This window comes from Mesorhizobium sp. ESP-6-4 (assembly GCF_020164735.1).
GTDB lineage: Bacteria > Pseudomonadota > Alphaproteobacteria > Rhizobiales > Rhizobiaceae > Mesorhizobium.
In genome coordinates this window covers 1-41,715 of record NZ_JAIUGS010000028.1, presented here as the reverse complement: position 1 = coordinate 41,715, position 41,715 = coordinate 1, and the positions used below count along the sequence as shown (strand labels likewise).

Below are 41,715 nucleotides of genomic sequence, written 5' to 3'. Positions count from 1 at the left end.
CTGGCGGTCGGCGCCGGCGAGGAGCGGGCGGTGGTCAAGAAGGGCGAGATCAGAATAGCCACCGTGATGTCGGTGACCTTGTCGACCGATCACCGCGCCGTCGACGGCGCGCTCGGCGCGGAACTCCTCGGCGCCTTCAAGCGCTTGATCGAAAACCCGATGGGCATGCTGGTGTAAGCCAATCCCCGCAGGGCTGATCCGGCTTGCTCTTACGCCGCGTGGCCCTGCGATCACCGACTTGTCAGGCCGGCAGCTCGCGCAAATCCCGGCCCGGTGCTTGAAGCTGCCGTCATTTCGTTCCACATCGGGCGCAATGAACGGCAAGATGCGGGAATGGTTTCGGAATTGGCGATGGGCCCTGGCCGCATCGCTATTCCTGCATACCCTGATCGCAGCGTTCTTGTTCTTTGGCCTGCCGAGACCCGAGCAACAGCCGGACCAGCAGGAACAGCCGGTCAATGTCGCGATCGTGCCGCCGCCCGAGCAGCCCAAGCCAACGCCCGCTCCAAAGCCGCCGGAGCCAAAGCCTGAAAAGAAGGCCGAAAAGCCGCCCGAGCAGGCTGTGCAAAAGCCTCCGCCGCCGCAGCCGCCGAAACCGCAGGACATCCCGGTTCTGAAGCGCGTTTTCCAATATGGCGAGAAGGATACCGGCCCGCAGAAATCCCTCGACGGCGGCAGCGCGCCAGCCAACGCGCCGTCGCCGGCCAAGGATGAACCCGCGAAGCCGCCTGTCGCATCGCAGCCCGCGCCAAGCCAGCCTACTCCGCCTGCGGCACCCGAACAGCAGGCGGACACCAACAAGGCTCAAGAGAAGCAGGTAGCCGCCGCGCCGGACGAAAAACCCGCGCAAAGCGAGGAGAAGCAGGCAACCGAGGACACCGACAAACAGCAGCAGGACAAGCAGGAGGCAATTCCGCAAACCGCCAAAAAGCAAGCGGCCGAAACACTAAAGCCGTTGACGGCCGAGGGCGGCGACAAGCCTGCGCCGGCCGAAAAAGCAAAGCCCAAGCCTTCCAAGGCGATGAAGTTCAAATCCGCAAGAGCTCTGAGAGCGCCAAGCGGGAACCCGGGAAGATCAAGCCCCGCCGACAGCGAGATTGCGGGATCGCCGATCTATTCCGGCCTGCCGGGCGTCAGAAAGCTTTACTCGCCAGGTGCGACCGGCAACGCGTTTGCCACAAGCTCGATGGAGAACGTGCCGCGCGATCAGCGCGTTGCCAATCTTTGCGCCAATGTTCTGAACCAGGAATTGCAGAGTGCCGATTACTCGCCCAAATGGCTGCCGACCATTCCCCTGAAGCAGGGCAATGTTCTTAACCCTCCGCAGGCTGCCTTCAGCACGACAACCCAGTGGTATGATCTGAGCTTCCGCTGCGAGGTCGACGCCGATGCAACGAGGGTCCTGTCCTTCAACTTCCGCGTGGGGGGATTGGTCCCGCCTGGGGAGTGGACGCGGCGTCGCTTCCCAAGTCTCCGCTAGTTCAGGCCGGGACACCAAGACCGGCCAACTGCCGGCTGACGTCGTGCCAGTCGGCGCAGACGAAATCCGCGCCTGCGGCCTTCAGCCGGGCGCCGTGCTCGGGATAGGTATGCCCGCCGCCGGTATAGCCGATCGCGATCATGCCGGCCGCAACCGCGCCCTGGACGCCAAAAGGCGAATCTTCGACCACGATGCAGTCGGCGGGTTTCGCGCCCATTTTCTCGGCGGCGTAGAGGAAGATGTCCGGCGCCGGCTTGCCGTTCTTGACCATCGAGGAGGAAAAGATCGCCTCGCCAAAGAAGCGCGACAGTCCGGTCACCCACAGGCTGTGGTTGATGCGTTCGACCGAAGATGACGAGGCGATGCAGCGGTCGCCGGCAAGCGCGCTCAGGAACGGCAGGATACCCGGTGTCGGCTTCAGCTCCTCCGAAAAGAGCAGCTTGGTCTCGGCCCAGATGTCGCCGTCGGCGGTGGGCGGGAACTGATGGCCGGTCAGTTCCTTGATTTTGATGATGATATCGGCCTGCTTCATGCCGATGCATTGCGCGATGATGCCGCCATGGACGCCGGGCATGCCATGCTTCTCATAGACGCGCTCATAGGCCTTGGCGGCCAGCGGTTCGCTGTCGACGAGAACGCCGTCGCAATCAAAAATCAGTCTAGGTTGCGCCACGCGCTTCTCCCCGGCCTCTGTGCCAATACGCACATCGCTATCGATAAAAAGTCAGATGTTCAATAGTGAGGCGGATGCATCTCCTGCCCATCAAAGCTGGCGCAGCGCCTCGCTGACCGGCGTGGATCCAAGCGCGCGCTGCATGGCCTGGCGCGACTGCGCGCGGTCGGGTGTGATCCAGTTGGGCTCGGCGCCGAGGAAGCGGTCGAGGAAGGCCACGGCATAGGCGGGCATTTCCGTCGCGTTCTCGCGGTAGGACCACCAGGTGCGCAGGTCGTCGGCGCATTTGTCGATGCTGGGCGCTGTGCCGAACTCCTGCTCGTGCACGGCCAAGATCGCCGACACGCAGTAGTTGGTATAGAGAAAACCTTCCGGCCAGAAGCGCACGATTTCCGCCGTGCCGGCATTGGCCTCCGTCTCGATCATTTCGGTAAGACCGGAGACCTCTCGCGCCGGCGCCTGGCGGATCAGCTCGCGCAGCACCAGCCCGGCGGCGAACACGATGAAGTCCGCGCGGTCGACAGCTGCGAATCGCTTCTGCGCCTCCATGACGTCGATCCAGTCGAGAAAGGCGCGCGTCAGCTTGGCCTCATCGATCTCGAAACGAACGCCGAAGGTTTCCGACACCACCTTCGCGCTGCTGCGGAAGGTGGCGCGAAACCAGCGCAGCTGCCGCAGCCGGTGACGAAGGTCCGGCATAAGCGCCAGTTCGTGCCTGAAAGGCAGATCCATGTCTCATATCCCGTTTGGCGACAGGCTAGCACAGGCGCTGCCGTTGCCGAAATCGGTCAGCCGCCTGTGGAGCGTTACGGCGGCTAATATAATACATGTTGACATTCTAGGAAACAAATGTTCTCACTTTCGGGTCATCTCGCCTCCGTCCAATATGTGCCGGAGGAAGAGAATCGGGAGGAAACCGAAATGGCGATCTGGCAGTGGGCGCTGCTTCTGCTGTTTGTCGTCTGGGCGCTGCAATCGCTCGGCGTCTGGCTGCAGATGCGGCATTATGCGGACGTCTTCAAAGGCGTCACCGGAGAGTTCAAGGACGGCTTTGTCGGAGCCGGCAACTTCCGCGGCCGGCTCGCCAAGGGCACCATCGCGCTCGTCGTCGTGACGCCCGATCTCATCGTGCGTCGCATGATGGTCATGAGCGGCCGTTCGGTGCTCACCAAGTTCAAGCGACATGAAGAATTCGAGGGCATCCCCCTCGATCGACTCCGGTCCAACCCTGCGATCATGGGGGAGGGGGAACCCGGTGTGGCCGAGGCCGTGAAACGGGCGATCGAGCAGATCGACCGCGCGCGGTCGGAGCCGGGGAAGAAGCCGGGCCTGTCCGGTTTGAACGTAGCAAGGGCTTAAGCGACGCCGGCAGCCGGCTGGGAATGACCGGCGGGGGTCATAAGGAGGAGAAATGTCTGTAATTTCGTTATTGGCGCAGCATGCCGACCTGGCGGTGCACAACCTGCATGTCGCAGGCACCATGGTCTCGGATGCTGCCTGGCACGGCAAGCTCGGCGTCGAGCATGCCACCGACCATCTCGTGGTCCTGGCGCAGGCGACGACCGACAATGCGCCGGTCACCGCCGATCAGCTCAAGGAGCAGCTGAAGAATGTGCAGCAGGAAGAGCAGCTCGGCTGGCTGACTGCGATCGGCAAGTATTTCATCGGTATCTTCCAGAAGGGCGGCGAAGTGTTCGCCGGCTTCGTCACTGGCATCATCCCGACGCTGGTCGTGCTGATGACCGCCTTCTACGCCGTCACCGAACTAGTCGGCGAGGAACGCGTCCACGGCCTGGCGCGTGGCGCCGGCCGTATCGCGCTGACTCGCTACACCGTGCTGCCGGTCCTGTCGGTGTTCTTCCTCACCAACCCGATGGCCTACACTTTCGGCTCCTTCCTCGAAGAAAAGCACAAGCCTGCCTTCTACGACGCGGCGGTGTCCTACGTGCATCCGCCACTCGGCCTGTTCCCGCATATCAACCCCGGCGAATATTTCGTCTGGGGCGGCATGCTGGTCGCGCTGCTCGATCTCGAGAAGCGGGGCGTCATCGCCAACGGCTATCACGTCAAGGTGGCCATCTGGTACGCCATCGTCGGCCTCGTCGTCATCCTCCTCAAGGGCATCCTGACCGAACGCATCACGGCCATCATGGCACGCCGCCAGGGCGTCGAGCTCTAAGGACGGGAGGACACCATGGCCAAGACATACAAGGCAGTAAAGATCTCGAAGGGCTCCACCGGTTGGGGCGGCCCGCTGGTCATCGAGCCGACCGAGCAGCGCAGCAAGGTCGTGTCGGTAACCGGTGGCGGCATTCATCCGGTGGCGCAGCTTATCGCCGACATGACCGGCGCCGAAGCGGTCGACGGCTTCAAGGCGCCGCCGATCGAAAGCGAGATGGCGGTCGTCGTCGTCGACTGCGGCGGCACCGCGCGCTGCGGCGTCTATCCGCGCAAGCGTATCCCGACCGTCAATCTGACACCGGTCGGCCAGGCGGGTCCGCTCGCCCAGTTCATCACGGAAGACATCTACGTTTCGGGCGTGAAGCCGGCCAACGTCACAATGGCGGACGGATCCGAAGCGGTCACCACTGCGGGGGGAGCAGCATCGATGAGTTCAAGCAACAACACCACTGCCAGAGCGGCCGAGCCGCTGCCGAACGAGGGCGGGCTTATCGGCCTGATCAGCTCCATCGGCCGCGTCATGGGCCGTGTCGTCGGCATCTTCTTCAACTCCGGCCGCCGCACCATCGATCAGGTTATCCGCAACGTGCTGCCCTTCATGGCCTTCGTGACCATGCTGATCGGCCTGATCCTCTACACCGGCATCGGCGACGTGCTGGCACAGCCGATGGGACCCTTGGCCAACAACATCGTCGGCCTGCTGGTCATCTCGGCCATCTGCGGCCTGCCGTTCCTGTCGCCCATCCTTGGCCCAGGCGCGGTCATCGCCCAGGTCATCGGCGTCGCCATCATCGGGCCGCAGATCGCCAACGGCACCATCTCGCCAGCAATGGCTTTGCCGGCGTTGTTTGCCTACAACACCCAAGTGGGCTGCGACTTCGTTCCCGTCGGTCTGGCGCTCGGAGAAGCCAAGCCGAAGACGATCGAGATCGGCGTGCCGGCGGTGCTCATCAGCCGCCAGATCATGGGGCCGGTCTCCGTGCTGATCGCATGGATCGTCTCCCTGATCGTGTTCTAAAAACGCGTAACAACGAGGTTCGCCATATGTCGGTTCTTCTCAAGACACGGGTTACTGCTGTCGGACCCGAAGTGGCGGACCTCGCCGAAGGCGGCGTGGTCATCCTGTTCGCGGATGGCTCGCCTCCTGAACTCGCCGAAGTATCGGTGCTGCACTTGGCAGAGCAGGGGCCTAGTGACGACGCGCCGCAAAAGGGCGCGTCGATTACGCTCGGACCGGTTTCGGCGACGATAACGGCGGTCGGCTCCACGGCCTGGAGCAAGGTCCGGGAAATGGGTCATGTCGTGATCTCCTTCAACGGAGCATCCGAGGCCGAAAGGCCGGGCGAGGTTTGCGCATCCGAGGTCGACACCGGGGCGCTCGTGGCGGCGCTGACGCCAGGCGCTGTCATCACCATCGCCGCCTGATAATATCCGCGCTGTCTGTCGACGGCGCCCAAACCTAGAGTATTGCCATGGAACGCTCGACCATCGTCAGAGTGCACGAAGGTTTGCACGCCCGTCCCGCCACGCGGTTCGTGAAGCTCGCCAAGGGTTTCGAATCCGACGTAGAGCTGGTCAAGGATGGCAAGGCGGTCAGCGCCAAGAGCTCGGTCAAGCTGATGCTCCTGGCGGTCAAGGAAAACCAGGAAGTCACCGTGCGTGCCAACGGCGCCGACGCGATCGAGGCGATTGAGGCGCTGATCGGCTATCTTGAGAACCCGCGCGCCGGCCTCGACGACGAGGGCGAGGCGGGTGATGAGGGCTCGCAAGCCGCAGCCCCGGCGCCCGCTCGTGAGGCCGCGCAGCCTTCTGCCGCAGCGGTGGATGGAACCCCGAAACTTCAAGGCGTCGCCGCAAGCGAGGGCGTGGCGATCGGGCCGGCCTTTGCCCATTTCCCGCCGGAGATCGAGGGACCGGGCAGACGCCTGCCGGCCGATGAGATCGACGGCGAGCTCGAGCGCTTCCGCGGCGCCGTCGCCAGCGTCCAGGCGCGCATGGACCGCACGCTCGCCGAGAACAATCTCTCCGCTGGCGACCGCGGCATCGTCGCCGCTTTGCGCGACATCGCCGCCGACGACAGCCTGACCGGCGAGGCGGAGAAGCTGATCAAGGAAGGCGATGACGCGGTGTCCGCCGTCATTGGCGCGGCGGCCACCATTGCCGCCGATTTCAGCGCGGTCGACGACCACTATCTCAACGCCCGGGCCGACGACGTCAATGCCGTCGGCAGGCAGATCTGCCTGGCGCTGCTCGGCCAGGACGAAGTCAGCCTGGAAACCATCCCGCAGGGCGCGATCCTGATTGCCGACGACATCGGCGCCTGGGATCTGGCGCGCGCGCCGCTGAAGCGCATCGGCGGCGTGGTCTGCGGCCATGGCGGCGCCACCTCGCACATTGCCATCATCGCCCGCTCGCACGGCATCCCGGCGGTGCTCGGTCTGGGCGACAAGGTCAACGAGCTGCGAACCGCCAAAGAGGTGGCTATCGACGGCAGTGCCGGGCATGTGATCGTCGACCCTGACGAGACCGCGCAGGCTGACTTCACCCGGCGCGTCGAGGCTGCCGCGCAGGAGCGCGCCGGGCTGAAAGTGTTCAAAGGCGTGACGCCGACGCGCGCCGACGGCACGGTGATCGAGGTCGCGGCCAATATCGGCTCGCTGGAGGAGATCGAGGCGGCGCAGGAAGCAGGTGCCATGGGCGTCGGCCTGTTCCGAACCGAACTGCTCTTCATGCGCCACATGCATCTGCCGTCGGAAGAGATGCAGGCCGAAACCTACAGCGCGCTGGCCAAGGCCTTCGCGCCGCATCCGGTCATCGTGCGCACGCTCGACATCGGCGGCGACAAGCCGATCGCCGGCATCGAATTTCCGGACGAGGAGAATCCCTTCCTCGGCTGGCGCGGCATCCGCATGTGCCTGGACCGCCCCGACATCTTCAAGAAGCAGCTGCGGGCGCTGTTGCGCGCCGCCGTCCACGGTAATATCAAGGTGATGCTGCCGATGGTCTCGGAGATCGCGGAGGTCACGCGCACGCGCGCGCTGGTCGACGAATGCGCGGCTGAATTGAAGGCCGAAGGCGTGCCGCATGCGAGCTTCGACCTCGGCGTGATGATCGAGACGCCAGCCGCCGTGCTGATCGCGCCCGCGCTGGCGAAGGAGGTGGCATTCTTTTCGATCGGCACCAACGACCTGACCCAGTACATCATGGCCGCCGACCGTCTCAATCCGACGGTCGCCAAGCTCAACGACGTCACCAATCCGGCCGTGATGTCGGCGATCGAGCTGACGGCGAAGGCGGGTGTCGCCGCCGGCATCATGGTGGGCATGTGCGGCGAGGCCGCCGGCCGTCCGGACCTGATCCCCACCTTCATCGGGATGGGCCTGACCGAGCTCAGCATGAGCCCGGCCTCGATCCAGCGCGCCAAGAAGACCATCGCGGCCATGGCGGCCGAACGGTAGCGGATAATTCGCGGCGGTTACGCTAGATGCGCGAGCAGGGTGGCGAGAACCGGTGTCAGTTCCTGGATGGCATTGGGCTGGGCACAGGCCTGTCGGATGCGGTCCTTCCGCACTTCGGCAGCCAGCTCCGCGATCTCGAGAATGTCGGGCTCGGGCGTTCCGTCCGCCCTGGTCGCCAGTCCGCAGGCAAGCGCCACAGGCGCAAGGCACCTGATGTCGAGAGACCGGTCGCCGGCTATCGCCGGGCCTGTGCCGATCTCGCCAGGCTGAACCGGACGGTGGTTGAGGCATTCGACGAGCAGAGCCGCACAGGCCGCCGCGACCTGGTCCGTCGATGCCGCATCCGCCGTCGCGCCAGCCAGGAGATTCGCGTGGCGCTTGCGCATCGCGACATGCACGGCGGAAAAACTCGCCTCGTGGACGCGCGGATTGTCGATGCCGTAGCCGGCGAGGACCGCGCGGGTCAGATAATACATGTCGCGCCTGAACTGACGCTCGCCGCCGATCTGCCGGTCTTCATCGCCATGCGGGAAATAGATCCGCAGGCTTTTGACGGTCGTGCCGTCGACCTTGAGCGGCCGGGAATGCGGTACGAAGGATTCGGCAATCGTCAGCGCCTCGTCGACGGCGCTCGCGGCGTGGCCGAGCAGGCTGCGGCCCGGGAAGGGAGGCAAATTGCCGGCGATATCGTGCGCGAGGTCGCCGGCGCTGTCGTGGCGGTTCTGGCGGATGGCGTCGCGCAGTTCCCGAAGCCGGTCCTTCAGGTTGGCGCGGACGTCTTCGGATATTTGTCGCAGCATCGCCAATTGCCTCGAAATGCTGAAGCCTGTCACGGCTTTGGGCGCCAGCCGCCCTCTCTAGATTGTTCGTCTCGATTGGTAGATCAATAGGCGATATTTAACCAGCATGCAGAATCGGCGACGGCAGTGTCACCGCCGGGGTTGGAGGGGAATTTGGGCAGGCGACGGCAGGGTGAATCCGAAAACGGCAGGGCGGCGGCCGAGGCATCCGAGCAGGTCGTCAGCGAAAGCCGGACCGACCGCCTCAGGATCCGCGCCGCCTGGATGTATTTCGTCGAGCAGATGACGCAAAACGAGATCGCCGACGTGCTCGGCGTCGGCCGCGTCACCATCGTGCGCATGCTGGCCGAGGCGAGGGCACGCAACGAGGTGAAGATCACCATCGAGAGCGAGCTTTTGGAGATCGTGCGGCTGGAGCGCGCGCTCGAACAGACCTTCGGACTACAGCAGGCGCTGGTGGCGCCGCTCACCGATCCCAATGCCGACCCGATCCCGGCAATCGCCGCCAAGACCGGCATGTTCCTGTCCGACGCGATGAAATCCGGCATGCGGGTCGGCGTCGGCTGGGGCGTGACGCTGTTCAACACCTTGCCCTTCATCAGCGCCAAATCGCTAACCGATTTCAGCGTGATTTCGCTGCTTGGCGGCGTCGGCGTCGCGCGCCGGGTCAACCCGGCCGAGTTCGCCTGGCGCTTCGCCCAGATATTCCAGGGTGACGGCTATCTGATGCCGACGCCTGCGGTCGTGGACAGCGTCGAGACAAAAATCGCGCTGGTCGAGCGCTGCGGCCTGCAGGAGATTTTCGAGATGGCCGATGCGCTCGACGCCGTGCTGCTCAGCGTCGGCGGCATCGCTTCGGCCACCACCTTCTCGCGCGGCGGCTTCCTGAAGGAAGCGGACCGCGAGGCGCTGCTTGCGCGCGGCGCCGTTGGCGATCTCCTGTTCCATTTCTATGACCGCAATGGCGATCTGGTCGACCATCCCGTCAACAGCCATGTGATGTCGGTGGATGTCGACCGCCTGCGCAAGGCGCCGATCCGCATCCTTACCTCCGGCGGCGCGGAAAAGACCGAGGCGCTGCTCGGCGCCATGAACCTGATTGCGCCGACCATCCTGATCACCGACGAGGAAAGCGCACGCCGCATGCTCGCGGCGCATGGCGCTTGAATCATGCGACGGAAGTGCTCGCTCGCTGCGGAATTGAGGAGCGCAGGTGCTTGCGGGCAGGTTCCTCCACCAGAATGAAAACGACGACCGAGATAACGACCAGCAAAGGCTGGTACAAAAGACTTCCGACCCAATCCCATTCTCCGGTGAACAGCACCGGAATCCACTTTCGCACCGGGATTTGCAGGATGTAGAGGGCATAGCTTGCATTGCCCAGCAGCACGAGCGGCTTGTACGACAGCACGCGTTGGGTCTTGCCGTCATTCACGGCGCATGTCGCAATCAGCGCGACAAAGCCGATCGCCGCGAAACCCCCTGTCGTCACCATGCGTGTCGCGACAAGCGTGGCAACCGTGAACGCCATGGCCAGAATGGCTGCCCGGTCGCTGCGGAAGCGATCGAACGCGCCGGTCCTAAACAGCAGAGCGCAAATGATGCCGGTCATGAATTCGGGCAGCCTCAGCAGCGGGAGAGGCACCAGCTTCATCCAGCCGAACGCAAGGTAGCCGGTCGGTCCGAGACCCGGCAGACACATAACTACGAAAATCAGCACCAAAGCTGCCAGGCTGATCCACAGGACTCCGCCCGTAAGCCTTGAAAGGACGGGAAGCAATAACGGGAACACAAGATAGAAAAAGAACTCGATCGAGAGTGTCCAACCCGGAGGATTCCAGAAGAATCCGAGCATTGTCGTTGGTCCGCCCCATGCCTGAACAAGGCCAAGTGTCGCCAGTGATGCAAGCGGGTGATCCAAGGGCATGCTTGTCAGCGGCAAAGCCACAATGAGGGCAAGGAGATAGATTGGATAAATTCTGGAAAACCTCGCTAAGGCGAACTGTCGGATCTCGTACCAGTCAGACATCTTGTCGAAGTAGGAATGGGTGAGAATGAAGCCGGACAGCAGGAAGAAGAACGAGACGCCCAGATAGCCGTTCTGCACAAAATTGGCGATCGGGGGCGGCGCTCCGTCAATGTCTGCCGAGTGGAAGGCAAGCACATAGAGAGCGGCGAAAAATCGCAAGCTGGTCAGCTGTGTGAGGCTCGATCCCGCTGAAGAAGGCTTCGGTTTCATACAGAGTGCCGTTGCTGTAAGCGCGAAGCGGTGCTCAGAACTGTCGATACTGCGTGGAATCCTATACGCCGAGCCGCATTAACAAATCCGTTAACGCTCCACGCCGGTGTCAGCGCCCGGCGCCATGGGGGAGAACCGAGGCGCTGCTCGGCGCCAGGCACGTGACTGCGTCGACGATTCTGATCGCCGATGAAGAAGCGCACCGCATGCCCCACTGGCGGACGGACAACGATCTTCTTGTTCTTCGGCCTCCTGGCCAGATAGATCTTCCGCTCGCGTGACAGCCCCCAAGCTTCTGCCGACAAGTCGCGGAACTACTCTAAAAAACGAGAAGCTGTTTTTGGACCAAACGGTTGCCCAAGGAGCGGAAGCCTTCGGCTCAACCTAAGAACTTGGGGGGAAGTTCTCTTTCAAATGGTCGGAGTGGCCGGATTCGAACCGACGACCCCTTGACCCCCAGTCAAGTGCGCTACCGGGCTGCGCTACACTCCGGACCGGGTGGCGATGTATCGTGATAAGGCGGTGCGGGTCAACCGAATTCGGTGCCTATCGCAAAGGTGAAATTGCAGGCAAGGGATGCAGACCTCGCCAGCCGCAATTCCCGCTGGTGCCGGTACTCCAGCGCGATCGCGCCCCAGACCAGGCCGAGCAGCAAATAGAGATGGCGCCAGTGGTCGATGTCGATGAAGGTGCCGAGGCCGATATTGCCGAGATAGGCGACATAGGCGCAGAGCAGATAGGGCTGCCACGGCCGGTCGCGCAGAAGGATGCGGAAGCCGGCGCCGATCGTCCATAGCGTCAGCGTCAGGAACGAGACGAAGCCGAGCCAGCCATAATCCATCAGCGCCTTCAGCCAGATGTCGTGCGTGTCCTCGCCATAGATCGTGCCGAAGACCAGCGGGCCGATGCCGAACGGGTGCTCCATCGCCAGCTGGAAGCCGATCGAATAGCGGGCGAAGCGGCCGAGCCGCGCCGAATCATAGCTCTGCTCAAGCTGCGCGCGCTGTGTGAACATGTCCGACACGCCGGGTAACTGCAGGATGACGATGAGGGCGATGACCAGCAGCGCCGCGGCAGCGATCGTCATCACCACCACGCGCAGCCGGAACTTGCCACTGGCGCTCTGCAGGAAGAGGCAGGCGGTGAGCAGCACCGCCGACACGGCAAACATGCCCCAGGCGCCGCGCGAGAACGAGAAGAAGATGCCGGCGGTGATGATGAGCAGCGGCACCGCCAGAAGCGGCATCCGCGACACCGGACCGGTCAAGAGCAGATAGAGCAGGTAGGTGCCGGGCAGCACCAGGAATGGGCCGAACACGTTCGGGTCCTGGAAGGCGCCGGCGGCGCGGTCGTATTTGGTGAACATTTCCGCGCCCGGAAAGGCATGGAAATAACCGGCGATGCCGAGCAGCGACGTCGCCACGGCCGACACGACGTAGGCGATGAAGATCAGCCGGTAGAGGCTGGGTTGGACCGAGGTCACCGAAGCGAAGAACACCGCACTGAAGGCCAAAAAAAGGGAGACGGAGAGATAGAGCGGGGTGTTGGCGAGGTCGGCCATCTGGGTCATCGCGATCATGCCGCCGATGTTCATCGCCACCAGAAGCACCAGCAGGGGCACGATCGCGCGCGAGATTCGAAGGCCGAACAGCGCCCAGACTGCGATCAGCCCGGCCATGTAGATTTCATAAGGCGCCGGCTCGCTGATGACGAAGCCGGAAAGCAGGATGCCGACGCCGATCGCAGCCGATGCGATCAGCGAGATCAACTTGGCGTTGACCGCCCGCGGCGGCAATTCACTGGCGATGGCGCTCAATAGGCGTTTTCCGTGTTGAGCAGGCGGATCGGTGTCAGGAACAGGATGCGCAGGTCGAACAGCATCGACCAGTTCTCGATGTAATAGAGGTCGTATTCGGTGCGCATGCGGATCTTTTCGTTGGTGTCCATCTCGCCGCGCCAGCCGTTGATCTGCGCCCAGCCGGTGACGCCGGGCTTGACCTTGTGGCGGGCGAAGTAGCCGTCCACCACCTCGTTGTAGAGCAGGTTGTGCGACTGCGCGGCGATGGCATGCGGGCGCGGCCCAACCAGCGACAGCGAGCCGAACAGCGAGTTGAAGAACTGCGGCAGCTCGTCGATCGAGGTCTTGCGGATGAAGCGGCCGACGCGGGTGACGCGCGGATCGTTCTTGGTCACCGTCTGCTTGGCGGTCGGATCGGACCGGTCGGTGAACATCGACCGGAACTTGTAGACTTCGATGATCTCGTTGTTGAAGCCGTGCCGTTTCTGCTTGAACAGCACCGGACCCTTGCTGTCGAGCTTGATCGCGATCGCGGTGACGAGCATCACCGGCGAGAAGACGATGATCCCGATGAGTGAAAAGACGATGTCGAAGGCGCGCTTGGCGACCGAGTCCCAGTCGTTGATCGGCTTGTCGAAGATGTCGAGCATCGGCACCGAGCCGATATAGGAATAGGCACGCGGCCGGAACTGCAGCGCGTTGGAATGTGCCGAAAGCCGGATATCGACCGGCAGCACCCAGAGTTTCTTCAGAAGCTGCAGGACGCGCGATTCGGCGGTCAGTGGCAACGAGACGATCAGCATGTCGATGCGCGCGATCCGGGCGAATTCGATGAGCTCGGAGATGGTGCCGAGCTTCGGATAGCCGGCGACGATCGGCGGCGAGCGCTTGTCGTTGCGGTCGTCGAAGATGCCGCAGATGCGGATGTCGTTGTAGGGCTGCTTCTCGACCGAGCGGATCAGCTGCTCGGCCGCCTTGCCGCCGCCGACGATGAGCGCGCGGCGCTCCATGCGGCCGTCGCGCGCCCAGCGCCGGATGAGGCTGGACATCACGAGTCTCAGGCCGAAGATCAGCGCGAAGCCGGCCACGAACCAGGTGCCGAACAACAGACGCGAATAGTCTTCCGACGCCTTGATGGCGAAGGCGGTGAGCGCCATCAGCGCGAAGCTGCCGGCCCAGACCAGCAGCACGCGGCCGAAATTCGCGAGGGGGCGCATCAGCGCCGCGATCTGGTAGCAATCGGTCACGTCGAGCAGCACCACGGCCAGGAACGACGTAGCCGCGATCGCCAACGGATATTGCCAGGCCAGATAGCTGAAGAAGCCGACATAGTAGAAATAGACGCCGAGCCCAGACAGGAACAGCATCGCGAACTCGACCATGCGCAGCACGCCGCTGACCATGATCGGCGACATGGTATCACGCCGGTATTGCGAAGCGACCTGGCGCGCCACATCGTTGATGCCGCCAGGCTTTTCGCCATCGGCGGGAGCATCGTAGTTGCGCACCGCATCCATGGAAAAGCGGTGCGCGGGGTCGATCTCATTCATGGGAACTGTCCGCGAGCTTCGCGCAACTGCATAGCAAAAGAGAGCTAAGAAAGCCTTGAAACAACCGGTGGTTTTGGAGTTGTTGCGGCCCGCGGCCTATTTGTTCAGTGCCGCGAAATAGGCCTTCTCGATATCGGCGGCCATGACGTCAGCACCGAATCGGGCCTTCAGCTCATCGGCTTGCGGCATCAGTTTTCGATAGCCGTCAAAGTCGCTGAGCGCCGCCCCCATTTTGGCGGCGAGCTGGGATGCGTCGGGGCGGATCAGGGCAGGGGAGCCTTCGCCGAAAATTTCCGGAATGCCTCCGACAGCGGTCGCGATCATCGGCATGCCAGCGGCTAAGGCTTCGAGCACGATATAGGGCATCGCCTCCGCGCGGGATGGCACCACAATCAACTCGGCCAGAGCGAAAGCCTGTCTCGCCGGCATGGGCGGCAGGAATCGGACGTGGCTTTTCAGGCCGAGTCGCTCCACTTGCGCGTGGTAGCGCGGCAGGTCGTCGCCGTCGCCGACCATCACGGCGCTTAAGGGGCGTCCGAGCTCGTCGCCGGCCATAGCCAGCGCATCGATGAAGATATCCGGGCCCTTCAGGTCGCGCATCATGCCGATGTACAGGAAATCGGCGGCATTCGCTGCCGTCGTCACCGGTTCGAATTCGGCGGCGCGCAGGCCGTTATAGACAAGCGTGTTGGGTATGGGCGGCTCGCCGACCTTGCGGCGATAGGTGTTGCGCTCGTAGTCGGAAACGAACAGCAGGCAATCGGTGAAGCGCGCCATGAAGCGCTCCAGGCCGAAGAACAGCTTCCCCATCGCCGTCGTTTCGTCATAGTGGAGGGAGCCGCCATGCGGCGAATAGAGGCGGGCAACGCGAAACCTTGATACCCGCAACAGTGAGCCGAACAGCCGGGCATAGGCGCCACCCTTGGCGCCGTGCCCGTGCAGCACGTCCGGCCGCAATTCCTGGATGATTCGATAGGTACGCCAGGCCGAGGCGAGGTCGCCCGGCCCGACATGACGCTGCATCGGCGTGCGATGGATGCCGAGCGCGAGGCTGTCCTTCATCGCCTCGAACAAGCGCTCCTCATAGTCGCCGCCGGTGGTCGAGTCGCAGACGATTCCCACCGCATGGCCGGCGGCGACCTGCGCCTCGGTCAGGTCGCGCACGTGCCGGAAGATTCCTCCGACAGGTGAGCGAAAGCAGTGCACGATCCTGAGGTTCACCGCCACGACGGGTTTTTCAGAACAGCCGTTCGCGGACGTAGACGGTGTCGCCGGGCAGGAGTGGATCGGATGTCAGCACCCGCCCGGTCATCACCTTGCCGTTGATATCGCGGGTGATGTCGACGCTCTCCTGATTGGCGCGCGGCGTGAAGCCGCCGGCAATGGCGACCGCCTTTTGCACGGTGAGTCCCGGCACGTAGGAATACTGCCCGGCAGCGCCCACTTCGCCCATGACGAAGATCGGCCGGTAGCGGTCGATTTCGACCGAAACGTCGGGATCGCGCAGATAGCCTTGGCGCAGCTTGTCGGCGATCGCCTTTTCCAACTGCTGCGCGGTGTGGCCGCGCGCCGGCACCGCGCCGACCAGCGGAAAGGACAGATAGCCGGACTGGTCGACGCTGTAGGTGTTGGTCAACCCGTCCTGCTCGAACACCGTGACACGGACGCGGTCGCCGGCGCCGAGTCGGTAGGGCTGATCGAGCACTTCATGAAAGGCGGCGGGTGTCGGGCGGTAGCTCGAGCAGCCGGTGAGCAGCGACAGGGCAAGCAAAGCGCGAAAGAGGAAAGCAGTGCTTTTCATGACCGGCCAGGAACCTTCATCGCTCTTGCCGCAAGCCGCGGCACAACCCCAGGAAAGTGCGACCGTTATCATCCTGTTAGGGTTAATGGGCGGTAAAGGAGCGCGGTCCGGGAGAGCGGAGATCGGTAAAAAGCCAATTTGTTCTATTGCTTTCGAGCAATCTTCTTTGAGTGCCCTCTAATAAGCATTCATTCTGATCTTAACGGGTGAGTTACCATAGTTCTTTACGGTCCAGCTTCGACTCAAAGCTCGGAGCAGGATGCATGTCCGTTCAGTCAGCGGCCGCAGACGTCGATGTCGATCTGAGACAGCTTTTCGCCAGCCTGGCGAGGAACTGGCTGCGCATTGTTTTTGTCACGCTTTTGGTCACCGGGCTGGCCTTCGCCTTCGCCTGGCTCGCGACGCCCTATTATAAAGCGACAGCCAAGCTGGAGATCGGCTCGCGCGAATCGGAATACACCCGGCCACCGGGCACCAACGACGACGACAAACCGATTCTCGACGAGCAGGGCGTGGCCACCCAGGTCCAGATCATTTCCTCGCCCGACATCCTCAAGCAGGTGGCGACCAAGCTCAACCTGGACAAGTTGCCGGAGTTCGACGAAACGCTGAAAATGTCGTCGCTCGGGCGTGTGCTTGTGCTCGTCGGCTTGAAAAGCGATCCCTTCGATATCCCGCCGGACGAGCGTGTGCTGAACGCCATGCACGACAAGCTCAATGTTTACGCCGTTGAAAAGACGCGCGCGATCGCGATCGAGTTCGCCTCGAAGGATCCCAAGCTTGCCGCAGCGGTCGCGAATGGCATTGCCGAGGCCTATATCGCCTCGAAGAGTGACGCCAAGCTCGAATCGAACGCCGCCGCGACCAACTTTCTGGCGCCGGAAATCGCCGATCTGCAGAATCGCGTGAGGGATGCCGAGGCCAAGGTCGCCGCGTTCCGCGCCCAGTCCGACCTGCTGATGGGCGGCAACAATTCGGTGCTTCCGACTCAGCAGCTCTCTGAGCTGTCGAGCGAATTGTCGCGTGTGCGCGCCGGCCGCGCCGCCGCCGAGGCGAGTGCCGAGAGCGTGCGCCGGGCGCTGCGGAATGGCGGTTCGCTGGACAGCGTGCCGGAGGTCCTGTCTTCCGAGTTGATCCAGCGCCTGCGCGAGCGCCAGGTGGAGCTGAGGGCCAATATCGCCGATCTTTCCACAACCCTGCTGGACAATCATCCGCGCATCCGGGCGCTGAAGTCGCAGCTTGCCGACCTCGACGGCCAGATTCGCAACGAGGCGCAAAAGATCATCCGGGGGTTGTCGGCTCAGGCTCAGACGGCGAAGGCCCGCGAGGATCAGCTGATCGCGGACGTCAACACCTTGAAGGCCGCGTCAGCGCGCGCCGGCGAGCAGCAGGTGCAGCTGGATGCCTTGCAGCGCGACGCGAACGTTCAGCGCCAACAACTTGAATCCTATATGGTAAGTTACAATGCGGTAGTCTCGCGCAAGGATCGCAGATACTCGCCTGTGGCGGCGAGCCTGATCGCGCAGGCCCAGGTGCCGTCGCAACCTTATTTTCCGAAGATCGGGCCGATCACCGGGGCCGCCGCCGCCGCTTCGCTGCTGCTGATGGCGATCGGCACGCTGCTTGGCGAGCTGTTCTCGGGCCGTGCCATGCGTCCGGCCGCCGGCGCCCGTTTCACCGATATCGAGCAGGTGGCGATGCCCGCTGCGCGCACCGAGCCGGTTGTAGCCGAAATCGACGACGACCACAGTCCTTTCGCGTCCTATGAGACGTCCATGGCCGGCGAGCGACGTCCGGAGAGACAGCCGCCGATCGCGCAGAATGAGACATTTGAAGCCGACACCGTTGCGGCAGAGCAACCAGTGCCCGAGCCGGAACCCAAGCCGGGTCCGTCCAGGCTCGGCGAGATAGATGTCGACAGGGCTGCCGAGAAGCTGATCGGTTCCGGCGCCGCGCGCGCGATCTTCGTATCGCCGGAAGGCGACGAGGCGGCCGCCTCCGCCGTGCTCGTGGCGCGTGAAGTATCCGACGCCGGCCTGCGCGTGCTGCTGCTTGACCTCACAGCATCGGGCGCGGCGTCGCGGCCGATGCTGGACTCGAGCCTGTTCCCGGGCATCACCAATCTGCTCGCTTCCGAAGCGCAGTTCAGCGACGTCATCCACCCCGATCTTTATTCGGATGCGCATGTCATTCCGGTCGGCACCGCCGACCCCGTCCGCGCGATGCGCGCCGCCGATCGGCTGCCGATCATCATGCAGTCGCTGACCACGGCCTACGATCTCGTCGTGGTCGAATGCGGCCCGGCCGACGCGCAAGGCATCGGCCGCCTGGTCGGTGACGGCACCGAAGTCTTCCTGTCCATGCTGGAGGCCGACGACCAGGTGACGCAGGCCGCGGTCAAGCTGATCGAGAACGGCTATCCCAACCTGACACTGGTCACACCGGTCGGCCATGAACCGGGAGACCCATTGCCCCGACGCCGGTCGGCCGCATAAGACCGGAGGCCGGCACCGCGACGAATGGGACACGGCTCAGCCCCGAGGCAATTCTTAGCTACAAGGGCGAACCGCGGCATTTCTCGGCGACTCCTGCACTTTACATCGGTGGCGAGGCACCTAGTTTTGATGCTTCGCGCTGCGCATTTTCGTGCGTGGATGATCGAGAGCGGGACCGTGAACCCTAGGCCGGCCCCCGCCGCAGCCTTCCGGCTGGAATTGCGTCAAAGACAAAGAGACAGCGCGGTTCGCCGTTTCCGTGAAACGGTGCAACCGCTCCAGAACTGAACGCCTGCCGCAGAGTCGCGGTCAAGGGCGCGTTCGGAAAGGCATTCTCGCGTGGCCTGAAGGGGCAGCGGAATCGCGATTGTCACGGCGCGCGATCGGTCAGAGCGTTGGCCCCTTCCTGCCCGGCGCAGTGCGCGCAGCAATAGATGACATCGCCCTGCTCGACGCCATGTCCCATGATCCGCACCCTGCAGTGAGGGCAGGTCGGCGCAAGCTTTTGGACCGCGCACTCGAAGCTGTCGAACGTGTAGGTTTGCCCGCCCAGGCTCACAAGAAATGCCTTGTCATAGTCGTTGCCGCACTGGTCGCACTTAGCCATGGCCATTCTCCTTCTGGGTGCGAAAACCTCCCGGCGCTCGATAGGTTCCGTTGAGTCACTCAGGTCCCGCTTGCGCGCATCGCGCCGGGAACACGACGGCGATTGTGCGACTCTGACCAGGCCTAGCTGTCGTCCTCGGCGGGAGCGGGCGCTGCCTGTCCGGCAGCCTTGCGACGCAGCACCTTGGTCAGCTTCCAGACCGTCGGGTTGTTCTTGATGAAGGCCTTGGCGCGCGCGCCTTGCCGCAGCCCTGCCGCCAGCACCCGGCCCTTCAGCGTCAGCGGCGCAAGCACCTCGAAATGCTGGACCTCGATGTCGCACCAGAGCCGCTTGTAAGGCTCGTCGCCGACTGAGAAGTCATACACATCGAAGCCAAGCTCGCAGGCTTCCTGGATGTTGTCGAAGAACAGGAAGTCGCCCGGGCTGGCGGACGAGAGATCGTCCTCGGCGATGGCGCCGAACTCGCAGATCAGCCGCTTGCCGGACCGGCTGGAGCCGGTCACCGCGCGCAGTTTGCCCGCCACATCCAAGCCGTGCAGCAGGAAGGGCGGCTTTTCCTCGGCCAGCGCATCGGCGAACAGCGCCCGGAAAAAGTCGCGTACTTGCCTGTCGCCGAAGACATTGGCGATGCCCATCTTGGCGAAACGCGCTTCCTTCATCTCGAAGAAGGCATCGAGCAGCCTGTCGACCTCCTCGCGGGTGCGGGCCTCGATGCGGCGGAAGGTGCCGACCGCCTCGAACTTGCGCGTCTGCGAGCGGTGCTTCTTGCGCTTGCGCTTGCCGCTCGCGCGCGACAGCAGCGCGTCGAACCCGCCGCCGAGATCGACCGCAAGCGCAAGGTTCGGACTTGGAAAGCCGGGCAGCGCGGCCAGCGGGTTGGCGACGCCGTCGAGGTCTGGCAGCAGCCTTTCAAGCGAGATCAGGTCGATGTCCGGCCGCGCTCGCGCGATTGCCTTGAACATCGAGCGGATCGCCTGGCCGTCGATAGCAGGCAGGAAACGCGGGTCGGCGGCGGCGAAATTGCCGTTGGCGTGGCGCCCGCCGGCGAAACGGGCAACCTTGAACGGGCCGCGTCGCACGATCTCCAGGGCCAGCGACAGCGCGGGGCGGCCATCGCAGGACAGCGTCGCGACGACCATGTCGGCGCCGGTCGCGGCCGCCCAGTTGCTCACCCAGGATGCGCTTTGCGCCGGCGCGAACAGCGCCGAGGCGCAGAATGGCACATAGTCGGCAAGGCCGGTGCCGTCGCTCGCGGTCGCAATCCACCGGTCCCGGTCGGCTCGCACCGGGCGCGCGGAAGCCTCGTTGGCCGCGACCCGATTGCCATCAAATGACGCGGTGGCGTCAACCATCCCTCAATCCTTAAGACGTATTGGTTGCAACCTGGGGTTCGCATAGGCGAACGTCGTGCTTGAATAAGCCTAGGCGCAAAAGGTGAAGGAATGATCGACGGGGGCGATGCAATCCGGAAGCTGGCGCTGAACCTTGCCCGCTACTCCGGCCTTGCGCCTCTGGCGCGGCCGTTTGTCGGCGGCATCGGCGCTATCCTGATGCTGCACCGCGTCACCGCGACACCGGAGAAGCCGAACAGCGTCAATCGGCATCTGAACATCGCTCCCACTTTCCTCGACAAGCTGATCTCGGACATGAAGGGGCAGGGTTATGCCTTTGTTTCCCTTGATGAAGCGATCGAACGCATCAAGACGGGCGGGAAAGGCGGCCAGTTCGCCACGATCACGGCCGACGATGCCTATCGCGACAACATGACCGAGGCGCTTCCGATCCTGGAAAAACACGGCGCGCCGATCGCCATCTACGTCGCCCCCGGCCTGATCGACGGCGCCGTCGATCTCTGGTGGGACGTGATCGAGGACATCGTCGACACCAGCTCGCGCCTGACGCTGACGATGGGGGGCAAGTCGACGGCGATCGATTGCTCGACACAAGGCCGAAAGATCCAGGCCGTCGCGCGGCTGAACGCCTGGCTGACCTTAGAAGTCCCCGAGGAAGAGCAAGGCGCAGCGCTGCGCGAGCTCGCCCGTTCGACTGGGTTCAAAATCGGCTCGGGCCGCCCATGCACGTTGATGAACTGGGATGAGCTTCGCATCATGGCCGCGCACCCGTTGGTGACCATCGGCGCGCACACCGTCAATCATCGGAACTTGAAGCGGCTGTCCGAGGCCGATGCGCGCCATGAGATCGGCGACGTCCGCCGCGTCCTCGCGGAAAAACTCGGCGAGGAGCCGCGTCATCTGGCTTACCCTTATGGCTATGCCAGCGCGGTCGGCTGCCGCGAGGTGGGCTTTGCCCGCGACGCAGGCTATGCCTCGGCGGTGACCACGCGGCACGGCGTGCTGCGCGCCGAGCACGCCGGCTTCCTGCACGCGCTGCCGCGCATCTCCGTCAACGGCCGCTATCAGAGCCTTGCGCATATTCGCACGATGCTGTCCGGCATCACGACACCGCTGGCTAATGCGGGCAAGATGGTCGTGACGATCTGAAGTCTGCCTCGCTCTGCGCCTTGGTCAGCACTATGGCCTGATGCCTTTGAGGTCAGCCCTTCGGGCGCGGCTCGATGATCAGCCATTTGATGATGGCCATGGCCGGCAGAACCCAGAGAAAGCCGCTGAGCAGGAAGAACAGGAGATGCGCCGTGGGCCCGTATTCGGCGAGCCTGGTGACCGCGACGGCGGAGGCGATCAGCGCGTAGATGACGACCAGCGCCACCAGCAATATGGTTCCGATCAGCTTTTTCAGGCGAATGGGCATGTCGCGGTTCCGTTGACCCGCCCCGCTTAGGCCGAATGACAAGAGCGCGCAACCGTCGCGACCCGGCGCGACGGCGTGCCGCGCTGTCCAGTCTTGCCAGTTGAGCGGCCTTGGTCCACCAATCTCGCGTTTCAACCGCCGGGAATGCGAAATGGCTGCCATCACCGCCACAGCCCCCTATGCCACACGCGACCGCGACCTGCACAACCGCGCTTTGGTGCGCGGCTGGCTCTACGTCGTGCTGCTCGTGCTGGTCGCGCTGGTGCTGGTCGGCGGTTCCACTCGTCTCACCGGCTCGGGTCTGTCGATCACTGAGTGGCAGCCGATACACGGCGTCATCCCGCCGCTCAACGACGCCGAATGGCAGGAAGAGTTCCAGCGCTACCAGCAGATCCCGCAATATGCCGAGATCAACAAGGGCATGATCGTCGAGGATTTCAAATCGATCTTCTGGTGGGAGTGGGCGCACCGCATCCTGGCGCGCGGCGTCGGGGTGGTCTTTGCCTTGCCGCTGCTGTTCTTCTGGGCGACGCGCCGCATCGAACGAGGCCTTGGGTCGAAGCTGGTCGGCATCCTTCTGCTTGGTGTACTGCAAGGCGGCATCGGCTGGTGGATGGTGGCTTCGGGCCTGGTCGACCGCGTCTCGGTCAGCCAATACAGGCTGGCGACGCATCTGACGCTTGCCGCGCTGATCTTCACGGCGACAATGGTGGTGGCGCGAGGCTTGGCGCCGCATTCGGAGCCCGCCGCCGACCGGTCGACGCAGCGGCTCGCCGGCTTCATAGTGCTTTTGGCGCTGATCCAGATCTATCTCGGCGGGCTGGTCGCCGGGCTGCATGCGGGCCTTTCCTACAACACATGGCCGCTTATGGATGGAAAGGTGATCCCCTCCGATCTGCTTCTTCTGAAGCCGGCCTGGCTGAACTTCTTTGAAAACCCGAAGACGGTGCAGTTCGTCCACCGAGTGGGCGCCTATACGATCTTTGTCGTGGCGCTCTGGCATATGACCGCGACGTGGCGACGCCAGCCTGGCACCACCCATGCCCGCCGGGCCACGCTTCTGTTCGCGCTGGTGGTCGTCCAGGCCTCGATCGGCATCGGCACGCTATTGATGCAGGTGCCGCTGCACATGGCATTGACGCATCAGACGATCGCGCTTGTGTTGCTTGGCTTCGCTGCCGCGCATTGGCGCGGCACCAAGGGCGCCTATTCGCTGCCGACCGATATACGCGTCAGAGGCTGAGGCGAACCTTGCGGATCACCTCGGCGGTAGCAAGCTCCAGGTTCACGACCGCTCAGTGCTTGATGCCGAGCATCAGGTCGAGGTTCTGCACCGCGGCGCCCGACGCGCCCTTGCCGAGATTGTCGTAGACGGCCATCAGCAGTGCTTGCGCCCTCTCATCATTGGCGAAGACGTAGACCTTCATCCGGTTGGTGCCGTTATAGATCTCCGGATCGATCTCCGGCATGCGCTCCATATGGGTGTAGGGCGCGACCTCGACCACGCCGCCATCGATCGACGCATAATGGTCGGCAATCGCCGCGTGAAGCTCGGCGCCAGTCGGCACGCGGTCGAGACCGCCGAGTTGCAGCGGCACCACGGTGATCATGCCTTGCGCGAAATTGCCCACCGCCGGCTGCATGATCGGGTCGTGCGACAGCTTTGCATAGGTGCGGAGCTCCGGCACATGCTTGTGCTGCAGCGTCAGCCCGTAGGGTAGGAACTCGGGCGCGTCCTCGCCCTTGCCGACATAGTCCTCGATCATCGGGCGGCCGCCGCCGGAATAGCCGGAAATGCCGTTGACGGTGACCGGGAAGTCGGCAGGCAGCAGGCCCGCCGCAACCAGTGGCCGCAGCGTCGCGATCGGCCCCTGCGGCCAGCAGCCCGGATTGGCTATGCGTTTCGCGCTGCCGATCCTCTTCGCCTGGTCCTTGTCCATTTCGGCGAAGCCATACTCCCACCCCTCGGCCACGCGATGCGCGGTCGAGGCGTCGATCACCTTGGTCGTATCGTTCGTAATCAGCGACACGCTTTCCTTGGCCGCCGCATCCGGCAGGCAAAGGATCGCGACATCGGCCGCGTTGAGCATCTCGGCGCGGGCGGCAGTCTCCTTGCGGCGTTCCGTCGGGATGGAGATGATCTCCAGGTCGTCACGGTCGGCCAGCAGCGCCCTGATCTGCAGGCCTGTCGTGCCGTGCTCGCCGTCAATGAAGATTTTCGGTTTCATCGCTTGCCAAATTCCTCGCGATTCCAATGTCATATGCCGTAGGCGTGATTTGCCGCGGCATGATTGCCGTTGCTCAGTTCGTCGAGCCGCGCCTTTCGCTCTGCCAGCAGACCGAGATAATGCATGGCGATGATCGATCCGGCGATCGCCGTTATATCGGCATGATCGTAGGCCGGCGCAACCTCCACGATGTCGGCGCCGACGATGTCGATCTGGCCGAGTTGGCGCAGTGTTGACAGCATCTTGGCCGAGGAGGGGCCGCCTGCCACCGGCGTGCCGGTGCCCGGCGCGAAGGCCGGGTCGAGACAGTCGATGTCAAAGGTGAGATAGGTCTTCTTGCCACCGGTGCGCTCGACGATCGCGTAGGCGATGTCGGAGGCGCGCATCTCCTCGACCTCATGGCCGTAGAGGATCTTGATGCCGAACGTGTCGGGTGCATGCGTGCGGATGCCGACCTGGATCGAGCGATCGGGGTCGATGATCCCCTCCTTCACCGCGCGGGCGACGAAGGAGCCGTGATCGATGCGCTTGCCGTCGTCGGGCCAGGTGTCCTGGTGCGCGTCGAACTGCACGAGCGCCAGCGGCCCGTGGATCGCGGCATGCGCCTTGAGCAGCGGCCAGGTGATGAAATGGTCGCCGCCCAGCGTCAAAAGGAACGCGCCTGATTTCAGGATCTTGGCCGCCTCGCGCTCGATCGTGCCGGGAGTTTTCTGGTGATTGCCGCTGTCGAGCAGGCAATCGCCATAGTCCACCACTGAGAGATGCTCGAAGAGGTCGCGCGAGAATGGATATTGCGGATCGTTGTCGAGGATCGCCGAGGCGCGGCGGATCGCCTGCGGTCCGAAGCGGGCGCCGGGCCGGTTGGTGACGGCGGCGTCGAAGGGAATGCCCCACACGACCGCGTCCGCGCCCTTCACGTCCTTCGTATATTTGCGCCGCATGAACGACAGCGCGCCGGCATAGGTCGGCTCGAACGACGCGCCCGTCTTGGAGCGGGCGGTGAAGGCGTGGTCGATCTCATTGTTCGCCATTAGGAATCCTCGGTTTCGTCGGGGCAGCCACAACTACAGAACCGGCACGCAACATGCCAGTCACAGCTTGCGGAAACGAAGCGGCGCTCGGCGAGTGCCACGGCAACACAGGATCTGTATCATTATGGCTGAGACTGCCTTGCTCAATCTTGCATCCGCGCCCGCCGCGACCCGTGTCGGCACGACGGCCGGAGAGCGTTTCCTGGTGCTGGATTCCTGGCGCGGTATCTGCGCGCTGCTGGTGGCGCTGTTCCACTTCCCGACCACCTCGATAGTGTCGCAGAGCGCCTTTGTCGGCGGCTCCTATCTGTTCGTCGATTTCTTCTTCGTGCTCTCCGGCTTCGTCATTGCCAGCGCCTATGGCGGGCGGCTCGCCGGGCAGGACGACCTTGCACGGTTCGCGCTCGTGCGTTTCGGCCGCATCTATCCGTTGCATTTCCTGATGCTCGCAGCCTTCGCCGGCTTCGAGGCGCTGCGGCTCGTGCTGCCGGCGCTTCACGGAACGGGCCCGGCGCCCTTCACCGCAGGCTTCGACCTGAAGAGCCTGGTCGCCAACCTTTTCCTTCTGCAGGGCATGGGCGTTGAGGATCATCTGAGCTGGAATGCGCCGAGCTGGAGCATTTCGGCCGAGTTCTTCACCTATCTGCTTTTCGCCGCCGTCGTGTTCACCGCCGGCCAGCGCGCCTGGATATGGCTCGTTGCCGCAGCCGCGACGGCGCCGCTTTTCCTGCTCGCGGTCTCGACGCGTCATATGGACGTGTCCTTCGATTTCGGCTTCCTCCGCTGTCTTTACGGCTTCTCGCTCGGCGCGCTGCTTGCCTGGTTTCAGCACGATTCCATTGCAGAGGCGCGACAGGCGCTGAGCGGCGGGGCAGGGCGCCTCGCCTGGACGCTGGCGGAGCTGGCGATGATCGTCGTGATCGCGCTGTTCGTTTCGGTGGCGGGAACGAATGACGCCGGCATTGCCGCGCCGGTCGTGTTCGCGCTGGCGCTTTATCTCTTTGCCCATGAGGGCGGGTGGGTCAGCTTGGCCTTGCGCAGCCGACCGATGCTGCTGCTCGGCTCGCTCTCCTATTCGATCTACATGGTCCACATCTTCGTCCAGACCCGCATGATCAATGTCGGCGGCCTGATCGAACGCAAGCTCGGGCTCGGCATAGTCGGCGACCTGATGCTGCGCGGTGACCATGCGACCGGCTTCGGCCCCGGCTCGCCCTGGATCGGCTTCGCGGCTTTGGCCGCGATGTTGATCGCCGTCATTGCCGCGTCGTGGTTCACATGGAGCTTCGTCGAAATGCCGGCACTGGCCTGGTTCCGCCGCATTTCCAAGCGGATCTGATCCAAAAACTAGCCGGCTTCGTTCACCGCGCTGTCATGGGCATCGCCTAACCGGGTCCCAACCCGGAACGGTGCGATTCCCCGATGCGAACACTCTGGCTGAGCCTTGCCTTTTCCGCCGCCCTTGCCACCGTTGCGGGGCAAAGCTTAGCCGGTGAAAGCCGCGCCAGCCAGATTCTCGACCGCTTCGAGCATGCCAACCAGTGGCGTGACCACGTGATGATCGCCGCGCATCGCGCCGGCAGCATGCAGGCCGGCAAGACGCTTTACGCCGAGAATTCGCTGGCCGCGGTCGAGGGCTCGATCGCGATCGGCGCCGAGATCGTCGAGGTCGACGTCCGGCGCGCGAAAGACGGCGAATTCGTCATCATGCATGACAGCTGGCTCGACCGCACGACCACGTGCAAGGGCGAGGTGGTGAAATACACGCTGGCCGAGCTTAAGAAATGCCGGCTGGTCATCGAGGGCACGGGCGCCGTCACCGACGAGACCGTGTCGACCCTGCGCGAGATGCTGCTGACGACCAGGGACAGGATCCTGATCAACCTCGACAACAAGCTGGAGGTGACCGACCTGCCTGGCATGGTCGCGGAGGCGCGCGATCTCGGCATGGCCGATCAGGTGATCGTCAAGGAGAACCTCTGGAACCGGCAGCGCATCGATGCCGCGAGCGCGGCACTTACCCAGGCCGGCGGCGGCTTCCAGTTCATGCCGATCCTTGCCGACGACGCCGTGCATGATGCAGTTTTCGCCAGCGAGGTCGACAAGGCCTTCGCGCCGCGCGCCGTCGAATTGATCACTTGGCGCAACGGCGCCGAGACGCTGACATCGACCGGCGGGCCGCTGTTCAGCACCCGCATGCGGGCGGAAGCGGCGCGGGGCGACTGGCACCTCTGGGCCGACACCTACGCCGTCGTCAACAAGCCGGGCGGCTTCCTCGCCGGGGGGCGCGGCGACGAGCTTGCCGTCGCCGCCAGCCTGCCGCGCGAAGCCTGGGGTTTCTGGGTCGACCGCGGCGCCACCATCATTCAGACCGACGAGCCGAAGGCGGCAATCGCGTGGCTGACGGCCAATGGTTATCGCGTGCCTTACACGACGGACGGCAGGACTGCTGAGCCGGCGCATACGGCGAGCATCAATTAGCTGGCGTTGGCGCTGGAGCTGCCAATCTCCCCCCTCGTGGGGGAGATGCCCGGCAGGGCAGAGGGGGCGCTGTCCCGCCGGCGTAACGGTGCTTGGGTTCCTCGCCCCCGCCAAAGGTGGGGGAGAGGTGTCCGCGAAGCGGACGGAGAGGGGGCCTTCGTAGGGCGCTCCCCTCTCCGTCTCGGCTTCGCCGAGCCACCTCTCCCCACATTCGTGGGGCGAGGAACCTTGATCCTGCAGCGCCGCGTTCCTTCACGCCCCCCTCTGGCCTGCCGGCCATCTCCCCCACAAGGGGGGAGATCAGCTAATCGTCCATCACGCCGCTTTCGCCACGCTCTCCAGCTCCCGCAGCACCGCCCCCGACAGCTCGAGCTCTGCCGCCGCCAGATTCTCGCGCAGATGCTCGACCGACGACGTGCCCGGGATAAGCAGGATGTTGGGCGAGCGCTGCAGCAGCCATGCCAGCGCAACCTGCATCGGCGTCGCACCGAGCCGTTCCGCGACGTCCGAGAGCGTCGACGACTGCAGCGGGCTGAAGCCGCCGAGCGGGAAGAACGGCACATAGGCGATACCGTCGCGCGCGAGCTCATCGATCAGCGCGTCGTCGTCCCTGTGCGCGAGATTGTACTGGTTCTGCACGCAGACGATGTCGCAGATCTTGCGGCCTTCCGCGATCTGCGCGCGGGTGACGTTGCTCAAGCCGATATGGCGCACGAGGCCCTTGCGCTGAAGCTCGGCAAGCTTGGTGACCTGCGCTTCGATGGAGCCCTCCGCTGGACCGTGCACACCGAACATGATGCGCAGATTGACGACGTCCATCACCTCGAGGCCAAGGTTGCGAAGATTATCGTGCACGGCCTGTTCGAGCTCATCAGCTGTAAAAGCCGGCAGCCAGGAGGCGTCTTCCCCACGACGGGCGCCGATCTTGGTGACGATGGTGAGGTTGTCGGGGTAGGGCGCCAACGCCTCGCGGATCAGCTTGTTGGTGACATAAGGCCCGTAGTAGTCGCTGGTGTCGATATGGTTCACACCTTGCGACACCGCTTCGCGCAGCACGGCAATCGCCGCGTCATGGTCTTTCGGCGGGCCGAACACGCCTTTGCCCGCAAGCTGCATGGCGCCATAGCCGAGGCGATGCACCGAGCGGTCGCCGAGTTTATAAGTACCGGATTTGTCTACACTGGACATTGTTGCTCTCCTTCGCTGTCGTCGAGGGAGATAAGGGATGGCTGCTGTCCTGATAACCGGGTATAACCGGCACGACCTGTGCGGAAATAAGAACAATGGCGGCTGATCTCAACGATCTCCAAGCATTCATGGCCGTCGCTCGCGCCGGCGGCTTTCGCGAAGCGGCCCGCGTGACTGCAGGCAGCGCCTCAGTGCTCAGCGAAGCCGTCCGCCGTCTGGAAACCCAGCTTGGTGTGCGGCTCTTCAATCGCACCACGCGCAGTGTTGCACTGACCGAGGCAGGCGCCAGCCTGCTGGCGCGTCTTGGCCCCGCGCTGGGTGAGGTGCAGGCCGCGCTCGACGTCGTGAACGGTTTTCGTGACCGACCTGCCGGCACCTTGCGCCTCAACGTGCCGATAAGTGCGTCGCGGCTGGTGCTGCCGAAGATTGTTCCGGGATTTCTCGCTGCATATCCGGCCATCCGGCTGGAGGTGATCGCGGAGGAGAACTTTGTCGACCTGCTGGTGGCCGGCTGCGATGCGGGCATCCGCTATGACGAGCGGCTGGAGCAGGACATGATCGCCGTGCCGATCGGGCCGCGCACGCAGCGTTTCACCACCTCGGCCGCGCCAGCCTACCTTGATCGGCACGGTCGGCCGCAGCATCCGCGTGACCTGCTTGGCCATGCGTGCGTGCGCGGCCGCTTCCCGAGTGGGGTCATGACGCCCTGGGAGTTCGAACGGGATGGTGAAGTGGTGCGGGTCGATACCACGGGGCCATTGGTCGTCAGCATCGGCGGCGGCGTCGATCTCGCTATCGATGCGGCGATCGCCGGCGTCGGTATTCTCTGGCTCTTCGAGGACTGGGTACGCCCGCATTTCGAGAGCGGCGCGCTGGAACCTGTGCTGGAACCGTGGTGGCAGGAATTCTCCGGGCCGTTTCTCTATTATCCCGGGCGCCGCTTGGTGCCGGCGCCGCTGCGCGCCTTCATCGACTACATCAGGACGCCGGCCGGGCACTGGTAAGTAGAACAAAAAAGGCCGCCCGGAGGCGGCCTTTCGTAAACTTGGATATCGTATCGCTTAGCGCTTCGAGAACTGGAAGCTGCGGCGGGCCTTGGCTTTGCCGTACTTCTTGCGCTCGACCACGCGGCTGTCGCGGGTCAGGAAGCCGCCCTTCTTCAGCACCGAGCGCAGGCCCGGCTCATAGTAGGTCAGCGCCTTGGAGATGCCGTGACGCACCGCACCCGCCTGGCCGGAGAGGCCGCCGCCGATGACGGTGGCGACGATGTCGTACTGGCCGGCGCGGTTGGCCGCGACGATCGGCTGGTTGAGGATCATCTGCAGCACCGGACGCGCGAAATAGCTCGCGAATTCCTTGTCGTTGACGGTGATCTTGCCGGAGCCCGGCTTCACCCAGACGCGCGCGATGGCGTTCTTGCGCTTGCCGGTGGCATAGGCGCGGCCCGACTTGTCGAGCTTCTGGACATGCACGGGCGCGGCCGGCTGCGCGGCGACTGTGCCGAGTTCTGCGAGCGAGGAAAGCTCAGCCATTACGAGGCCCTCTTGTTCTTGGAGTTCAGCTTGGCCACGTCGAGCGTGACGGGCTGCTGGGCGGTGTGCGGATGCTCGGCGCCGGCATAGACGCGGAGATTCTTCATCTGGCGGCGGCCAAGCGGGCCGCGCGGGATCATGCGCTCGACGGCCTTCTCGACGACACGCTCGGGGAAACGGCCCTCGAGCAGCTGGCGCGCGGTGCGCTCCTTGATGCCGCCGGGGTGGCCGGTGTGCCAGTAATAGACCTTGTCGGTGTATTTCTTGCCGGTGAACACCACCTTGTCGGCATTGATGACGATGACATTGTCGCCGTCATCGACATGCGGGGTGAAGGTGGGCTTGTGCTTGCCGCGCAGATGGTTGGCGATGACAGTGGCCAGACGACCGACGACGAGACCTTCGGCGTCGATCAGCACCCACTTCTTCACCACATCCGCAGGCTTCTGCGAAAAGGTAGCCATGTTTTGCTCTCAGGTTTGACCTTTCCCGTCCAGGAGGGACAGAGAAGGCGTTTCTTGTTGCTTGGATCGACGGGATGACCGGAGCCGCTCCGCCAATAACAAAACGGCGGCCTTTGCGGGCCGCTGCTTCGGGTCGGCTTATAGGCGAGGGTGTTTGGCGCGTCAAGCGTCGGTTACGGTTTATGGTCGCGAAAAGCCTTTTAAATTCAATAGCTAAGGTAGAAGGTATTATTTTACCTCACACCTATTTGTCAAAATAGCTCTCTTTCGTTCACCGCCGCCCGGTCACGGCGGCAAGGAGAAGCTTGACGCCGATCGCGATCATCAAGGCTCCTGCCAGCCTTTCTTGCCAAACGACGAACGTGCCTCGGTGCCCCAGCCAGCCGCCAACCGCGCCGGAGGTCAACGCGACGGCGCTGAGGACAACCAGTCCCATCATCTTCATGGTCGTACCGAGAATGATGAACTGCAGTGCAGGCGAACCGACCCAGGGATGAACGAATTGCGGCAGCACCGCCAGCATGAAAGCGAGCGTCGTCGGATTGGTGAGATTGCAGATCACGCCTTGCCGGAAAGCGGCTGGGATACTGCTCGTCTCGGCAAAGGTAGACGCGCCGCCACCTTTGCCCGACCGACGGGCCAACAGGAATTTGATCCCGATGGCGATCAGATAGATGGCGCCGACGATCTGAAGGAAGCTGTAAAGAGATGGGGAGGATGTGATCAGCGAGGCAAGCCCCATTACCAGTAATGGAATCTGGACGACGCCGGCCGATACGCAGCCCGCTGCAGTCGCCAGGGCATGGCGCCAGCCTTGCCCGACGCCGCGGCTGATCACCAGCATCATGTCCGGACCGACACCAGAAAGCTGATAGGCGAGCACGGCGCCGACGAAGGCAAGGTAGGTCGTAACATCGGGCATGCCGCAGAACGAACCTATCGACTGGGAGTTCCGGCAAGACGTCAGGCCGGCTTGTCGCTTATTCGCTTCCTCGGGATCGAATAGGTGCCGGTGGCGTGCGCGACAGTGTGTCCGTCCGAGCCGGCGACAATATCGATATCGAACACCATCAGGCTTTTGCCAAGCTTCAGGATCCGGCAATGGCCGTCGATCGGACCGGCTTCGGCCTTGCGCATGAAATTGATGTCGAGGTTGACCGTCACCGAAAGCGCGTCCGGGCCGGCATGGCTGAGCACGCAGACATAGCCGCCGATGTCGGCCAGCGTGAACAGCGCCGGACCGGATACCGTGCCGCCGGGGCGCAGATGCCGCTCGTCGGCATTCAGCCGCACTGTGCAGCCGCCCGGAAAAACGTCGATCGCCTCATAGGAGGTGAAATTGTCGTTGAGCTGCGGATAGACGCTTGCCATTAGTGCATTGACTTCCGCCGCGTTGAGCATTGGCTTCAGATCGCTTTGGGCGGGCATGGCGACGTCCTATATGAATGAGCAGCTCCGGGCGGTGCGCCTGGACCAAACGGTGCGACGGAGAAAACACGTCTCGCGGCTGTTCTTCAACCGGCAGCGTGCTAGTTCTGTTGCTCCATAAGCATGAGGTTTTTGAAAGTGGCCGAAGTCGTCGCCATCAAGCCCGCCATCGCCCACGGTCCTGTTCTTGTCAGCCAGGACAAGGGCATCCTGCGCCTCACGCTCGCCAGCCCGCCGGCCAATGCGTTGTCGCTGGCGACCATGGCGGCGCTGCAGGCCGAATTCGATCGCGTTAAGACCGACAGATCCGTGCGCGTCATCATCCTGGCGGCGTCGGGAAAAGTGTTCTGTGCCGGCCATGACCTCAAGGAGATGACGGCACATCGCGCCGAGCCGGATCGGGGCAAGGCCTTTTTCGAAAAGACCTTCGCGGCTTGCGCGAACCTGATGCAGACGATCGTGCGCCACCCGAAACCGGTGATCGCTGAGGTCGACGGCCTCGCCACCGCCGCCGGCCTGCAACTGGTCGCCAGCTGCGACCTTGCCATCGCTTCGCATGAGGCGAGTTTCTGCACGCCTGGCGTCAATATCGGCCTGTTCTGCTCGACGCCGATGGTGGCGCTGTCGCGCAACGTCTCGCGCAAGCAGGCGATGGAAATGCTGCTCACCGGCGAGACGATCGATGCGGCGACCGCCAAGGAGTTCGGGCTGATCAACCGTATCGTGCCGCGCGAATATCTGATTCAGGTTGTCAACAAATACGCGCAAACCATTGCATCCAAATCGTCTTTGGCCGTCAAGACCGGCAAGGAGGCTTTCTATGCTCAGGCCGAAATGGGGTTGGCCGATGCATATGCCCATACCGGCCGCGTGATGGTGGAAAACATGCTGGCGCGCGACGCCGAGGAAGGCATCGGTGCCTTTATCGGCAAGCGCAAGCCCGAATGGACCGACGAGTAGCCGGCTTGAATGGAACCGAGCCATTCCATCGCTGAAGGTTCGACGTGGCTGCCCGCAAGCAACTGACGCGGCTGAAAGCGCCCTATCTCAAGCGCATCCTGCTTGAGCCGTCGCGCGTCGCGGATTGGGAGCAATATCCGTGGAGCCTGCCGATCTTCCACGGCCGCGAATTCGAATTTGAATTCACGAGCGCCATCACCATCATTGTCGGCGAGAACGGCACCGGCAAATCGACGCTGCTCGAAGCCATCGGCGCGCTGGCCGGCTATGACGAGGCCGGCGGCGGCAAAGGCTACCGTCCGGTCGACCATTCCATTGCCATCGACAAGAGCGGCGCAGGGCTGGCGGATAGCTTTCGGTGTCACTGGTTGCCGAAGGTGACCGCTGGTTGGTTTTTTCGCGCCGAGTCTTTCTATTCCGTTGCCCGCTACCTCGATGAAGCGGCGAGGGAATCTGGCGGAACGCCGCCCGATTTCCTGTCATGGTCGCATGGTGAGGGCTTTATCCGCTTCTTCGAGGAGCGCTGCCGCCGGCAAGGCATCTACATCCTCGACGAGCCGGAAAGCGCGCTGTCGCCGACGCGCCAGATCGAGCTGCTGAAACTGCTTCAACGCATGGAGCAGTCCGGCACCGCGCAGGTGATCATGGCAACGCATTCGCCGCTGCTGATGGCTTGCCCGAACGCACGGCTCTTCCGCATCGGCCGCTTCGGCCTCGACCTGATCGATTTTCAGGACACCGATCATTTTCGCATGATGCGCGACTTCTGCAGCGATCCTGGGATGTTTATGGAGGAGGCGCTGCGGGAAGGCGATGATTAGCGGTGGGCGCGTGAACCGGGAAGATCTCAATTGGGAAGTGGAAGACGCCTGCCGCGAGGCGTGGCCTCCTGCGCGTGAGACCGTCGCTCTCGGATGGATCTTTCGCCGTTCAGGCGGGCGGATCAGGCGGCCGAATTCCGCTAATCCCATGCGTGGCCTGCGCGGCGCGCCTGAGCGAGTAATCGATGCCGCGGAAGCGTTCTATGCCGGCCATGGTCAGACACCATTGTTCCGCATCCCGGATATCGCCGCCGAACTGGAACCCGAACTCGACCGTCGCGGCTACGACAGGGAAGGTGATACGATACACCTCCATGCCCAGATCGACGTGCTTGAGGGAAACAATGATGGCGATATCACGTTCTCAGCGGCGCCGACGGAGAACTGGTTCGAGGCGCGCTTCCGTACTGGCGGCTACGACGAGGCGGAGCGCCGCATCTTTCGCCATATGACGAGCTTGATCGTGGGTGACAGAGCGTTCGTGTCGTGTGAGCGTGATGGCCAAATCGCAGCTTTTGCCTTCGGCGTCATCCGCAACGGGCTGCTTGTCGTCGAGGCAGTTGAAACCGACGCCAGATTCAGGCAGCAGGGGTTCGGCCGCAGGACAGTCGGCGGGTTGATCGGCTGGGCCAGGCGGACGGGCGCCAAGGCCGGCTGCCTGCAAGTGGTCGCCGACAACACGCCCGCACGCGCGCTCTACGCCTCGCTCGGCTTCAATCGCGAGCTCTATCGTTATCATTACCGCAGGAAGACCGTCGCAGCATGAACCACGATACCTACGACAACAGCTACATCGCCGGCATCCTGAATTCGGTGAAGACGATCGCCATGGTCGGCGCTTCGCCCAACGATGTGCGGCCAAGCTACTTCGTGCTGAAATATCTTTTAGCCAAGGGCTTTTCGGTGTTCCCGATCAATCCCGGCCATGCCGGCAAGGAAATCCTTGGCCGTACTGTCTACGCCAGCCTCGCCGACCTGCCGCAGCCGGTCGACATGGTCGACATTTTTCGAGGCTCGGCGGCGGTGCCCGGCGTCGTCGACCAGGTGCTGCAGCTCGACCCGCTGCCCAAGGTCGTCTGGATGCAGCTTGGCGTGCGCAACGATGAGGCGGCTGCCCGCGCCGAAGCTGTCGGCATCAAGGTGGTGATGAACCGCTGCCCGAAGATCGAATACGGCAAGCTATCCGGCGAGATCGGCTGGACCGGCGTCAACTCCGGCGTGCTGTCGTCGAAAAAACCTGTGATGCGCCAGGGATTTCAGAGCTTCGGCGTAAGACAGAAATAAGCACGCGGTAGTTCGCGCAAAATTATTCCGGGACGAAATGGATTTTCCCGGGCGTTCGTCGCAGGTCGCGCCCCGAACGGTATTTTCTTCTTTGCATTCCCGGCCGCGCTTCGCCAAGAATGCCCGGCAATTTTCGAACGTTAGGAGAGGGATTTCGATGACCCGTACGCCTGGTTTCAGCACTTTAGCCGTTCATGCAGGCGCAAAGCCCGATCCGGCGACCGGCGCCCGCGCCACGCCGATCTACCAGACCACCTCCTTTGTCTTCGACGATGCCGACCATGCCGCCTCGCTGTTCGGGCTGAAGGCCTTCGGCAACATCTACACGCGCATCATGAATCCGACGCAAGCGGTTCTCGAGGAGCGCGTCGCGGCGCTCGAAGGCGGCACCGCGGCACTTGCCGTCGCCTCGGGCCACGCCGCGCAGGTCATCGTCTTCCACAATCTGATGCAGCCTGGCGACAACTTCGTCGCCGCCAACAAGCTTTATGGCGGCTCGATCAACCAGTTCGGCCATGCCTTCAAGAACTTCGGCTGGGAAGTTCGCTGGGCAGAAGCGAACGATCCGGCGACGTTCGAGAGCCAGATCGACGACAGGACCAAGGCGATCTTCATCGAGAGCCTTGCCAATCCCGGCGGCGTCTTCGTCGACATCGAGAAGATCGGCGACATCGCCCGCAAGCACGGCCTGCCGCTGATCGTCGACAACACGCTGGCTTCGCCCTATCTGGTCCGGCCGATCGAGCACGGCGCCGACATCGTCGTGCACTCGCTGACCAAATTCATCGGCGGCCACGGCAATTCAATCGGCGGCGTCATCGTCGATGGCGGCACCTTCGACTGGTCGAGGTCCGGCAAATACCCGATGCTGTCGGAGCCGCGCCCTGAATATGGCGGCCTCGTCCTGCACGAGACTTTCGGCAACTTCGCCTTCGCGATTGCCGCCCGCGTGCTCGGCCTGCGTGACATCGGCCCGGCGATCTCGCCCTTCAACGCCTTCCTGATCCTCACCGGCCTGGAAACGCTGCCGCTCAGGATGCAGCGTCATTGCGACAATGCCGCGAGCGTTGCCGGCTGGCTGTCGAACCATCCGAAGGTAGCCTGGGTGAACTATCCCGGCCTTCCAGGCGACAAGAACAACGCGCTGCAGAAGAAATATTCGCCGCAGGGCGCAGGCGCGGTGTTCACCTTCGGCCTCAAGGGCGGCTACGAGGCCGGCATCAAATTCGTCGAAGCGCTCGAACTGTTCTCGCACCTCGCCAATGTCGGCGACACGAAATCGCTGGTCATCCATCCGGCCTCGACCACGCACCGCCAGCTTTCCGACGAGCAGAAGGTCAAGGCCGGCGCCGGACCTGACACCGTCCGCCTTTCGGTCGGCATTGAGGACGTCAACGACATCGTTGCCGATCTCGAGCAGGCGCTCGGTAAGGTCTGATATGTCGGCCTTTCTTGCGATCAATGTCGATGCGGTCGAACCGGAGGCCGGCGCGCCGCCGCCGGACCGGATGATTTCGGGTGATCCCAAATTCCGCACCTGGAATGTCGAGGAGCGCGACGGCGGCCTCTATGCCGGCGTCTGGGAAGCGACGCCGGGCAAATGGCGCATCGCCTATGACGAATGGGAGTTCTGCCACATCCTGTCCGGTGTCTCGGTGATCGCCGAGGACGGCGACGAGGCGCGCACCGTGCGGGCCGGCGACAGTTTCGTGCTGAGGCCAGGGTTCAAGGGCACATGGGAAGTGCTCGAGACGACGCGCAAGGAATATGTGATCCGGCTTTGAATGCTTCCAGCAATCAAAGCAGCGGATCGACATCGTCGTCGGAAAAGCCGTATTTGCTCATGATCTCCCGGTGCCATGCACTTCCGAGCAGATCGCCGAGACATTGATCGACGCGCCGGCGCAGCGCGTCGTTGCCCTTGGCGAGGGCGAAAGCGCCTGCCGCAGGCTGCTTTTCAAAGGCCGGGATGTCGATGACAGCAAGCGGTACGCCAGTCCGTCCGTTGACATAGCCGCGATGCGCCATGGCGACGCTGGCATACGCGTCGGCATGGCCTGCCGCAACGGCTTCGGCTGCTTCGGCCTGCGTGGCGAATATCCTGATCCGCCGGGGCGGAACGCCGTTCTGCAGCGCGGTCTGGTGCTGGATCTGACCCGATATGACTGCGAGCACGGCGGAAGGATGTTGGGCGACGGAGCGATAGCCGTTCAGCTCCAGCGGATTGCCCTTGGCGACCATCAACCCGTCCGGCAGTGACCAGATCGGCCGCGTGAAGTCCACCAGCTTGCTGCGCTCCTCGGAGATGAACAGACCGGTCGTCATGTCCCAGCGGCCGTCCACCAAACCGGGGAGCAGTTCGGCGAATTCCGCCTCGATCGGCGAGAAGTTCTCCAGGTCGAGCATCTGGCAAACTTTCTCGGCGAGCACCGCGTCGCACCCGCCGAGCTTGCCCGCGGCATCGGTGAAGCAGAAGGGTGGCTCTTGCAGGTAAGCGAATTTCATATCTGAGTTCCGAACGATAATTTCAGCTGTTCGAGGCGGATCCTTCGCCGGTCAAAAGGTAACGGCAACCCGTTCCAGCCCGTGAAAATGGTAAGTGTCGCGGAAGCGCGGTGTCTCCGCCAGGCGCAACTCCGGAAGCCGATCGAACAGCGTCTTCAGCGATACTTGCAACTCCAGCCTGGCCAGCGGCGCGCCGATGCAGAAATGGATGCCGGCGCCGAAGGAAACATTCTTCTGGTCCGTGCGGGTCGGATTGAAGGTGTCGGGCTCGGCAAAGGCAAGCGGATCGTGGTTCGCCATGCCGAGCAGCAGCGCGACCATCTCCCCGGGTTTGACCAGGATGCCTGGCGAAACCTCCATCTCCTCATAGGCATAGCGCAGAAACATATGCAGCGGCGGGTCGTAGCGCAGGCATTCCTCGACCGTCGCGACATTCGCCTCCGGTGTCGCAAAGAAGCGGCGCGGATCGCCGCCTTGCGCGAGGATCGAGCGCACCGCATTGCCGGTCTGGTGTACGGTCGCCTCATGGCCGGCATTGAGAAGCAGGATCGCTGAGGAAACCAGCTCGTCTTCCGAAAGCTTCTGACCGTTGTCCTGGGCTTCGATGAGCAGCGACAGCAGGTCGTCGCCGGGTTTCTTGCGCCGCTCCGCAATATAGCCCCGCAGGAAGTCGGAAAAATCGCGCGCGGCGCGGTTCGCCGTCTCCTCTGTCTCGCGCGTGCGGCCATGCATGTACATGCCGACCATCCGATGCGACCAGTCGAGCAGTTGCGGCCCCATCTCCACCGGTACGCCGAGCATTTCCGCAATGATGGTGATCGGCAAAGGCGAGGCGTAGGCGGGCAGAAGGTCGATGCCGCTTGGCTCGAAGCGGTCGACCAGCTCGTTGGCCAAAACCTCGATGCGCGGCCTGAGCCGCTCGACCTGACGTGAGACGAAGGCGCGATTGACCAGCGTTCTGAGCCGCGTATGCACCGGCGGCTCGAGCTCCAGCAGGGAATTGGCCTCGATCGCGTCGAAGGCGACGAGATGCGAGCGGTCGTCGCCGACGCCCCGGCTGTCGGGAATCCCCGCCGGATTCTGGCGGCCGAAACGGCGGTCGCGCAGCAGACGGTTGACGTCATCGAAGCCGCCAAAGCACCAGAACCCGTAGTCTTCCCAGAAAAACGCGTTGGCAGTGCCGTGCAGGAAGGCGTAGGCCTCATAAGGGTTCTGCACGAAGGCTGGTTCGTGCGGATCGAGATTCAGGCGGCGGCTGGCGAGATCAAACTCTAGATAGGAAGGCATTAAATCGGTCATGCCCGACCATTAGCGCGCCTTGTCAGCCCGATGCCAGACCGTATCTTGGCGCCCGCGAGATCGAACCGTTGAGCCAGATTGCGGGTTTGAAGCGCTGGCCATGCACCGAAATGATGTCGTTGGATATTCGGCTAGCCGCCAGCGTCAGTGGCCCGTCTTCAAGATGCTCGCGACCTTGGCTGCAATCGCTGCGTCGAGCGCCGGCCAGTTCGCGAGCAGCTCGCGCGGAAAGCGATAGGTGAGGCTGAGATCGTCGCCGACCTGGGTGTCGCGCTCGCAGGGCGCCAGCGATTCCTCGGCACTCGGGCCGCTCAGGCAGCGGGCGACGAACGGATCCTTGCCGGGACGCTCGGCGACAGCCAGCACTTCGTTGAGATAACCTGATTTTTCGCTGAAGGCGTAAACCGTGGTGCCGCCAGGGCCGGGCGTCCCCGGCTTTTCGATCAGAGCGCTGTAGATGGGCGCGAAACGGCCGCTCATGTCGCGCGACATCATGCGCGGCTCGAACGACAGGAAGATGATCTTCCTGGTCGTCGCATGGTTGAAGTCGTCGCGCGCGGCCGTGCTGTAGCCGTCCATTTCGGGATAGCGCAGATAGAGGTCGAGCCGCGAGGCGATGCCGTCGCGCCTCGCCTGGTCGAAGCGGATGAAGTTTGCCGGCACGTTGATCAGATTGTTGCCCATGACGATCCGGCGCACCGTCGTGTCATCGGTATAGCCGGCCATGGCGATCGATCGTCCAAGCCATTTGCCGCCGACGCTGATGGCAATCGAAAGCAGCGCCAGCGCCGCGAAGATATAAAAGACCCGCTTCATCAAGGTCGAGTTGACGACCTCGAAGTCAGCGCTCTTGGCAACATTTGCCTCTCTCATTTGCTCTTCCCCGATCCGCCCACCTGTCCTTCGGCGGCACAGCTTGCGCGGCATGGCTCTTGCAGCGCGGTGGCACGACTGTGCGTTTTCATAGTAAACGGTTGGTAAACATGGATCCCGTTGTGCTTGTTCTTTACGCTTTCGCGGTTGGTCTCACGGCTTGCGGGCTGGCCGGATCGGCCATGGAATTGCTGGCCGGCCGACGCCTGGCCTTTGCCGAGCCTTATGTTTCGCCGGTCCATATCCTGCGTTCGCTTGCGGCAACGGCCTGCGCCGGGCCGTTCATGCTCACCAACGAGGCCTTGGCCGCCCGCCGCGAGGGTCGCATCGGCACGATGGCGCTGTTGTCCTGCGGCTGCACGGCCATTGCCTGGGCGCTGGCGCTCGGCATCGTGCTCATCGCCATTGCATCCTGGGCGACGGAAAACTTAGGGTCTTTCGAATTCGCTGGTTGAGACGATTCGGAGACGAACAATGCCGGTCTATGCGATCGATGGGAAAGCGCCTGAGTTCGAGGACGCCGATACGAACTGGATTGCGCCGGACGCCACGCTGATCGGCAATATCCGGATCGGCCGCAATGTCGGCTTCTGGTTCGGCGTCGCGATCCGCGGCGACGGCGAGCCCATTACGATCGGCGCCGATACCAATGTGCAGGAACACACGATCATGCACACCGATCCCGGCTTTCCGCTGACCATCGGCAAACGCTGCACGATCGGCCACCGCGCTCTGCTGCATGGCTGCACGATCGGGGACAACAGCCTGATCGGCATGGGCGCCATCGTGCTGAACGGCGCCAGGATCGGCAACAACTCGCTGGTCGGCGCCGGCGCGCTGGTGACGGAAAACAAGGTGTTTCCGGACAATTCGCTGATCGTCGGCTCGCCCGCCAAGGTGATAAGGACGCTGGACGAAGCGGCGATCGAGCGGCTGCGCGTCTCGGCGGCCCACTACGTGGCCAATGCCAAACGCTTCAAGACCAAGCTCAAGACAGTGTGACGGCGGCAGGCGGCAACTCCGCCTGTCTTCATCCGCGGCGGCTGTTCATCGCTTCACGCAACAGCAGGGCGCCCGCTTCGAAGCCGGCCCGCTCGGCGCCTTCCAGGGCCGTCTCATAGTCGTCGATGCGGGTCCTCAGCGAAGCGTCCGCGCCCGACAGGAGCAGCAGACGGATAGCCTCGGCGTCGCGCCGGGACACCGCGTAGTGCAGGGCGGTCCAGTCGTTCACGCCGCGCATATCCGGGTCGGCGCCATGCGCGAGCAGGATATGGATGACGTCCAACCGGTCCGGCCGTTCCGTCGACAGCGCGGTGATGATCGATGGAAACCCGGCCGGGTCTTCATAATTCGGGTTTGTGCCGGCATCGAGAAGCGCGGTGATGAACGCGGCCGGGCTCCAGTAGATCGCGTATTCCAGCGGGTGGCCAAGTCCGAGCTCGAACGGCATCCGCTCGTCGAACCAGCGCGGCGAGCCGCCGAGCGCAACACCCAGGGCCGCGAAGTCTCCGGCCTTGAACGCGTCGTCTATGGCCTTGAACAACAGGTGGCGGGTGCCGCGATCCTCGGGGATTTCTAGCATTGGCTTCATCCGCAACGAACGAGCCATACTGTTCCCATCCGCCTCGGCGGGGAAGGGCGTGCCGACCATGGCGCTTCGGCAGCGCAGCGCCGATTGGTTGCAGCCGGCGGGCGGCGACCGAAATGGCGGAGCCGGCCCCGGGGACAGGGGCCGGCTCCTAAAACCCGGTCGTTGGGGACGGGGAGGGT

44 protein-coding genes and 1 tRNA gene are annotated in these 41,715 nt (G+C 63.6%); 22 read left to right on the top strand and 23 right to left on the bottom strand.

The genetic code is table 11. The features are described from left to right. Both LB523_RS28040 and LB523_RS28035 read left to right on the top strand, forming a co-directional pair. Positions 1 to 177, top strand: a 177-nt coding sequence (locus LB523_RS28040) for a 2-oxo acid dehydrogenase subunit E2 (protein WP_224609159.1), incomplete at its 5' end; no start/stop codon positions are given. A 136-nt stretch (positions 178 to 313) separates the two neighbouring features. Further along, a complete protein-coding gene (locus tag LB523_RS28035; RefSeq protein ID WP_224609151.1) occupies positions 314 to 1,480 on the top strand; it encodes a DUF930 domain-containing protein in 1,167 nt (388 codons plus the stop codon). Between the two features lies 1 nt (position 1,481). On the opposite strand, the gene LB523_RS28030 is transcribed toward LB523_RS28035, so the two are convergent. Then, entirely contained in the window at positions 1,482 to 2,153 is a 672-nt protein-coding gene (locus tag LB523_RS28030; RefSeq protein WP_224609148.1) for an HAD family hydrolase, read from the bottom strand. Positions 2,154 to 2,243: 90 nt separating this feature from the next. Continuing rightward, positions 2,244 to 2,885, bottom strand: a complete 642-nt coding sequence (locus LB523_RS28025; RefSeq protein WP_140541309.1) for a hypothetical protein — start codon at positions 2,883 to 2,885, stop codon at positions 2,244 to 2,246. A 189-nt stretch (positions 2,886 to 3,074) separates the two neighbouring features. Between LB523_RS28025 and LB523_RS28020 the strand changes: the two genes are divergently transcribed. The 5 genes from LB523_RS28020 to ptsP are packed head-to-tail and all read left to right on the top strand — an operon-like array spanning position 3,075 to position 7,792. Beyond that, entirely contained in the window at positions 3,075 to 3,512 is a 438-nt protein-coding gene (locus LB523_RS28020; protein WP_095767894.1) for a transcriptional regulator GutM, read from the top strand. A gap of 52 nt (positions 3,513 to 3,564) precedes the next feature. Then, entirely contained in the window at positions 3,565 to 4,332 is a 768-nt protein-coding gene (locus LB523_RS28015) for a PTS glucitol/sorbitol transporter subunit IIC (protein ID WP_042643976.1), read from the top strand. A 15-nt stretch (positions 4,333 to 4,347) separates the two neighbouring features. Then, positions 4,348 to 5,352, top strand: coding sequence for a PTS glucitol/sorbitol transporter subunit IIB (locus LB523_RS28010; RefSeq protein WP_224609144.1), 1,005 nt, complete (start codon positions 4,348 to 4,350; stop codon positions 5,350 to 5,352). 26 nt (positions 5,353 to 5,378) lie between these two features. Next, positions 5,379 to 5,759 carry a PTS glucitol/sorbitol transporter subunit IIA gene (locus LB523_RS28005; protein WP_224530611.1) on the top strand — a complete coding sequence of 127 codons (381 nt, stop codon included), beginning with the start codon at positions 5,379 to 5,381 and terminating at the stop codon, positions 5,757 to 5,759. A 47-nt stretch (positions 5,760 to 5,806) separates the two neighbouring features. Continuing rightward, positions 5,807 to 7,792 (top strand): phosphoenolpyruvate--protein phosphotransferase, encoded by a 1,986-nt coding sequence (ptsP, locus tag LB523_RS28000; protein WP_224609141.1) that lies wholly within the window; start codon positions 5,807 to 5,809, stop codon positions 7,790 to 7,792. A 17-nt stretch (positions 7,793 to 7,809) separates the two neighbouring features. Here the strand turns inward: ptsP and LB523_RS27995 are convergent, their stop codons facing one another. After that, positions 7,810 to 8,592: a hypothetical protein gene (locus tag LB523_RS27995; protein ID WP_224609138.1), complete on the bottom strand. Its 783-nt coding sequence runs from the start codon at positions 8,590 to 8,592 to the stop codon at positions 7,810 to 7,812. Between the two features lie 153 nt (positions 8,593 to 8,745). On the opposite strand from LB523_RS27995, the gene LB523_RS27990 reads away from it, so the two are divergent. Next, the gene (locus LB523_RS27990; RefSeq protein ID WP_095767893.1) at positions 8,746 to 9,759 is read left to right on the top strand and encodes a sugar-binding transcriptional regulator; all 1,014 of its coding nucleotides are present in this window, start codon (positions 8,746 to 8,748) and stop codon (positions 9,757 to 9,759) included. 1 nt (position 9,760) lies between these two features. Here LB523_RS27990 and LB523_RS27985 read toward each other — a convergent pair whose 3' ends face one another. The 6 genes from LB523_RS27985 to LB523_RS27960 form a co-directional block, all read right to left on the bottom strand. Next, positions 9,761 to 10,831, bottom strand: coding sequence for an acyltransferase family protein (locus tag LB523_RS27985; protein ID WP_224609135.1), 1,071 nt, complete (start codon positions 10,829 to 10,831; stop codon positions 9,761 to 9,763). A 415-nt stretch (positions 10,832 to 11,246) separates the two neighbouring features. Further along, positions 11,247 to 11,323: transfer RNA gene (locus LB523_RS27980), tRNA-Pro, on the bottom strand. 37 nt (positions 11,324 to 11,360) lie between these two features. After that, positions 11,361 to 12,647, bottom strand: coding sequence for an O-antigen ligase family protein (locus LB523_RS27975; RefSeq protein WP_224609132.1), 1,287 nt, complete (start codon positions 12,645 to 12,647; stop codon positions 11,361 to 11,363). Further along, positions 12,644 to 14,179 carry an undecaprenyl-phosphate glucose phosphotransferase gene (locus tag LB523_RS27970; RefSeq protein WP_140842742.1) on the bottom strand — a complete coding sequence of 512 codons (1,536 nt, stop codon included), beginning with the start codon at positions 14,177 to 14,179 and terminating at the stop codon, positions 12,644 to 12,646. Before LB523_RS27970 ends, LB523_RS27975 begins: the two co-directional genes overlap by 4 nt. Positions 14,180 to 14,275: 96 nt before the next feature. Next, complete coding sequence (locus LB523_RS27965) at positions 14,276 to 15,406, bottom strand: glycosyltransferase family 4 protein (protein ID WP_224609129.1); 1,131 nt, start codon at positions 15,404 to 15,406, stop codon at positions 14,276 to 14,278. Positions 15,407 to 15,416: 10 nt separating this feature from the next. Continuing rightward, positions 15,417 to 15,980 (bottom strand): polysaccharide biosynthesis/export family protein, encoded by a 564-nt coding sequence (locus LB523_RS27960; protein WP_224609126.1) that lies wholly within the window; start codon positions 15,978 to 15,980, stop codon positions 15,417 to 15,419. 263 nt (positions 15,981 to 16,243) lie between these two features. Here LB523_RS27960 and LB523_RS27955 point away from each other — a divergent pair, with 263 nt between their 5' ends. After that, on the top strand, positions 16,244 to 18,475 hold the full coding sequence (locus LB523_RS27955; protein WP_224609123.1) for a GumC family protein: 2,232 nt from the start codon (positions 16,244 to 16,246) through the stop codon (positions 18,473 to 18,475). A gap of 370 nt (positions 18,476 to 18,845) precedes the next feature. Here the strand turns inward: LB523_RS27955 and LB523_RS27950 are convergent, their stop codons facing one another. Both LB523_RS27950 and LB523_RS27945 read right to left on the bottom strand, forming a co-directional pair. Next, positions 18,846 to 19,082: a hypothetical protein gene (locus tag LB523_RS27950; protein WP_073989633.1), complete on the bottom strand. Its 237-nt coding sequence runs from the start codon at positions 19,080 to 19,082 to the stop codon at positions 18,846 to 18,848. A gap of 122 nt (positions 19,083 to 19,204) precedes the next feature. Beyond that, entirely contained in the window at positions 19,205 to 20,434 is a 1,230-nt protein-coding gene (locus tag LB523_RS27945) for a GNAT family N-acetyltransferase (protein WP_224609119.1), read from the bottom strand. Positions 20,435 to 20,524: 90 nt separating this feature from the next. Here LB523_RS27945 and LB523_RS27940 point away from each other — a divergent pair, with 90 nt between their 5' ends. Continuing rightward, positions 20,525 to 21,583, top strand: a complete 1,059-nt coding sequence (locus tag LB523_RS27940) for a polysaccharide deacetylase family protein (protein ID WP_224609116.1) — start codon at positions 20,525 to 20,527, stop codon at positions 21,581 to 21,583. A gap of 52 nt (positions 21,584 to 21,635) precedes the next feature. On the opposite strand, the gene LB523_RS27935 is transcribed toward LB523_RS27940, so the two are convergent. Further along, positions 21,636 to 21,851 (bottom strand): DUF2842 domain-containing protein, encoded by a 216-nt coding sequence (locus tag LB523_RS27935; protein WP_040999884.1) that lies wholly within the window; start codon positions 21,849 to 21,851, stop codon positions 21,636 to 21,638. Between the two features lie 151 nt (positions 21,852 to 22,002). On the opposite strand from LB523_RS27935, the gene LB523_RS27930 reads away from it, so the two are divergent. Then, the gene (locus LB523_RS27930; RefSeq protein ID WP_224609113.1) at positions 22,003 to 23,094 is read left to right on the top strand and encodes a COX15/CtaA family protein; all 1,092 of its coding nucleotides are present in this window, start codon (positions 22,003 to 22,005) and stop codon (positions 23,092 to 23,094) included. 52 nt (positions 23,095 to 23,146) lie between these two features. Here LB523_RS27930 and argC read toward each other — a convergent pair whose 3' ends face one another. Both argC and speB read right to left on the bottom strand, forming a co-directional pair. Further along, positions 23,147 to 24,079 (bottom strand): N-acetyl-gamma-glutamyl-phosphate reductase, encoded by a 933-nt coding sequence (gene argC / locus LB523_RS27925; RefSeq protein ID WP_095767641.1) that lies wholly within the window; start codon positions 24,077 to 24,079, stop codon positions 23,147 to 23,149. A gap of 29 nt (positions 24,080 to 24,108) precedes the next feature. Continuing rightward, a complete protein-coding gene (speB, locus tag LB523_RS27920; RefSeq protein WP_224548273.1) occupies positions 24,109 to 25,110 on the bottom strand; it encodes an agmatinase in 1,002 nt (333 codons plus the stop codon). 124 nt (positions 25,111 to 25,234) lie between these two features. Between speB and LB523_RS27915 the strand changes: the two genes are divergently transcribed. After that, complete coding sequence (locus LB523_RS27915; RefSeq protein ID WP_224608355.1) at positions 25,235 to 26,449, top strand: acyltransferase family protein; 1,215 nt, start codon at positions 25,235 to 25,237, stop codon at positions 26,447 to 26,449. A gap of 83 nt (positions 26,450 to 26,532) precedes the next feature. Next, positions 26,533 to 27,591 carry a glycerophosphodiester phosphodiesterase family protein gene (locus LB523_RS27910; RefSeq protein WP_224609109.1) on the top strand — a complete coding sequence of 353 codons (1,059 nt, stop codon included), beginning with the start codon at positions 26,533 to 26,535 and terminating at the stop codon, positions 27,589 to 27,591. 315 nt (positions 27,592 to 27,906) lie between these two features. On the opposite strand, the gene LB523_RS27905 is transcribed toward LB523_RS27910, so the two are convergent. Beyond that, positions 27,907 to 28,779, bottom strand: coding sequence for an aldo/keto reductase family oxidoreductase (locus tag LB523_RS27905; RefSeq protein WP_224608354.1), 873 nt, complete (start codon positions 28,777 to 28,779; stop codon positions 27,907 to 27,909). A 95-nt stretch (positions 28,780 to 28,874) separates the two neighbouring features. On the opposite strand from LB523_RS27905, the gene LB523_RS27900 reads away from it, so the two are divergent. Further along, positions 28,875 to 29,783: a LysR family transcriptional regulator gene (locus LB523_RS27900; protein ID WP_224548238.1), complete on the top strand. Its 909-nt coding sequence runs from the start codon at positions 28,875 to 28,877 to the stop codon at positions 29,781 to 29,783. Positions 29,784 to 29,840: 57 nt separating this feature from the next. On the opposite strand, the gene rpsI is transcribed toward LB523_RS27900, so the two are convergent. From rpsI to LB523_RS27880, 4 genes are all read right to left on the bottom strand, one after another. Continuing rightward, complete coding sequence (gene rpsI / locus LB523_RS27895; protein ID WP_040983171.1) at positions 29,841 to 30,311, bottom strand: 30S ribosomal protein S9; 471 nt, start codon at positions 30,309 to 30,311, stop codon at positions 29,841 to 29,843. Continuing rightward, on the bottom strand, positions 30,311 to 30,775 hold the full coding sequence (gene rplM / locus LB523_RS27890; protein WP_040983169.1) for a 50S ribosomal protein L13: 465 nt from the start codon (positions 30,773 to 30,775) through the stop codon (positions 30,311 to 30,313). Before rplM ends, rpsI begins: the two co-directional genes overlap by 1 nt. Before the next feature lie 271 nt (positions 30,776 to 31,046). Then, positions 31,047 to 31,622, bottom strand: coding sequence for a LysE family translocator (locus tag LB523_RS27885; protein ID WP_224609106.1), 576 nt, complete (start codon positions 31,620 to 31,622; stop codon positions 31,047 to 31,049). Positions 31,623 to 31,738: 116 nt separating this feature from the next. Further along, positions 31,739 to 32,203 carry a PaaI family thioesterase gene (locus tag LB523_RS27880; protein ID WP_224608350.1) on the bottom strand — a complete coding sequence of 155 codons (465 nt, stop codon included), beginning with the start codon at positions 32,201 to 32,203 and terminating at the stop codon, positions 31,739 to 31,741. 138 nt (positions 32,204 to 32,341) lie between these two features. Here LB523_RS27880 and LB523_RS27875 point away from each other — a divergent pair, with 138 nt between their 5' ends. The 6 genes from LB523_RS27875 to LB523_RS27850 all read left to right on the top strand — a co-directional run bounded on the left by LB523_RS27875 (position 32,342) and on the right by LB523_RS27850 (position 37,052). After that, positions 32,342 to 33,163, top strand: a complete 822-nt coding sequence (locus tag LB523_RS27875; RefSeq protein WP_224609103.1) for an enoyl-CoA hydratase — start codon at positions 32,342 to 32,344, stop codon at positions 33,161 to 33,163. Positions 33,164 to 33,207: 44 nt separating this feature from the next. Continuing rightward, positions 33,208 to 33,984, top strand: a complete 777-nt coding sequence (locus tag LB523_RS27870; RefSeq protein WP_224608345.1) for an AAA family ATPase — start codon at positions 33,208 to 33,210, stop codon at positions 33,982 to 33,984. Positions 33,985 to 33,994: 10 nt separating this feature from the next. After that, positions 33,995 to 34,750: a GNAT family N-acetyltransferase gene (locus LB523_RS29415; protein WP_224608342.1), complete on the top strand. Its 756-nt coding sequence runs from the start codon at positions 33,995 to 33,997 to the stop codon at positions 34,748 to 34,750. Continuing rightward, positions 34,747 to 35,268 (top strand): CoA-binding protein, encoded by a 522-nt coding sequence (locus tag LB523_RS27860; protein ID WP_095767630.1) that lies wholly within the window; start codon positions 34,747 to 34,749, stop codon positions 35,266 to 35,268. The genes LB523_RS29415 and LB523_RS27860 overlap by 4 nt, the downstream gene beginning before the upstream one ends. Before the next feature lie 157 nt (positions 35,269 to 35,425). Beyond that, the gene (locus LB523_RS27855; protein ID WP_224609098.1) at positions 35,426 to 36,706 is read left to right on the top strand and encodes an O-acetylhomoserine aminocarboxypropyltransferase; all 1,281 of its coding nucleotides are present in this window, start codon (positions 35,426 to 35,428) and stop codon (positions 36,704 to 36,706) included. A gap of 1 nt (position 36,707) precedes the next feature. Then, positions 36,708 to 37,052, top strand: a complete 345-nt coding sequence (locus LB523_RS27850; protein ID WP_224609095.1) for a cupin domain-containing protein — start codon at positions 36,708 to 36,710, stop codon at positions 37,050 to 37,052. A 13-nt stretch (positions 37,053 to 37,065) separates the two neighbouring features. Here the strand turns inward: LB523_RS27850 and LB523_RS27845 are convergent, their stop codons facing one another. The 3 genes from LB523_RS27845 to LB523_RS27835 all read right to left on the bottom strand — a co-directional run bounded on the left by LB523_RS27845 (position 37,066) and on the right by LB523_RS27835 (position 39,945). Continuing rightward, entirely contained in the window at positions 37,066 to 37,773 is a 708-nt protein-coding gene (locus LB523_RS27845) for a transporter substrate-binding domain-containing protein (RefSeq protein WP_224609092.1), read from the bottom strand. Between the two features lie 51 nt (positions 37,774 to 37,824). Then, positions 37,825 to 39,072: a cytochrome P450 gene (locus LB523_RS27840; RefSeq protein WP_224609090.1), complete on the bottom strand. Its 1,248-nt coding sequence runs from the start codon at positions 39,070 to 39,072 to the stop codon at positions 37,825 to 37,827. Positions 39,073 to 39,216: 144 nt separating this feature from the next. Continuing rightward, on the bottom strand, positions 39,217 to 39,945 hold the full coding sequence (locus LB523_RS27835) for a hypothetical protein (protein ID WP_224609087.1): 729 nt from the start codon (positions 39,943 to 39,945) through the stop codon (positions 39,217 to 39,219). A gap of 110 nt (positions 39,946 to 40,055) precedes the next feature. On the opposite strand from LB523_RS27835, the gene LB523_RS27830 reads away from it, so the two are divergent. Next, on the top strand, positions 40,056 to 40,400 hold the full coding sequence (locus tag LB523_RS27830) for a DUF6949 family protein (RefSeq protein WP_140842782.1): 345 nt from the start codon (positions 40,056 to 40,058) through the stop codon (positions 40,398 to 40,400). 19 nt (positions 40,401 to 40,419) lie between these two features. Then, positions 40,420 to 40,947 (top strand): gamma carbonic anhydrase family protein, encoded by a 528-nt coding sequence (locus LB523_RS27825; protein ID WP_224609084.1) that lies wholly within the window; start codon positions 40,420 to 40,422, stop codon positions 40,945 to 40,947. Positions 40,948 to 40,975: 28 nt separating this feature from the next. Here LB523_RS27825 and LB523_RS27820 read toward each other — a convergent pair whose 3' ends face one another. Continuing rightward, positions 40,976 to 41,596 carry an ankyrin repeat domain-containing protein gene (locus tag LB523_RS27820; RefSeq protein ID WP_411966505.1) on the bottom strand — a complete coding sequence of 207 codons (621 nt, stop codon included), beginning with the start codon at positions 41,594 to 41,596 and terminating at the stop codon, positions 40,976 to 40,978. Between the last annotated feature and the right edge of the window lie 119 nt (positions 41,597 to 41,715).

Excerpts from the sequence above, each read along its gene's own strand:
- LB523_RS28035 (WP_224609151.1), top strand. The coding sequence starts at position 314 with ATGAACGGCAAGATGCGGGAATGGTTTCGGAATTGGCGATGGGCCCTG.
- LB523_RS28025 (WP_140541309.1), bottom strand. The coding sequence starts at position 2,885 with ATGGATCTGCCTTTCAGGCACGAACTGGCGCTTATGCCGGACCTTCGT.
- LB523_RS28020 (WP_095767894.1), top strand. The coding sequence starts at position 3,075 with ATGGCGATCTGGCAGTGGGCGCTGCTTCTGCTGTTTGTCGTCTGGGCG.
- LB523_RS28015 (WP_042643976.1), top strand. The coding sequence starts at position 3,565 with ATGTCTGTAATTTCGTTATTGGCGCAGCATGCCGACCTGGCGGTGCAC.
- LB523_RS28010 (WP_224609144.1), top strand. The coding sequence starts at position 4,348 with ATGGCCAAGACATACAAGGCAGTAAAGATCTCGAAGGGCTCCACCGGT.
- LB523_RS28005 (WP_224530611.1), top strand. The coding sequence starts at position 5,379 with ATGTCGGTTCTTCTCAAGACACGGGTTACTGCTGTCGGACCCGAAGTG.
- ptsP (WP_224609141.1), top strand. The coding sequence starts at position 5,807 with ATGGAACGCTCGACCATCGTCAGAGTGCACGAAGGTTTGCACGCCCGT.
- LB523_RS27995 (WP_224609138.1), bottom strand. The coding sequence starts at position 8,592 with ATGCTGCGACAAATATCCGAAGACGTCCGCGCCAACCTGAAGGACCGG.
- LB523_RS27985 (WP_224609135.1), bottom strand. The coding sequence starts at position 10,831 with ATGAAACCGAAGCCTTCTTCAGCGGGATCGAGCCTCACACAGCTGACC.
- LB523_RS27970 (WP_140842742.1), bottom strand. The coding sequence starts at position 14,179 with ATGAATGAGATCGACCCCGCGCACCGCTTTTCCATGGATGCGGTGCGC.
- LB523_RS27960 (WP_224609126.1), bottom strand. The coding sequence starts at position 15,980 with ATGAAAAGCACTGCTTTCCTCTTTCGCGCTTTGCTTGCCCTGTCGCTG.
- LB523_RS27955 (WP_224609123.1), top strand. The coding sequence starts at position 16,244 with ATGTCCGTTCAGTCAGCGGCCGCAGACGTCGATGTCGATCTGAGACAG.
- LB523_RS27950 (WP_073989633.1), bottom strand. The coding sequence starts at position 19,082 with ATGGCTAAGTGCGACCAGTGCGGCAACGACTATGACAAGGCATTTCTT.
- LB523_RS27945 (WP_224609119.1), bottom strand. The coding sequence starts at position 20,434 with ATGGTTGACGCCACCGCGTCATTTGATGGCAATCGGGTCGCGGCCAAC.
- LB523_RS27940 (WP_224609116.1), top strand. The coding sequence starts at position 20,525 with ATGATCGACGGGGGCGATGCAATCCGGAAGCTGGCGCTGAACCTTGCC.
- LB523_RS27935 (WP_040999884.1), bottom strand. The coding sequence starts at position 21,851 with ATGCCCATTCGCCTGAAAAAGCTGATCGGAACCATATTGCTGGTGGCG.
- LB523_RS27930 (WP_224609113.1), top strand. The coding sequence starts at position 22,003 with ATGGCTGCCATCACCGCCACAGCCCCCTATGCCACACGCGACCGCGAC.
- argC (WP_095767641.1), bottom strand. The coding sequence starts at position 24,079 with ATGAAACCGAAAATCTTCATTGACGGCGAGCACGGCACGACAGGCCTG.
- speB (WP_224548273.1), bottom strand. The coding sequence starts at position 25,110 with ATGGCGAACAATGAGATCGACCACGCCTTCACCGCCCGCTCCAAGACG.
- LB523_RS27915 (WP_224608355.1), top strand. The coding sequence starts at position 25,235 with ATGGCTGAGACTGCCTTGCTCAATCTTGCATCCGCGCCCGCCGCGACC.
- LB523_RS27910 (WP_224609109.1), top strand. The coding sequence starts at position 26,533 with ATGCGAACACTCTGGCTGAGCCTTGCCTTTTCCGCCGCCCTTGCCACC.
- LB523_RS27905 (WP_224608354.1), bottom strand. The coding sequence starts at position 28,779 with ATGTCCAGTGTAGACAAATCCGGTACTTATAAACTCGGCGACCGCTCG.
- LB523_RS27900 (WP_224548238.1), top strand. The coding sequence starts at position 28,875 with ATGGCGGCTGATCTCAACGATCTCCAAGCATTCATGGCCGTCGCTCGC.
- rpsI (WP_040983171.1), bottom strand. The coding sequence starts at position 30,311 with ATGGCTGAGCTTTCCTCGCTCGCAGAACTCGGCACAGTCGCCGCGCAG.
- rplM (WP_040983169.1), bottom strand. The coding sequence starts at position 30,775 with ATGGCTACCTTTTCGCAGAAGCCTGCGGATGTGGTGAAGAAGTGGGTG.
- LB523_RS27885 (WP_224609106.1), bottom strand. The coding sequence starts at position 31,622 with ATGATGCTGGTGATCAGCCGCGGCGTCGGGCAAGGCTGGCGCCATGCC.
- LB523_RS27880 (WP_224608350.1), bottom strand. The coding sequence starts at position 32,203 with ATGCCCGCCCAAAGCGATCTGAAGCCAATGCTCAACGCGGCGGAAGTC.
- LB523_RS27860 (WP_095767630.1), top strand. The coding sequence starts at position 34,747 with ATGAACCACGATACCTACGACAACAGCTACATCGCCGGCATCCTGAAT.
- LB523_RS27855 (WP_224609098.1), top strand. The coding sequence starts at position 35,426 with ATGACCCGTACGCCTGGTTTCAGCACTTTAGCCGTTCATGCAGGCGCA.
- LB523_RS27850 (WP_224609095.1), top strand. The coding sequence starts at position 36,708 with ATGTCGGCCTTTCTTGCGATCAATGTCGATGCGGTCGAACCGGAGGCC.
- LB523_RS27845 (WP_224609092.1), bottom strand. The coding sequence starts at position 37,773 with ATGAAATTCGCTTACCTGCAAGAGCCACCCTTCTGCTTCACCGATGCC.
- LB523_RS27840 (WP_224609090.1), bottom strand. The coding sequence starts at position 39,072 with ATGACCGATTTAATGCCTTCCTATCTAGAGTTTGATCTCGCCAGCCGC.
- LB523_RS27835 (WP_224609087.1), bottom strand. The coding sequence starts at position 39,945 with ATGAGAGAGGCAAATGTTGCCAAGAGCGCTGACTTCGAGGTCGTCAAC.
- LB523_RS27830 (WP_140842782.1), top strand. The coding sequence starts at position 40,056 with ATGGATCCCGTTGTGCTTGTTCTTTACGCTTTCGCGGTTGGTCTCACG.
- LB523_RS27825 (WP_224609084.1), top strand. The coding sequence starts at position 40,420 with ATGCCGGTCTATGCGATCGATGGGAAAGCGCCTGAGTTCGAGGACGCC.
- LB523_RS27820 (WP_411966505.1), bottom strand. The coding sequence starts at position 41,596 with ATGGTCGGCACGCCCTTCCCCGCCGAGGCGGATGGGAACAGTATGGCT.